This is a genomic window from Brevibacillus brevis (assembly GCF_900637055.1).
Classification (GTDB): domain Bacteria; phylum Bacillota; class Bacilli; order Brevibacillales; family Brevibacillaceae; genus Brevibacillus; species Brevibacillus brevis.
The window spans coordinates 2,040,938-2,098,608 of sequence record NZ_LR134338.1 but is presented as its reverse complement, the minus strand read 5'-3'; the positions used below and the strand labels follow the sequence as shown (position 1 = coordinate 2,098,608).

General features: G+C 46.7%; 55 protein-coding genes, 5 tRNA genes and 1 riboswitch (2 of these 61 running past the window's edge). Of the genes, 20 read left to right on the top strand and 40 right to left on the bottom strand.

The annotated features are described in order from the left end of the window. The 3 genes from EL268_RS10520 to EL268_RS10510 form a co-directional block, all read left to right on the top strand. Positions 1-338, top strand: partial view of a DinB family protein gene (locus tag EL268_RS10520; RefSeq protein ID WP_106653163.1) — the 3' portion only. Its footprint begins 127 nt before the window's first position; 338 of the gene's 465 nt are visible here — the last part of the coding sequence; its start codon lies off the left edge, out of view; it ends in the stop codon at positions 336-338. Further along, positions 335-703: a glyoxalase superfamily protein gene (locus EL268_RS10515; protein ID WP_106653162.1), complete on the top strand. Its 369-nt coding sequence runs from the start codon at positions 335-337 to the stop codon at positions 701-703. Before EL268_RS10520 ends, EL268_RS10515 begins: the two co-directional genes overlap by 4 nt. 121 nt (positions 704-824) lie before the next feature. Continuing rightward, positions 825-2,014, top strand: a protein-coding gene (locus EL268_RS10510; protein WP_377850180.1) for an IS3 family transposase whose coding sequence is annotated in 2 segments (ribosomal slippage) — positions 825-1,110 and positions 1,110-2,014 — 1,191 coding nt in all. Because the reading frame shifts where the segments join, the coding sequence is not laid out codon by codon here. A gap of 85 nt (positions 2,015-2,099) precedes the next feature. On the opposite strand, the gene EL268_RS10505 is transcribed toward EL268_RS10510, so the two are convergent. The 8 genes from EL268_RS10505 to EL268_RS10460 all read right to left on the bottom strand — a co-directional run bounded on the left by EL268_RS10505 (position 2,100) and on the right by EL268_RS10460 (position 6,485). Continuing rightward, positions 2,100-2,175, bottom strand: a tRNA-His gene (locus tag EL268_RS10505). 17 nt (positions 2,176-2,192) lie between these two features. Beyond that, positions 2,193-2,279, bottom strand: a tRNA-Leu gene (locus tag EL268_RS10500). A 9-nt stretch (positions 2,280-2,288) separates the two neighbouring features. Beyond that, positions 2,289-2,364: transfer RNA gene (locus tag EL268_RS10495), tRNA-Val, on the bottom strand. 61 nt (positions 2,365-2,425) lie between these two features. Then, positions 2,426-2,499, bottom strand: a tRNA-Glu gene (locus tag EL268_RS10490). An 8-nt stretch (positions 2,500-2,507) separates the two neighbouring features. After that, positions 2,508-2,600 (bottom strand) — tRNA-Ser (locus tag EL268_RS10485). An 849-nt stretch (positions 2,601-3,449) separates the two neighbouring features. Beyond that, complete coding sequence (thiM, locus tag EL268_RS10470; RefSeq protein ID WP_106653633.1) at positions 3,450-4,259, bottom strand: hydroxyethylthiazole kinase; 810 nt, start codon at positions 4,257-4,259, stop codon at positions 3,450-3,452. Then, entirely contained in the window at positions 4,225-4,767 is a 543-nt protein-coding gene (locus EL268_RS10465; protein WP_232030379.1) for a hypothetical protein, read from the bottom strand. The genes thiM and EL268_RS10465 overlap by 35 nt, the downstream gene beginning before the upstream one ends. 281 nt (positions 4,768-5,048) lie before the next feature. Next, complete coding sequence (locus EL268_RS10460; protein WP_106653635.1) at positions 5,049-6,485, bottom strand: RtcB family protein; 1,437 nt, start codon at positions 6,483-6,485, stop codon at positions 5,049-5,051. Between the two features lie 183 nt (positions 6,486-6,668). Here EL268_RS10460 and EL268_RS10455 point away from each other — a divergent pair, with 183 nt between their 5' ends. From EL268_RS10455 to EL268_RS10445, 3 genes are all read left to right on the top strand, one after another. Continuing rightward, positions 6,669-7,964, top strand: a complete 1,296-nt coding sequence (locus EL268_RS10455; RefSeq protein WP_174769419.1) for a helix-turn-helix transcriptional regulator — start codon at positions 6,669-6,671, stop codon at positions 7,962-7,964. Then, a complete protein-coding gene (locus EL268_RS10450) occupies positions 7,951-8,760 on the top strand; it encodes a WYL domain-containing protein (protein WP_106653637.1) in 810 nt (269 codons plus the stop codon). Before EL268_RS10455 ends, EL268_RS10450 begins: the two co-directional genes overlap by 14 nt. 102 nt (positions 8,761-8,862) lie before the next feature. Beyond that, the gene (locus EL268_RS10445; protein WP_106653638.1) at positions 8,863-9,969 is read left to right on the top strand and encodes an N-acetylmuramoyl-L-alanine amidase family protein; all 1,107 of its coding nucleotides are present in this window, start codon (positions 8,863-8,865) and stop codon (positions 9,967-9,969) included. On the opposite strand, the gene EL268_RS10440 is transcribed toward EL268_RS10445, so the two are convergent. From EL268_RS10440 to EL268_RS10410, 7 genes are all read right to left on the bottom strand, one after another. Next, the gene (locus tag EL268_RS10440; protein WP_106653639.1) at positions 9,954-10,430 is read right to left on the bottom strand and encodes a hypothetical protein; all 477 of its coding nucleotides are present in this window, start codon (positions 10,428-10,430) and stop codon (positions 9,954-9,956) included. The genes EL268_RS10445 and EL268_RS10440 overlap by 16 nt on opposite strands. A gap of 170 nt (positions 10,431-10,600) precedes the next feature. Then, positions 10,601-11,257, bottom strand: coding sequence for a YitT family protein (locus tag EL268_RS10435; protein ID WP_106653640.1), 657 nt, complete (start codon positions 11,255-11,257; stop codon positions 10,601-10,603). 278 nt (positions 11,258-11,535) lie between these two features. Continuing rightward, positions 11,536-12,102, bottom strand: coding sequence for a bifunctional adenosylcobinamide kinase/adenosylcobinamide-phosphate guanylyltransferase (gene cobU / locus EL268_RS10430; protein ID WP_106653641.1), 567 nt, complete (start codon positions 12,100-12,102; stop codon positions 11,536-11,538). A 24-nt stretch (positions 12,103-12,126) separates the two neighbouring features. After that, positions 12,127-12,903 carry an ABC transporter ATP-binding protein gene (locus tag EL268_RS10425; RefSeq protein WP_106653642.1) on the bottom strand — a complete coding sequence of 259 codons (777 nt, stop codon included), beginning with the start codon at positions 12,901-12,903 and terminating at the stop codon, positions 12,127-12,129. Between the two features lie 9 nt (positions 12,904-12,912). After that, a complete protein-coding gene (locus EL268_RS10420) occupies positions 12,913-13,950 on the bottom strand; it encodes a FecCD family ABC transporter permease (RefSeq protein ID WP_106653643.1) in 1,038 nt (345 codons plus the stop codon). A 1-nt stretch (position 13,951) separates the two neighbouring features. After that, positions 13,952-14,947, bottom strand: a complete 996-nt coding sequence (locus tag EL268_RS10415) for an ABC transporter substrate-binding protein (RefSeq protein ID WP_106653644.1) — start codon at positions 14,945-14,947, stop codon at positions 13,952-13,954. A gap of 156 nt (positions 14,948-15,103) precedes the next feature. Then, positions 15,104-15,253: riboswitch (cobalamin riboswitch) on the bottom strand. A gap of 148 nt (positions 15,254-15,401) precedes the next feature. Further along, positions 15,402-16,349, bottom strand: a complete 948-nt coding sequence (locus tag EL268_RS10410; protein ID WP_106653645.1) for an MBL fold metallo-hydrolase — start codon at positions 16,347-16,349, stop codon at positions 15,402-15,404. A gap of 156 nt (positions 16,350-16,505) precedes the next feature. Between EL268_RS10410 and EL268_RS10405 the strand changes: the two genes are divergently transcribed. Further along, the gene (locus tag EL268_RS10405) at positions 16,506-17,084 is read left to right on the top strand and encodes a pyridoxamine 5'-phosphate oxidase family protein (RefSeq protein ID WP_106653646.1); all 579 of its coding nucleotides are present in this window, start codon (positions 16,506-16,508) and stop codon (positions 17,082-17,084) included. A gap of 52 nt (positions 17,085-17,136) precedes the next feature. Here the strand turns inward: EL268_RS10405 and EL268_RS10400 are convergent, their stop codons facing one another. Then, the gene (locus EL268_RS10400; RefSeq protein WP_106653647.1) at positions 17,137-17,895 is read right to left on the bottom strand and encodes a MerR family transcriptional regulator; all 759 of its coding nucleotides are present in this window, start codon (positions 17,893-17,895) and stop codon (positions 17,137-17,139) included. A gap of 137 nt (positions 17,896-18,032) precedes the next feature. On the opposite strand from EL268_RS10400, the gene EL268_RS32730 reads away from it, so the two are divergent. Next, positions 18,033-18,203, top strand: coding sequence for a hypothetical protein (locus tag EL268_RS32730; RefSeq protein WP_164724456.1), 171 nt, complete (start codon positions 18,033-18,035; stop codon positions 18,201-18,203). Positions 18,204-18,253: 50 nt separating this feature from the next. On the opposite strand, the gene EL268_RS10395 is transcribed toward EL268_RS32730, so the two are convergent. Then, positions 18,254-19,186 (bottom strand): manganese-dependent inorganic pyrophosphatase, encoded by a 933-nt coding sequence (locus tag EL268_RS10395; RefSeq protein ID WP_106653648.1) that lies wholly within the window; start codon positions 19,184-19,186, stop codon positions 18,254-18,256. A gap of 143 nt (positions 19,187-19,329) precedes the next feature. On the opposite strand from EL268_RS10395, the gene EL268_RS10390 reads away from it, so the two are divergent. Then, positions 19,330-20,103: a metallophosphoesterase family protein gene (locus tag EL268_RS10390; protein ID WP_106653649.1), complete on the top strand. Its 774-nt coding sequence runs from the start codon at positions 19,330-19,332 to the stop codon at positions 20,101-20,103. A gap of 30 nt (positions 20,104-20,133) precedes the next feature. Here EL268_RS10390 and EL268_RS10385 read toward each other — a convergent pair whose 3' ends face one another. Further along, positions 20,134-20,730: a PepSY domain-containing protein gene (locus tag EL268_RS10385; RefSeq protein ID WP_106653650.1), complete on the bottom strand. Its 597-nt coding sequence runs from the start codon at positions 20,728-20,730 to the stop codon at positions 20,134-20,136. A 627-nt stretch (positions 20,731-21,357) separates the two neighbouring features. Between EL268_RS10385 and EL268_RS33850 the strand changes: the two genes are divergently transcribed. Continuing rightward, positions 21,358-21,543 (top strand): hypothetical protein, encoded by a 186-nt coding sequence (locus EL268_RS33850; RefSeq protein WP_307724129.1) that lies wholly within the window; start codon positions 21,358-21,360, stop codon positions 21,541-21,543. Then, a complete protein-coding gene (locus EL268_RS33845; protein ID WP_307724128.1) occupies positions 21,501-21,665 on the top strand; it encodes a GrpB family protein in 165 nt (54 codons plus the stop codon). Before EL268_RS33850 ends, EL268_RS33845 begins: the two co-directional genes overlap by 43 nt. A gap of 7 nt (positions 21,666-21,672) precedes the next feature. Here EL268_RS33845 and EL268_RS10375 read toward each other — a convergent pair whose 3' ends face one another. The 7 genes from EL268_RS10375 to fmdA all read right to left on the bottom strand — a co-directional run bounded on the left by EL268_RS10375 (position 21,673) and on the right by fmdA (position 28,724). Next, positions 21,673-22,674 carry an ABC transporter substrate-binding protein gene (locus EL268_RS10375; RefSeq protein ID WP_106653651.1) on the bottom strand — a complete coding sequence of 334 codons (1,002 nt, stop codon included), beginning with the start codon at positions 22,672-22,674 and terminating at the stop codon, positions 21,673-21,675. Positions 22,675-22,718: 44 nt separating this feature from the next. Next, on the bottom strand, positions 22,719-23,744 hold the full coding sequence (locus EL268_RS10370; RefSeq protein ID WP_106653652.1) for a FecCD family ABC transporter permease: 1,026 nt from the start codon (positions 23,742-23,744) through the stop codon (positions 22,719-22,721). Next, positions 23,744-24,781, bottom strand: coding sequence for a FecCD family ABC transporter permease (locus EL268_RS10365; RefSeq protein WP_106653653.1), 1,038 nt, complete (start codon positions 24,779-24,781; stop codon positions 23,744-23,746). Before EL268_RS10365 ends, EL268_RS10370 begins: the two co-directional genes overlap by 1 nt. After that, a complete protein-coding gene (locus EL268_RS10360; RefSeq protein ID WP_106653654.1) occupies positions 24,756-25,349 on the bottom strand; it encodes a nitroreductase family protein in 594 nt (197 codons plus the stop codon). The genes EL268_RS10365 and EL268_RS10360 overlap by 26 nt, the downstream gene beginning before the upstream one ends. 32 nt (positions 25,350-25,381) lie before the next feature. Continuing rightward, positions 25,382-27,001, bottom strand: coding sequence for an AraC family transcriptional regulator (locus EL268_RS10355; protein ID WP_106653655.1), 1,620 nt, complete (start codon positions 26,999-27,001; stop codon positions 25,382-25,384). A gap of 193 nt (positions 27,002-27,194) precedes the next feature. Beyond that, entirely contained in the window at positions 27,195-27,506 is a 312-nt protein-coding gene (locus tag EL268_RS10350; RefSeq protein ID WP_106653656.1) for an FmdB family zinc ribbon protein, read from the bottom strand. A gap of 36 nt (positions 27,507-27,542) precedes the next feature. Next, positions 27,543-28,724, bottom strand: a complete 1,182-nt coding sequence (fmdA, locus tag EL268_RS10345; protein WP_106653657.1) for a formamidase — start codon at positions 28,722-28,724, stop codon at positions 27,543-27,545. A 327-nt stretch (positions 28,725-29,051) separates the two neighbouring features. Between fmdA and EL268_RS10340 the strand changes: the two genes are divergently transcribed. Further along, complete coding sequence (locus EL268_RS10340) at positions 29,052-30,530, top strand: sigma-54 interaction domain-containing protein (protein ID WP_232030377.1); 1,479 nt, start codon at positions 29,052-29,054, stop codon at positions 30,528-30,530. 55 nt (positions 30,531-30,585) lie between these two features. Here EL268_RS10340 and EL268_RS10335 read toward each other — a convergent pair whose 3' ends face one another. Both EL268_RS10335 and EL268_RS10330 read right to left on the bottom strand, forming a co-directional pair. Further along, the gene (locus tag EL268_RS10335; RefSeq protein WP_106653659.1) at positions 30,586-31,503 is read right to left on the bottom strand and encodes a phosphotransferase; all 918 of its coding nucleotides are present in this window, start codon (positions 31,501-31,503) and stop codon (positions 30,586-30,588) included. 52 nt (positions 31,504-31,555) lie between these two features. Next, positions 31,556-32,191 carry a helix-turn-helix transcriptional regulator gene (locus tag EL268_RS10330; RefSeq protein WP_106653660.1) on the bottom strand — a complete coding sequence of 212 codons (636 nt, stop codon included), beginning with the start codon at positions 32,189-32,191 and terminating at the stop codon, positions 31,556-31,558. 220 nt (positions 32,192-32,411) lie between these two features. Here EL268_RS10330 and murB point away from each other — a divergent pair, with 220 nt between their 5' ends. The 3 genes from murB to EL268_RS10315 all read left to right on the top strand — a co-directional run bounded on the left by murB (position 32,412) and on the right by EL268_RS10315 (position 35,068). Then, the gene (gene murB / locus EL268_RS10325; RefSeq protein ID WP_106653661.1) at positions 32,412-33,314 is read left to right on the top strand and encodes a UDP-N-acetylmuramate dehydrogenase; all 903 of its coding nucleotides are present in this window, start codon (positions 32,412-32,414) and stop codon (positions 33,312-33,314) included. Between the two features lie 22 nt (positions 33,315-33,336). After that, complete coding sequence (locus EL268_RS10320) at positions 33,337-33,690, top strand: HesB/IscA family protein (RefSeq protein WP_106653662.1); 354 nt, start codon at positions 33,337-33,339, stop codon at positions 33,688-33,690. A 187-nt stretch (positions 33,691-33,877) separates the two neighbouring features. Next, positions 33,878-35,068 (top strand): multidrug effflux MFS transporter, encoded by a 1,191-nt coding sequence (locus EL268_RS10315; RefSeq protein ID WP_106653663.1) that lies wholly within the window; start codon positions 33,878-33,880, stop codon positions 35,066-35,068. Positions 35,069-35,138: 70 nt separating this feature from the next. Here the strand turns inward: EL268_RS10315 and EL268_RS10310 are convergent, their stop codons facing one another. From EL268_RS10310 to EL268_RS10295, 4 genes are all read right to left on the bottom strand, one after another. Further along, entirely contained in the window at positions 35,139-37,160 is a 2,022-nt protein-coding gene (locus EL268_RS10310; protein ID WP_106653664.1) for an endonuclease MutS2, read from the bottom strand. Between the two features lie 361 nt (positions 37,161-37,521). Next, a complete protein-coding gene (locus EL268_RS10305) occupies positions 37,522-37,992 on the bottom strand; it encodes a macro domain-containing protein (RefSeq protein WP_106653665.1) in 471 nt (156 codons plus the stop codon). Between the two features lie 18 nt (positions 37,993-38,010). After that, positions 38,011-38,397 carry a hypothetical protein gene (locus EL268_RS10300; RefSeq protein WP_106653666.1) on the bottom strand — a complete coding sequence of 129 codons (387 nt, stop codon included), beginning with the start codon at positions 38,395-38,397 and terminating at the stop codon, positions 38,011-38,013. A 23-nt stretch (positions 38,398-38,420) separates the two neighbouring features. Further along, entirely contained in the window at positions 38,421-38,984 is a 564-nt protein-coding gene (locus EL268_RS10295) for a putative glycolipid-binding domain-containing protein (protein WP_106653667.1), read from the bottom strand. 155 nt (positions 38,985-39,139) lie between these two features. Here EL268_RS10295 and EL268_RS10290 point away from each other — a divergent pair, with 155 nt between their 5' ends. Next, entirely contained in the window at positions 39,140-40,600 is a 1,461-nt protein-coding gene (locus EL268_RS10290; protein WP_106653668.1) for a flavin monoamine oxidase family protein, read from the top strand. A 62-nt stretch (positions 40,601-40,662) separates the two neighbouring features. On the opposite strand, the gene EL268_RS10285 is transcribed toward EL268_RS10290, so the two are convergent. Continuing rightward, entirely contained in the window at positions 40,663-41,232 is a 570-nt protein-coding gene (locus tag EL268_RS10285; protein ID WP_106653669.1) for a GNAT family N-acetyltransferase, read from the bottom strand. 86 nt (positions 41,233-41,318) lie between these two features. Between EL268_RS10285 and EL268_RS10280 the strand changes: the two genes are divergently transcribed. Next, on the top strand, positions 41,319-41,747 hold the full coding sequence (locus tag EL268_RS10280; RefSeq protein WP_106653670.1) for a DoxX family protein: 429 nt from the start codon (positions 41,319-41,321) through the stop codon (positions 41,745-41,747). Between the two features lie 152 nt (positions 41,748-41,899). Here the strand turns inward: EL268_RS10280 and EL268_RS10275 are convergent, their stop codons facing one another. After that, a complete protein-coding gene (locus tag EL268_RS10275; RefSeq protein WP_106653671.1) occupies positions 41,900-42,487 on the bottom strand; it encodes a DUF3238 domain-containing protein in 588 nt (195 codons plus the stop codon). 404 nt (positions 42,488-42,891) lie between these two features. Between EL268_RS10275 and EL268_RS10265 the strand changes: the two genes are divergently transcribed. Beyond that, the gene (locus EL268_RS10265; RefSeq protein WP_164724455.1) at positions 42,892-43,476 is read left to right on the top strand and encodes an AAA family ATPase; all 585 of its coding nucleotides are present in this window, start codon (positions 42,892-42,894) and stop codon (positions 43,474-43,476) included. Positions 43,477-43,520: 44 nt separating this feature from the next. Here the strand turns inward: EL268_RS10265 and EL268_RS10260 are convergent, their stop codons facing one another. The 3 genes from EL268_RS10260 to hutG all read right to left on the bottom strand — a co-directional run bounded on the left by EL268_RS10260 (position 43,521) and on the right by hutG (position 47,708). Beyond that, positions 43,521-45,095 carry an FAD-dependent oxidoreductase gene (locus tag EL268_RS10260; protein ID WP_106653672.1) on the bottom strand — a complete coding sequence of 525 codons (1,575 nt, stop codon included), beginning with the start codon at positions 45,093-45,095 and terminating at the stop codon, positions 43,521-43,523. A 444-nt stretch (positions 45,096-45,539) separates the two neighbouring features. Further along, positions 45,540-46,727 (bottom strand): sodium/glutamate symporter, encoded by a 1,188-nt coding sequence (gene gltS, locus EL268_RS10255; RefSeq protein ID WP_106653673.1) that lies wholly within the window; start codon positions 46,725-46,727, stop codon positions 45,540-45,542. A gap of 12 nt (positions 46,728-46,739) precedes the next feature. Beyond that, the gene (gene hutG / locus EL268_RS10250) at positions 46,740-47,708 is read right to left on the bottom strand and encodes a formimidoylglutamase (RefSeq protein ID WP_106653674.1); all 969 of its coding nucleotides are present in this window, start codon (positions 47,706-47,708) and stop codon (positions 46,740-46,742) included. Between the two features lie 110 nt (positions 47,709-47,818). On the opposite strand from hutG, the gene EL268_RS10245 reads away from it, so the two are divergent. Together EL268_RS10245 and EL268_RS33260 are read left to right on the top strand one after the other, a co-directional pair. After that, entirely contained in the window at positions 47,819-48,706 is an 888-nt protein-coding gene (locus tag EL268_RS10245) for a LysR family transcriptional regulator (protein WP_106653675.1), read from the top strand. A gap of 97 nt (positions 48,707-48,803) precedes the next feature. Next, the gene (locus EL268_RS33260) at positions 48,804-49,028 is read left to right on the top strand and encodes an ABA4-like family protein (RefSeq protein WP_106653676.1); all 225 of its coding nucleotides are present in this window, start codon (positions 48,804-48,806) and stop codon (positions 49,026-49,028) included. 478 nt (positions 49,029-49,506) lie between these two features. Here EL268_RS33260 and EL268_RS10235 read toward each other — a convergent pair whose 3' ends face one another. From EL268_RS10235 to EL268_RS10220, 4 genes are all read right to left on the bottom strand, one after another. Further along, positions 49,507-50,673 carry a cytochrome P450 gene (locus tag EL268_RS10235; RefSeq protein ID WP_106653677.1) on the bottom strand — a complete coding sequence of 389 codons (1,167 nt, stop codon included), beginning with the start codon at positions 50,671-50,673 and terminating at the stop codon, positions 49,507-49,509. Between the two features lie 48 nt (positions 50,674-50,721). Continuing rightward, complete coding sequence (locus EL268_RS10230) at positions 50,722-52,038, bottom strand: condensation domain-containing protein (RefSeq protein WP_106653678.1); 1,317 nt, start codon at positions 52,036-52,038, stop codon at positions 50,722-50,724. A 93-nt stretch (positions 52,039-52,131) separates the two neighbouring features. Beyond that, positions 52,132-53,949 carry an asparagine synthase (glutamine-hydrolyzing) gene (asnB, locus tag EL268_RS10225; RefSeq protein ID WP_106653679.1) on the bottom strand — a complete coding sequence of 606 codons (1,818 nt, stop codon included), beginning with the start codon at positions 53,947-53,949 and terminating at the stop codon, positions 52,132-52,134. 26 nt (positions 53,950-53,975) lie between these two features. Then, positions 53,976-57,671: the 3' portion of a non-ribosomal peptide synthetase gene (locus tag EL268_RS10220; protein ID WP_106653680.1), read on the bottom strand. Its footprint extends 2,322 nt past the window's final position; only the last 3,696 of its 6,018 coding nucleotides appear in the window; the start codon falls outside the window, past its right edge — the gene reads right to left on this strand; the stop codon is at positions 53,976-53,978.

Sequence of the window (57,671 nt, the reverse complement as noted above, 5' to 3'; positions counted from 1 at the left end):
TGTGGAATCTAGGGCATATCTATCTCGATCAGTATTTATGGATTTCTCACCTTACAAAAGAAACGATCCCACTCCCCCCTGGCTTTAACGAATGGTTTAACTTCGGGACAAAACCTGCTGACTGGGATACACCGCCCCCGAAACTCGCCGTGCTCGTCTCCTTGTTACAAGAACAACCCAAGAAGATACAAGCTGCTTACAAGGATCGATTAGAAGAAGAGTTTCCCGCAACTGAATCCGGCATGCATACAATAGCACAAGTGCTTGTCCGAACGATTTTTCACGAAGGGGTGCACCTCGCCTCCCTCAATACAATCAGGAGGTTTCTGGGCAAATGAATCAGATCATAACACCGATTTTTCGTATGTTTGACGTTGAGAAGGCAAGAGAGTTTTATGTGGAATTTCTAGGCTTTCAGATTGATTGGGAGCATCGTTACGAGGATCATTTTCCTTTGTACATGCAAATTTCCTCTCCCTCATGCACGATTCATCTGTCCGAGCATCACGGGGATGCTTGTCCTGGCTCAGCGATTCGCGTACAGGTAGAGAACATTGAGCTTTTTCATCAGTCACTGTTGCGTCAAGGATACAAGTACACTTGTCCCGGTCTAGAGGAGACGCCGTGGGGAACACGTGAAGTGAGCGTGACCGATCCTTTTGGCAATCGCCTTCACTTTTATGAGCCTGTCGATCATTCGTAAACAAATACAAAGAAAGCCCAGCCGGAGTTCCATTACTGATATTATCCCCTTTGAGTAGACAGTGTAAAAAGCCCGCTCACCTAACGGTGGGTGGTACACTCTACTTGGAGGGGATTTTCTCATGGCTAAAAAAGGTCAAACATTCAAGCGTTATTCCGAGGAGTTTAAGCTGAGGGCAGTAAACATGTATCAACAGGGAGAGATGGGTTCTAAAGCAATAGCTAAGGAATTAGGGATACCTAGTAAAACACAAGTTCTACAATGGGTCCGAAAGAAGAATAAAGGCGAAGGTTTTGTGGATCAAAGAGGAAAGAATGGTTCTAGTGACACCCCATTTGTTGGTCGTCCAAGAACCAAGTTTGCTACTGTGGAAGAAGAAAGGGACTATCTAAAGGCGCAGGTAGAATACCTAAAAAAGCGCAATCCCAATCTGCATCTGGGAGGAAGGTATGGAAAATAACTCGCTTTACGATCATAGACGAGCTGCGTAAAAAATATCCACTAACGTGGTTGGTAGAAATTGCGCAAGTGTCACGGTCGGGTTTTTACAAATGGCTTAGCACCAAAGGAAAGCCGTCAGCAAGAAATGAGTTAGATCAGATTCTGAAAAAGCATATGATGGCGATTCATTTGGAGCATCCATACTATGGTTATCCACGAATGCAGGTAGCATTAAAGAAGAAGGGATTGAATGCGAATCATAAGCGAATATACCGCCTGATGAAAGAATTAAACCTCCAATCCATCATCAGGAGGAAGCGCCGCTATTTTGGTAAAGCACCTTCGATTGTATATCCCAACTTACTTAACCGTAAGTTTAGAGCGGACAAGCCCAATGAGGTATTTGTAACAGATATTACGTATGTTGCACTTCATAACCGTTACTATTACCTTTCGGTCATTCAGGACCTTTTTAACAACGAAGTTGTTGCCTGGAAAGTTTCCAAGCGAAATGATTTACAACTTGTGTTAGACACTGTGGGGCAGCTAAACGAAGAAAGAGACGTGCTGAAAGCAACCCTACATTCAGATCAGGGCTTCCAATACACGTCTCGACAGTACAATAAGCGAATAAAGGAACTTGGCATAAGTGGCAGCCACTCTCGCAAAGGAAACTGCCTTGATAACGCCTGCATCGAATCCTTTTTCTCGCATCTCAAAACTGAGACATTGTACTTTACTGAGTGTAAGACAGAAGAAGATCTCTTTCAAGCCATTGAAAAATACATTTGGTTTTATAACCATGAACGGTTCCAGAAAAAATTAAACCAGTGTGCCCCGGTTGAATACCGAAACACACTGGCTACTTAGGCTTTTTTTATTGTGTCTACTTGACAGGGGTAAGACCATACAGGAGCCACCGCTGGGCTATTTCATTTTACAATGTTAACATAGATGGGGCGATCGATGGGACTTGAACCCACGAGTGCCGGAGCCACAATCCGGTGCGTTAACCCCTTCGCCACGACCGCCATGTATAGGGTTTGCTTGGTGCGGTCGAGAGGACTTGAACCTCCACGGTGTTGCCACCACTAGAACCTGAATCTAGCGCGTCTGCCAATTCCGCCACGACCGCATATAAAAATGGTGGAGGCTGACGGGATCGAACCGCCGACCCTCTGCTTGTAAGGCAGATGCTCTCCCAGCTGAGCTAAGCCTCCCTACCCCAAACCAGTTGTTGGGGCCCCAGCAAAGCATTCACTTCACTTTGTGGGATGTAAGTGACCCGTAGGGGATTCGAACCCCTGTATGACAGCGTGAAAGGCTGCTGTGTTAAACCGCTTCACCAACGGGCCAAGTATGATGGCGGATGGAGTGGGATTTGAACCCACGAGACGGTTCGACACCGCCTACACGATTTCCAATCGTGCTCCTTCGGCCGCTCGGACATCCATCCATCGAGCCTGCAAGCGTTCGCTTCGGCAAGAATTAATCTATCATATTCACAACGTGATTTCAAGTGATATTTTGAAAGTTTTCCCCTTGTTCGGCCAAAAAAAGGGAGATTGCCTAAAGCAACTTCACTTTCTATTCAATATGATACAAGTAGTATGCCTTTACAAGACGGAGTGATGTCAGTTGTCAAAAAGAAAGCGCCGTTCAGGAGGCTTCCCCTGTTTGTACGGAAACTGGTGTGGGCCTGGATGCTCCGGGCCGGGGGCGCCGATTGATGATGTCGACAGATGCTGCAAGAGGCATGATAATTGCTATCGAAAGCACGGCTATTTTTCTTGTCACTGCGATCAGGAGCTCGTACGCTGCCTTCGAAATAAAGTAAACAACTCAACGGAAAAAGGGAGAATGGCCGGACTCATTTCGAATTTTTTCTCTCGAACAGGGTGCTTCCCCAACAATCCCCGTTAGTTTTTTCCGAATCGTTCTCCTTGTCAGTTTTCATCCAAAAAACGGTAACAACTTGGACATGAATCAGACATAATTCCCTTGTTTTTCCTTGTATTTTTTTGGTACTCTATTGAATGTCCAAGGAGGGTACGCAGCGTGGAATTGCACATACGAACAGACGCCAGTGTGGCGCTGACGTTAAAGAGAGAAATTATTTGTCATGGTATTTCCCGTTTTTATGTCCGTCCATACGATGATGCTCAAGTAGAATTTATATTCCTAGCACTTTCAGAGCACCAGAAGAAGCTACTGTCTTATTCACTACGAAATTACAGCTACTGTCTAACATATCTAGCTTAATCGTTCTACGGCCATTTTTCTCCCCTTTTTTAAAGGGGAATTTTTATTCTTTTTTTTCGATATACCCAAAACGGCGAACATCGTCTTCGGTCAAGTTATGCAAAGCATTCAAAAATTCGATTTGGAAACTGCCTGGACCTACTTCTGCTGCTTTCTCTGCTGCCAGTTGAGCAGCAATACCGTAGCATACCAATGCCGCAGCTCCTGCGAGCAGCTTGTCATTTGAAATGGCTGCAAACGCTCCCATAACAGACGTTAACAAACAGCCTGTTCCGGTCACCTTCGTTAAGATTGGATGACCATTATGGATCGAGTAAGTTGTTTCTCCATCCGAAATCACATCGACCTTCCCGGTAATCGCAACGATTGTCCTCAGCTTTTTCGCTGCTGCTCTCGCTAGGTCCTGGACATCTCCGCCCGCTTCCTTCGCATCTACACCTTTAATCTCCCAGCGCTCCCCGATGACATTGGCAATCTCGGCAGCATTTCCTCTAATGAGGGTAAGGTCCAGTTCCTGCGCAAGATGTTGACTTGTCTCGGTTCGGTACGATGTTGCTCCCGCTCCCACTGGATCAAACAAAACAGGCACGCCATGCTGATTCGCCGATTTTCCTGCGATCAGCATCGCTTCGATCTCATGCTCATTCAATGTCCCTATATTCAATACAAGAGACCCGGCGATCTTTGCCATGTCTGCCACCTCCTGTTTGGCATACGCCATGACAGGTGATGCACCAAGAGCTAACAAGCCGTTCGCTGTAAAGTTCGTGACAACAACGTTCGTCATGTTATGGACAAGTGGATTTTCCTCACGCACTTTAATTAGTAATTGTCCGATTGTCTCCAGAATCATGATCGTTACCCCTTTCCTCTTGAGCGGCGACTCGTGGAATCATCTTGTACACTTCGATGACTTCCCCTAATATAGAATGCTCTTGCATGACGCCAATGATGATATACGAGTGTTTTAAGATGGGTAATTCGTGCATGTCAGCTACAATTTCCCATACCTTTCCATCATCATCCGTCACGCTAGCACTGAAGGAGACTCTTCCCGCCCCTTCTTTCAAGATGTCCACGGCATCAAGGACTCCGATTATTTTTATCCGATCATCTGGATGCATGATCCGGTTTTCCTCGACCCATTTTAGCTTCATTTCTTCTACTTTTAATGTTTTCCAACGATCAAGGAACTCCCAATCCTTGGAATGCGGAAATATATGCTTCGTTTGCTCAAGGAAGGTGTTGTACTCTCCGTGCAGCTGATCTACATAATCATCTACATCCTCAGAAATCACGCGAATCGAATCTTCTCCGCATGTACGGATGTGGTGAGCCAGGTATTTGAATGACTCGATCATGTCAAAGTTCCCCCAGCCCCAGGCCTGTTCGCCGAAAACTCCCCCCCGGGTTCGGCATTTTAGGCAGGTGAAGTAATAGTATGTAGGCATATCTGTTCCCCTATCTCCCCTATTTTGTCTCTCTTTTGGTATCGGTTGAGGAAGCGAAGCAATTTATGTTACATTCGAACCTATTTTTTAAACTTCTCACGCAATTTGTTCACAATTTAACTTCTATTATTTAGTCTAAGTTAAATCGCAAAAGGTGGCTCCCCCAAAATTTTTCAGGAAGCCACTCTTCATTATACTCCTTTTATGGCAATAAGAGGGTTACATTTTGCTACGACAGATGCAAGATTTGCTCCTACAACCGAATCGATGATTTGATCTACATCTTTATAGGCTTGCGGGCATTCATCAAGAATGGAAGCGAGCGAACGGTGATTCACCATGATCTCATCTTCCTGTCCCACGCGCATTGCCTGCTCGAATTGATCGATGGTCACAAGCTCCTTGGTTGCTTTGCGGGAACGAATACGCCCTGCACCATGACAGATCGAATAAAAGTTTTTGGCTCCGGCCTCCGATCCGACCATGATATAGGACGATGTTCCCATAGAACCTGGGATCAAAGCTGGATGTCCTGTTTCACGGTAAGCCTTCGGATTTTGGAAATGGCCTGCTGGCAACGCCTTCGTCGCTCCTTTGCGGTGGACGAGCATCGGTGTGTTGCGGTGGAATTCTTTCAAGGCGTAATTATGCATCAGATCATATAAGACTGGTGTACGCATCTCGCTACCGAAAATATCCCGAAACGCCTGCTCTACTGAAAATCCGATCATATGCCGATTCGTTACCGCAAAGTTCAGCGCGGAGTACATCAAATTCAAATACTGTTGCCCTTCCTCGCTTTGGATCGGAGCATATACCAGGCTCGGCTCAGGATTATGAATCCCCCATTTGTACATGGCTTCCTTGAAGCTTTTGGTATAATCCCGCCCTAGCATAGCTCCCCACGCCCGCGAACCGGAATGAATCATGATGACGACCTGGCCGTCGAACAGTCCCCACGCTTTCGCAATCTCCCTGTTCTCCTCCGCGATCTCGATATACTGGATTTCAATAAAGTGGTTACCGCCCCCCAATGTTCCCAACTGGCCCCACGCGCGACTCCAAGATTTTTGCGGTATTTGCTCCAGGAAGGAATGGTCGAATTCAAATGTGTACTTTTCCACATGCGAGAAAGAACGACGTAAGGTGTCAGCCTCTACTTCTGTGTCCGGAATGTAGTTGCCAGGCAACCCCTTTAAGCCATGCTTCACTACTTCCTCCAAGCGAATATCTGTAAAATGCGTATTTCCCCGTTCGTTTGTCGGGACGTACGCTTCGATCGCTTCGATCAGTGCACGTTTTAGGCTCTTGTCTTTGAGGTCGTCTCGATGCAACGGAGTCAGATGCACACGCATTCCACATCCAATGTCTGATCCGACGATGGAAGGCGAGACAAATCCATCGGCAAGATTCCAAACCGCTGTCGTCCCAATGCAGGTCCCAACGCCTACATGAGCATCGGGGGTATACGAAAAATAAACATTTCGCGGAATACGCAAATTATTGTCTGCCATTTGATATACGCGTTCACCGAAGCTCGCAAAGACTTCGTCATTCGCAAAAACGTGCACATCTCCATGCTCCAGCTTCACTTCACGATGGTTGTTTCCATGCAAAATTGTTTTCATCATTCATTTCTCCTGTCTCTCACAGCCTGTGCTGTTTTTCATACCCTTATTTTCCATCGGCGCATGTGGTTTGAACATGGTAAAAGTATTACGAACCTCTTTTTATCATTGACTTCTCTTCAGCCTCTTCGTAATATGAGGACTAATTTGGAAATAAATGACGAATGAATAAGGATGAGTGTAATGGCACGCGAAAGCTTTGACAAAGAGCTGCAATTGCTCCGTCTCCTGTTTTTGACCGCTGGTGCCTACAATCGGCAGCAGTTGGCCGAGCGGCTCGGGATCTCCGTTCATACGCTAGATAAAACGATAAAAAAGCTGAAGGACATTCAATCGACCTTTTATCAGCATCTCGGCGATGAGGAGAAAAAAGAGTATTACGCGCAGCTTCGTTACAACTATTTTGAGGTGACGGACAATTTCCTGATGTTTTTGTACCATGCAAAATCATTGAAGGATTCGGAAGTAGAGCGGCTGTCGCACATTTTGGAAAAGCTCAGACAACAGCCTCTCTCCATTAAAGACTTGCTGGATACGTTTGTGGATACAGAGCCCGATGAAAAAACGATTCGCCAGGACATGAAATACCTCGAAGAAATTGGCGTGATAAAAAATGTTAGTGAGGTCAGACCATACGTCTATCAATTCGACAGTGAGCTGCTGGACTCGCTGACGGACGACGAGCTATTGGATCTGTTTGATTTCATCGACTTCATGGCCAATACACAACTGCCGGCTGTCCCTGGATATCTTCTGCAAGAAAAAGTGAAGCGCTATCTCAAATATCGCTTGAAGCTAACCGATGCATCTGCGTTTTTATACAAATACCATTTCGTCTCACGTATTCTTGATGAATATCAAGCTTTGCTTCTCACCGAAGCCATTCGTCAGCGAAAAATCGTTGAATTTCACTACTACACGCCCAAACGCCGAAAGTTTTACGATTCCCAAAACACGAATCCGGCATTCCAACGGGATACATCGGGTCGACATGAAAAAGTGATTCCACTCCGGGTTATTTTTGATCATCAATACGGCAGATGGTACTTGCTGGCACAAGGATGCGGCAATGGTCCGCTGCGAAAATACCGCGTGGAGGGTATGACCAAGCTCGTAACAGGCAAATCCGTTACGCCGGAAATCTTCTCTTCTTTGCAAGCAAGCGCGGATGAGCGTATTGCCCATAGTTGGCTGATTGATACCGGAAAACTCGTAACCGTACGCCTTCGCTTTTTTCAGCCTCGCGACACGCCTCATTCCTTTATCCAAGAGAGAGTGGAGGCACAAGGGCAATGGGGGATTGTGACAGAAGAATCACGGGAGAGCTTTGTGTACGAGATAAAAGTAAACAGCACGATGGAAATTACACCGTGGATTCGCAGCTTCGGTTCAAGCGTCGAAGTTCTTGAACCGCTGTTTCTTCGCAAGCAATTCCAAAAAGAATGGGAGGAGCTGCTCGCCTACTATGAATCTGTTTGACAAGATACATAATTACCAGCTATTGACACGACTGGATGAAGCGGGTGTTTATCCGGTCACATCGCATGAAAAAGCGTGGCTCGCCTTGATGCTGGCGAATCCGTCTGCGGGAGAAATTTTCGAGCCCGCTACACTCGACAAGCTTCGCCGTTTGACACACCTGCCAGAAAGTGAATCGAGTGAACAGGAACGATTCGTGGAAAAAGCGCAAACACAGGTTAAACAGCTCTGGAGCCCACTCGTGCGTACCCTGCGGCGAATCATTCTCGGCAAGAATCACATAAAAATAACCGCAGCCACGAACAAAGGCACGGTTTTTCGCAATCAACGAGGGGTTCCCTACAAGCTGGAATATTCACTTGCGAAGAAGGCCTGGTACCTAATCTGGCTGAACATGTCTTCCAATCGCCTGATCACGACTCCGCTGCATCTCATTCGCACTGTCGAAGAGCTTTACATTGAAGATGTATGGTATGACAGTTTTTTACCGACCATTTCGGAACAGATCCAACAACGCAAGCAGGTGGCAAAAATTGTGATCATCCGCCGTTACAACGCTGAGCTCCAGCGAATATTGTACGCCTTTTCCTGCTTTGACAAAGAGGTCTCTTTTGACCCAGAATCGCAGGTGTATACGATCACCCTGCACTTCCTATCCGACGAGCAGGAGTTTATTTTATCGCGCATTCGCTTTCTCGGCCTGCGGGTAAAAGTAGTAGAAAACGATCAACTCAAACAGCGAATGGCAGAGTCGGCAACGAACGCCTTGGCAAGATATACCGAAACTCCACTTTGATTGTCCCAAAAAATCAGGAAATCATACCCTATTCGATTTCCTGCATTTCCCTTATCATAGTTCAGGTGAGATAGTAGCTAATCCAAGTCAGAGGTAGAAATGATGAAAACAACATGTAAAAAAGCGTCTCTCATATGTGGGTTGTGGCTTAGTCTGTCATGGCCGTTTATTACGGAGCCGGCGCAAGCAGCAAGTGTCATCCAGGCAAAGGTGGTCGCAACCTCTCTGAACGTACGCAGTGAGCCAGCCCTTCATGCTTCTGTTGTTGCAAACGTGCCGTATGGAGCCGTCGTGACGATTACGGATGAAGCATACGGGTGGGCAAAAATTAGATACAATCAAAAGGTAGGCTGGGTCGCGGGGTATTACTTGCAAAAAGGCGCGGTAACGAGTGCGGGTTCAGGTTCTTCCTCAGCCACAACAGCCACTGGCAAAAGCAAGCAAGGCACGGTTTTGGCCGATTCGCTTCGAATGCGGAAAGGGCCAAGCACGAGCCATGAGATTATCCTTTCGCTGCCCAAAGGAACCCGTGTAGACATTTTGAAAAAGCAAGGAGACTGGATCCAAGCGAGAGCTTCCGATGGACAATCAGGCTGGGTGTCTGCGACGTATATTGGCGATGCCAAGGCCAGCGCTCCGGTGTCCAAAAGCGGTAAAAAGCCAGGCTTAAAAGGAAAAGTCATCGTGATCGACCCAGGACATGGTGGTTCAGATGTCGGGACACAGGGAACCAAGTGGAATAGTATGGAAAAAACGTTGAATTACAAAACGTCCATGCTGCTCGCCAGCAAACTGCGACAACGCGGTGCGCAAGTCTTCATGACGAGGACAAGTGACACACAAAAGCCTTCGCTATCGCAGCGTGTGGCTTTTAGCGAATCCAAGGCGGCAGATGCCTTCATCAGCATTCATTACAATTCTTCTCCGAAACCAAATAGCGGGACACTTACGTTTTATTATTCGCAAGACAAAGATGAGCCGTTAGCTCGCGCGATTGAGTCTCGCTTGGCAGGTGGCATCGGTTTAAGAAGCAACGGCATTTCATTCGGCAATTATCACGTCCTGCGCGAAAACAATGATCCGTCCGTCTTAATTGAGCTTGGCTTCCTATCGAATCCAAAGGATGAAGGCATCGTCCGTACATCGTCCTATCAGGACAAAGCTGCGCAGGCGATTACAGAAGCTCTAGCGGATTACTTCGGTCGATAATCGTACGGCTGGACACTGTAGGAGAACAGCTTCCGCTCGAATTTTCCTTTGGCACCAATGATCTGATACCAGGTCTCTCCGATCAACAAGTCGGTTGCGAAGTCTTTCTCCAGCAAATTGGTGATCGCCTCCATGACCGCTTTCTCATTGTCTTTTTGGATTTTCAACGACAAGGCCAGGACAAAATACGCCTGGTCTTCTTCCATTTCCAACAAATGCAGACGGGCTGTGCCACGGCGTTTGGCGTTGAAGCCATCAATCACATTCGTGAGACCTTTTTTTGCCTGCACTTTATACTTTGTCGCTTCCCTCCAAGAGGAAATAACCGCATCGTACAACGAAAACGTCAGGATGAAATGGCTGGCGTAATCCTTCGGGTCAAAAGGCTCCGGTCCCATTTGCTTCTCATCCGCTGGTATGACGACGAATGCTTTGTAGTTGCTAAAAAACGGATCGCTCATGGCAGGTCCTTTCCTTCGATAGTTTCTGTGTTGGTTAGTATCCACTAGGAAAGCAGGATATTATGTACAAAAACGGTTATAAACGTTCAAAAGGCCAAGTCGACATGAAAACCGACTTGGCCTTTTGCTTGCTTTTGTATAGGCATGTTTTTCAACTGAATATCTACTCATTACCGGTGGGTCATCGAGACGTTTCCATGCCCGTGCTCCTCTTCCATGACCTCCATTCCTGCACCATGATTGACGGTCCAGGTGATGACTTGGCTGGAAATGACAACGGCCAAAATGGTATACATCATCTCTTTCATCGGTACGAACCAGAACGACATGCAAAGCACAATGACGTCCAGTAAAAGAAAGACCGTACCAATGGACAATCCCGTGTACTTACTGATCAACAGGGAGAAAATATCGTCTCCACCTGTCGCAGCTCCATAGCGCAGAACCAATCCGGTACCCAGCCCGGTCAATACACCGGCCAAGACAGACGCCAGCGGCATCATTCTGCTCATATCCATGACAATCGGTGAAAATCGCTCAAACAAATCGTAAAATACGGTAAAAGCAAGTGATGCAAAGATCGTGTCCCAAATGAATTGGCGGCCTCTTACTAACCAGGCAACCAAAAACAGTGGAATATCCAGCAAAAGCATCACCATCGCTGGCGACAAGTCAAAGGCGTATTTCGCCAATAACCCCAAGCCAACAAACCCACCTTCAGACAAATGGTTCTGAAAGTTAATGTGATAATACGCAAAAGCAAGTAAACAAGCTCCAAACAAAATCATACTGTAACGCTTAGATAACTGCAGCGCTCTCCTCATCATGGTTTCCTCGCATTTTTGTCGGTTTAGGCACAGACGACCAACCGACTACCGAGGAACATCGCAAGCATAAGTCGCTACTCATACAAAGGGCCTCGCTTTCGTAGTAGGTTAGTCGTCTTCAGTGACGATCGACTACTACGAAGCTAGATGTAGGAGAGGTCAAAACGTTTCCAGATCGTCCTATGGGGACGCATGGTATCCTGATCCCTTCCATGGCTTTTCTTGTATTATATCACAAAAAAGGTGAAAAGACGACTCGAATCCGTCTTTTCACCGAGTTAAAATCGGAAAGCTTGTCCTTTTAGCTCCACCGGAATCCCTGCTGTGACAAGAAAAACTTGATCGGCAACGGCTGCCACGCGTTGATTCATCAAGCCCGCCAAGTCACGGAACATACGGCCCAACGGGTTTTGTGGGACGAGTCCGTCGCCTACTTCGTTTGTCACCAGTAAAACGGTCCCTGGGTAGTCTTTTAGCTTGTTTACCAGCATATCCACCTGCTGGAGCACTTGCTCAAACTGCTGCTCCTCTCCATCATGCAGCAGCCAATTGGACAGCCAAAGGATCAAGCAGTCAACCAAAATCACTGTCTGCTGTTCTTGTATGTCCTTTTGTGCTCCGAGCTTCGCGAGCCACTCTGTCAATGCGTATCGCTCCTCGATCGTTTGCCAAGGGAAGCCAGACTGCAAGCGGCGGTCTCGATGGTGCAAGATCCGCTCTTCCATTTCCTCATCAGTGATTTGTGCGGTCGCAATGTAAACACCCTGGGAGCCCAAATGAGCCGCGTATTTTTCGGCAAACGTGCTTTTTCCGCTGCGTGCTCCGCCTGTAATGAGTACGATCATGCCTCTTTCTCCTTAAACAACCACTTATACTTGCGATTGCAAAATAATTTGCGGCAAATGATGGACAGGATGCTCCATCACAATCGGTTTGGTTCCGTATACAGCCTCTATTCTGTCACTTTGCAAGATGTCTTTTGGTGCGCCGACGCTTATCTGCTTTCCTTTATGCAGCATCAAAATACGATCGCAATATATAGAGGCCAGATTCAAATCGTGTAGCACAGCAACGACTGTCACCTGCGTCGTCTTTTGCCATTTTCGCACGATGTCCATGAGTTGAATCTGGTACCCGATATCGAGGTAAGTCGTGGGTTCATCGAGCAACAGCACCTGAGGTCTTTGGATCAATGCCTTCCCCAAAGCTACGCGCTGCTTTTCCCCACCACTCAACTGATCCAGTGTGCGCTCTTCCAAATGTTCAAGACCGAGCATCTGTACGATTTCATCAATGAGCGATGCGACATCCTGCTTCTCTTCCCCCAGCCAATTTTGGTAAGGAAAGCGCCCCATCTCCAGCACCTCTCGGACACGAAAGCCGACTGGCGGCAGACCTTCTTGCTCCAAAACAGCCAGTATTTTGGCAAGCTCTTTACGTGGATATGAATGAAGCTTTTTCTCTTGAAGCAAAATGTCACCGGCATCTGCCTTGATGACACCTGAAATCATTTTCAACAAGGTAGATTTACCGCTTCCATTGGGCCCAATGATGCCAAAAAATTCTCCCTTGTCCACGCAAAAATCGATTCCGTGCAAAACAGGCGTATCCTGATACGATTTTTGCAAACTGCGCACATTGATCATAAGCTTACGTTACCTCTTCCTAAAGCGTTTATTTTGCTTCAATAAATAAGCGAAAAATGGTGCTCCCAGAAATGCTGTCACGACACCGAGCGGGATTTCCGTTGGACTCAGCAGCATTCTGGCTAGAGTGTCGGCCCACAGTACATAAATACCACCGCAGATCGCAGCCATCGGCAGTAAAATACGATGGTCAGGACCAACCAGCAATCGGACGAGATGCGGTACCACCAAGCCAACGAACCCGATAATACCCGCGATAGAAACTGCCGCTGCAGTCAGGAGAGTCGAAACGACCAGAACCACGAGCTTCGTTCGATCCACATGGACGCCGAGATGCGCAGCCTGCCTCTCTCCCAATGCAAATAGGTTCAAGGAGCGCGCATAGCTCACCAGCACCATTCCACCTATGACCAAGTACGGAATCAAGACGTACGTAAAGGCCCAGCCGCGAAATGACAGGCTGCCCATCAGCCAGAACACAATCTCATTCACCGTCTGATCGGATAGCGATACCATAAAGGAAACGAGCGAGCCGAGAAAAGCCTGCACCACGACACCAGACAAAATCAGGGTCTCCGTCTGCAGCTTTCCTTGCGTGTTTGCGAGTCCGAGTACGATCAATAAACTGAGCAATCCTGTAAGAAAGGCGACAACAGGTGTGCTCCACGCACCCAGAAAACTGATTTGCAAGCCAAAAAGGATCAAGAAGGCTGCTCCGACAGCAGAACCCGATGCCACGCCCATCGTAAACGGATCTGCGAGCGGATTGCGCAAAACTCCCTGAAAGCCCGCCCCCGCAAGTGACAAGCAGGCGCCAATCAAGACAGCCAATACAACCCGTGGAAAACGAACCTTCATGACGATTTGCTCAGAAGACTCGGGCCACGTTGCGGTGATCCATTCAGACAAACCCGGGATTTGATGAAGCAGGATGAGCCATACTTGCGAAATGGGGAGGTGGGCCGCCCCCATCGAGATGCTGATGACTATCGATGCCAGCAGGACGAGACAGCTGACCCCTCCCCATATGAAAAGTCGCTTCTTCATTTTATTTCACCAAGTCAGGGTAAATTGCCTTGGCTACCTCGATCAAGCCTTGTGTAATACGCGGACCGGGACGGGACAAAATATTTTGGTCCATGCCAAAAATTTGTTTTTCACGAATCGCCTTCATTTTATCCCAGCCATTGCGATTCGCGATCATATCCTCCAGCTTGACGCCAGTCTTTTCATCGGTAATTCCGCTCGCGTACAAAATAACGTCCGGGTCGTTTTGCAAAATCTTTTCCTCACTGATCGGATTCCAGCCCTGGGTGTCAGAAGCAATGTTTGTCGCCCCAGCCAGCGTGATGAGTTCGTCCATGAATTTGCCTTTTCCGACTGTCCAGCCTGGAGAAAATTCCAGGTAGACCTTTTTCTTCTCTTCCGGTTTTACATTTTTCACTGCTTCCTGAACGTACGCGATGTCCTTCTTCATTTGCGCGACGACTTTTTCAGCTTGGTCCTGTGTGTTGGTGATAACTCCCATCGTCAAGATGTTGTTTAGGATGTCGTCCATCTTTGTTGGATGGGTAATATAGACCGGCATTCCGAGAGATTTGAGCTTGTCAGCCACTGGCTTTTCCATCGAAATTCCACCGATGACCATATCCGGCGTTTGAGCGAGAATGGCTTCTTCATTCGGTTTGACGACTCCGCCAATTTTCGGTTTTGCCTTCGCCGCTTCCGGATAATCGTCATAGTCTGAAACAGCTACGATCCGATCTTCCAAGCCTAATGCGAACAAAATCTCTGTTTCGGCAGGGGATGTCGAGACGATTCGCTCAGGAGCTTTTGCAAAGGTTACTTCTTTTCCTGTCGCATCCGTGACTGTCAATGGATACGATGTTTGTTTTGCAGGCTGCTCGGCCGTGTTCTCTTGCGGTGCTGTCTGCGGTGTACTTGTTTGTCCACCAGGTGCTGGCTGGCTGTTATCGTTACCCGCACAACCTGCGAGGCTAGCCGCAACTAGTAGTGGGATCATGAATCGCAATGAACGTTTCATATGTAGAACTTCCTTTCTTCATGTCTGATTGACTGTTCCTTCCAATAAAAAAAGCGACCCTTGCTTCCATTCGGAAAACAATAGGTCGGTACCTCAGGGCAAACTGCCAGGATGGTCTGCTCCCTGAAATAGGCCGATCCTTTCCGCGAAGGCAACAGGCACGAAAACAAACAGGCAGGTCTCCTGGCTTACGGCTGAGAAACAAGCCGATTTACAGTGGCGGGACCGCGTCGGATTTTCACCGACTTCCCTTTTCACCCGATCTTTTTGTCAAAAAGACGAGGCACCTATTTGCTGTTACGATTGAATTTGTCACAGTCCATGACTCATCCTACATCATAGCATTCCTTGGATGAAAAAAGAATGACAAACACCTAAGCCAATACACTCTTGCCTCCTAAAAATGAAAAACGCCTGAACAAAAGGTTCAGGCAAATGTAAAGCTTTTGGCAGGCTATTTCCCTCGTTTGTACAAATAATCCAGAATGCCCATGGAGCATACCTGTAAATCGAGCTTGAGTACTTCGAAAACTTCGTGGTCACCACTGATGCCTTGTGACTGTAGATGATCCGAGACTCGTTCCAATAACTTGCGAGACGGCTCGTCATATGTTTGTCCAGCTGCAAGGCTTAATTCTCCTTCTACTAGAAACACAGGGAGCCACTCACGTAATTGGCGGTACACGTCGTCTACCTGCTCTGACATCCCAAAATGACCAAAGTAAATGCGACTTAGCTTGCGTGCTTCAAAGCGGCTTACAGACGCTAACATGGCATCCGGGTCAAACTGATTCGGCGAAGTAGATGGCAGCACGAGGTGTACACCATCCTTTTTAAGCTGTGGATAGAGCACACCTGCCGTATCACCTGTGAACATGCCGCGGCTTACGGGATCGTAGATGCTGAAGTGATGATTGGCATGCCCTGGCGAATCCAGAAACTCCAACACGCAATTCTCTCCAATCTTTAGTGTATCCCCGTCCCCACGAATCAAAATCCGCTCCTCAGGAACAGCCTCAATCGGATCAAACAATCGATCAAAATCATCATGATAAACCGCTCTCGCGCCTGTGATCAGTCGGCTCGGATCTACGAGATGGCGTGCACCTTTCGGATGGACGACGATCTTTGCGTTTGGACAATCCTTCAGAAACAGTCCGGCCCCTCCTGCATGATCCAAGTGAATGTGCGTGACGATGATGTATTTTACTTGTTCCGCCGAATAACCGAGCTTGGCGAGACCGGCCTTGATATACGGGACGGAGGGGCTTGGACCTGTTTCTACCAATGTGAGCTCCTCTTCTGCGATCACATATGTCCCCGTACGTTCTGCCCAGCCCATATCGAAACCGTCTATTAAATGGATGCGTTCCCCTAAGTCGATTGGCTGTGTTGATTGCATGTAAATACTCCTCCTTTTCAAAAGCAATGCATTGACCGAATATTTACACTTTACCATCTATTCTGGACGCATTGAGGATAAACACACAAAATCTTCATATTTTTATCGTAGTATGAGGGTAGCAAAAACAATTCCATTACCTGGAGGGGTGTAAAAATGGGTAAGCTTTTTTCTGAATTACGACCTGAGCATGAGGCGTTTATCAAGAAGCAACAGATGTTCTTTGTTGCCTCTGCTCCTATGGACACAGATGGTCACGTGAATCTTTCACCAAAAGGGTACGATTCTTTTCGCATATTATCGCCTAATGAGGTCGCCTATTTGGACCTGACTGGAAGTGGAAACGAAACCAGCGCTCATCTGCAGGAAAATGGCAGGATTACGATCATGTTCTGTGCATTTGAAGGCCCCCCTCTCATCATGCGCCTATTCGGCAAAGGAACGGTTATTCTCCCAGATACGCCTCGGTGGGATGAGCTCGTAAAAGACTTCCCGGTTCTGCCCGGTGCTCGTCAAATCATTACCGTAAACATACAGGAAGTAAAGACTTCTTGCGGCTGGGCTATCCCCTTCTATTCCTTTTCAAAAGAACGCGACACCCTTCAGAAATGGACCCTGGCAAAAGACGAGCAGGAACTGCTTGCTTATCAAAAGGAAAACAACGTAGTCAGCATGGATGGATTGCCAACACCATTGGGACAAAAGCTTTTTCCCGCAGTAGGTGGGGATAACTAAGCGTAAAACGCAAAGAAGCTGCCTTGCTCGCAGCTTCTTTTTTAAACCCTCTTTACTTGCTCGTATAAATGACCACTGCATCTCGGAGAAACTCGGCAACACCAGGCTGCTCCTTGTCATAGTATGCGGTAAAGCGCGGGTCATCGACGTACATCTGGGCAACACCTGCGTGAGCTTCTTTGCTGTAGCTGTCCCAATAAAAGCTCAGCCATTGACGGTGAAGATCCGCTGCTTTTTGCGCAAGCTCATGAGCAGGATCTCCCGTCGCAAAAGCCTGTGCCAACGTTTCATGCAGTTCTTCATTCAACTGCTCAAGTGCAGCGTACTCCTGCTCGGTCATTCCTTTGATTTTCTGATTGGATTTGTCAATCTGGTCACTGCCATATTTTGCGCGAATTTCATCTCCGTATTGTGCCTCGTTGTCGTCAATCAACTTTTGCTTGAAGCCTTCGAATTTTTGTTTGTCACTCATCGTTTTGGTCCCCTCTCTTTGTGCTAATGTCAAATCGACATTGGCGATTAACGCATCCAACTGCGCTCGCCTTTCCAGGAGCTTCTCGCGGTGCTCCCGCAGTGCCCGGTCAGCATCAAAGGTTGGTGAATCCAGGATCTCCTTGATTTCCTCCAAGCTCACACCCAACTCGCGGTAAAAAAGGATTTGCTGCAATCGATCAACCTCTTGCTGTCCGTAAATGCGATACCTTGACGAATTGATTCTCGCCGGCTTGAGAAGGTCAATTTCATCGTAGTATCGGAGCGTCCGGGTGCTGACACCCGCCAGGAGTCCTAGCTTTTGCACCGTATATTCCATGTTCATTCCTCCTGACAAATTGATCGTACACATTTACGGACCGTCAATGTCAAACACAAATTCATAAAAAAATTGGCGTTACTCTATTTTTATTATTTGTTAAAATATAGGAAGGACATTACAAAGGAGGTTATGCGATGCTCTATGTCATCGGCTTCATTGTAGCCATGCTCGGTGCTGGCTGGGGATTGACAGGGCTGCTCAGTCTCAAAGCAAGAGACAAACATGCCATCACCCATTACTCTGACGATGCTTACGCCCAGCAAACCTTGTTCCAAATGCACAACAATCCTACCCAAGGCATGTAAAAATAAAAAATGGCTGCCCGCATCGTGTGCATGGCAGCCAACTTTCTTTTTTACAGAGCTTGGAACGTATCGGTCAATACCGGTACGATTTGTTTTTTGCGGGAGACAACGCCCTTCAGAACAGCTTTGTTGTCCACCAATGTTACTTGGTACGCTTTTTCCACTGCTTGTGTTGCGCTGCCGAGAGCGATCGCAACAGAGTCGTTGTTCAAGATATCCGTTACGACAAACACGAACAGGTCCAAACCTTTTTCAGCGATGTTTGCATTCATAGCTGCTTCCAATTCGCCTTGTCGTGCGAGTACATCATTTACATCCACTGCATTTACTTGCGCGATTTCTACTTTCGCATTGCCCATTTGGAACTCTTTTGCATCCAGTGTGAGCAGTTGTGCGATTGTTTTGTCGCTCAAGTCTGCCCCCGCTTTGAGCATTTCCAGACCGTATGCTTCCAGATTGACACCCGCGATTTCAGCCAGCTCATGAGCAGCTGCTACATCTTGCTCCGTGCAAGTTGGGGATTTCAACAGCAACGTATCCGAAATGATGGCAGAAAGCATCAAGCCCGCCATATCTTTTGGAATGTCTACGCCATTTTCTTTGTACATTTTCTTCAAAATGGTTGTGGTGCATCCTACCGGCTCGGCACGGAAGTAGAGAGGATTGCTCGTCTCAAAGTTCGCAATACGGTGATGGTCAATCACTTCTACCACTTGCACTTGCTCAATGTCATTCGCGCTTTGTTGGCGCTCGTTGTGGTCTACAAGGATGACTTCATTAACTTCATTCGCCACTGTTTCTACGAGGCGCGGCTCTTTTACTTGGAAGTAATTCAACACAAATGCGGTTTCGCTGCTGATTACACCCAGACGTACAGGCTCTACATTCGCGCCTAGTTTTGTTTTCAAGTCAGCGTACACAAGCGCTGAACAAATGGAATCTGTGTCTGGATTTTTATGACCGAAGATTAATTTTTTTTCCATCATCCATACTCCTTCATCGTAATTTGGCGTCAAAATTATACCATAGCTTAGAGGATATGCCCAAGATACATTATAGGTTCAAACTCGGTCGTTGGAAATAAGGTTTTGAAGATCATTCGGAAATAAATGGGAGGCGAAGTAAAATGAGAGTGGCAGCTTTGTATGACATTCACGGGAATGTACCTGCACTACATGCAACTTTGGCAGAACTCGAAGTTGTGAGGCCTGATCTTATTGTCATCGGGGGTGATATCATCTCAGGCCCGATGCCCGTCCAAACTCTTGAAATGCTCTTCCAATTGGATACACCTGTACAATTCATACGTGGCAATGGTGATCGTGAAGTACTCCTCACATTTGACGGTGAGGCTCAGCGTCCGGAAATGTCTGATTCTGTTCGAGAAATCACGTCATGGGTTGCGGAGCAATTGAGCCGCTCTCATCGTGATTTCCTCGCACAACTCCCACTTACCTACACGCTACAACGAGAAAATTTCGAGGACGTGCTATTCTGCCACGCCATTCCCACCAATGATGAAGATATTTTCACCCCACTCACACCTGATGAAGTCGTGGCCGCTTACTTTCAGGGGACGTCGCAACGAACAATCCTCTGCGGTCATACGCATGTCCAATTTGAACGTCGTCTTGGCGATCTACGTATTTTAAATGCTGGAAGCGTGGGCATGCCGTTTGCGAACAAACCAGGTGCGTACTGGTTACTGCTTGATGGCGACAGCTATGAGCATCGCTTTACACCGTATGACGTAGAGGTTGCCGCAAAACAAATCGCCTCAACGAGCTATCCGCGAGCCCAGCAGTTTGCCGATGAGAATGTCAGAAAGATCCCTTCTGCTCAAGAAGCGATGGCATTTTTGGAAGCCATGGCACAAAAAAACCGCCCCTCTACATCGTAAAGGGGCGGCTGAGAAATATGGCTGATTCAATTAATCGTCCCAGTCTACATCCAGTACAGCACCTGTCGTAGCGGAAATCTCCAAATCTACTTCCTGTCCTTTAGCCGTTTTCACTTCTACATCATACACATAGTGATTATCGTCTTCATCCAGCTTAATGGATTTGATGTTTCCTTTCACTTTTGCCAAAGCGATTTTTTTCGCTTGCTCGACACTGATTTTCACCTGTTGGTTTTTCCAATGATCGTCGTTGTCGTCGTCATGATCATCGTCGTCATCATGGTCGACTGTTTGCCACAGCTCGCCAGTCATTGCGTCGACGTACACATCAATCTCTTGATGCTTGTTTTTGATCTCTGCTTTGTATACGAGGAAACCGTCCTCTTCATCCAGCTTCCATTCGGTAATGATACCAGACTGTGCATCCCGAACTTTTTTCAGTGCTTTTTCAGGCGTAATGCCTACGAGCTTCGCCCAGTTGTGTTTCACATCATCGTCAATTTGCAGGTACACGGTAACAGTGTTCTTTTGAGGTACGTTGTAATATTGGTTGCTATGTGCAAAGGCTGTTACGCTGAGGCTTCCTACAATCAGTGCTCCTACCATGGTCATGACTACTTTTTTCATATGATCTCGCTCCTTTTTTTCGACCGGTTTTGTTTGATCTCCTTTATCATAAAAAGGATAGATGAAGGAAAAAAAAGAGAAAGATTAGAAATTGATGAGAAAATAGAGGAGACCTCTCACAGAATTCATGATTGCCGGTGAGCCACAACGATTAACAAAAAGAGCGAGTGTTTTCTACGGGCAAAAACGATCCATTCCGGCTGTAAATCGACGCAAATGAAACGTCCGCGCTTTTGCGTGCTTTCCACTTTTATCCGTATAATAAAAGCAATCGAGAGGACAACAGTCGACTCGATGACATACGAAAGAGAGCGTGAATGGCAGTGTAATACATATCGTTTCTAGCTACTTTCTATTTTTTCGTAAATGAGAAGGAGAAACGATTTTCCCGTGGAATCACCACTTTTGAAAACCATCTTTTTTTGAATCTATTTTCTCGTCACCATGCAAACGGTCGTCATGTCCGTTATGACCTTGGAAGTGAAAAACCCAGCACGTATCCAATTGACTGCACAAGCAACCCAAGCTATCTCTTACGCCTATACGGATTCGGGCAATCGGAAATGAAAAAAGGCACTCTACTAATCTTGTAGAGTGCTTTTCATGTGAAAAAGGAGTGACAGCAGGATGCGAAAAATGGAAGTACGTCCTTACGAAGCACAATGGGCGGCATTGTTTAGAGACGAGGCGCTGTTGTTGCAAAGGATTTTCGGTGACGAAATCGTTGAGATCCTCCAGCTATTGACCGCCATCTGGCTTTTCGCGACTACTTGCGTGCTCATCCTGATGAAGCCAAGCATTACGGCGATGTGAAGGCAGAGCTGGCCAAACGATTCCCCTATGATTCTGGCGGTTATGTAAAAGGGAAAGATTCACTTGCAAAAGCACTGGAGCAAAAGGCGCTTGTATGGAAATATTCTCAGAATGAGCAGTAGTAAATTTCTATTTTCCGAGATTGTTCTTAATGGCTTCCAATCCAGCGATTTCTCCCAGGAAGAACGTATCGCCCGCGAGTGTATCCATCGTGTAAACCTGGTTGTTTTTCACTGCTTTGAGGTTTTTCCAGACAGGATGATCCTTCCAGATATGAATCAACCCTTCTGGCTCCTCTGCTTTTGCTGAACGGCGGTTCTCCGCAATAAAGATATGATCGGGAGCGAGCTCACTCAACGCCTCGATTCCGATACGCCCCCCAATTTTGCCATCCTCGGGCAATCCTGCTATCGGTGTTAATCCCACTTCCTCATAGTAAATCGGGAAGTTTTTGGGATGCATCACCGTAAAATCCTTACCATTGGAAACGAGGAATAGCGCAGTTTCTCCTTTATGCTTGTCGGCTGCTGCTTTTGCTTCGCTTTTCAGCTTATCAAAATCGGCCAAAACTTGCTTCGCCTTTTCTTCTTTACCGATTACTTCAGCGATTTTCATGAGGCGGGTGGGGGCATCCACTGAGAAATCAATGACAATGGAATCAGCCATTTTGTTGAATTCCTCAAATCTGGAGCCTTTTCCGGTGCTTGTCATAACAATAACCTCTGGGTCCATCTCCAACAAAGTCTCCAAATTCGTTTTTCCACCCAGATCCTTCACCGTTTTTCCTTCCGCATACTTCGCAAAAATGGGTGACTTGCTTTTCGTCGAATCAAAGCCTTCCGATACAATCGGAGCAAAATCTAGCACGAGGAAGTAATCTGTTCCCATGATATCAACAGAAGCGACACGCTCCGGCTTTTTCTTTAGTGTGACTTCCCCCATCGTATGCTTGATGGTTCGCGGATAGACAGACTCCCCTGTCCCTTTTGCAGCGGGTTGTGCTGCTCCCGCCTCAGCCGTTTGCGCTTTATTGGTAGCGTTTGTGTCTGTAGTCGCCTGTCCTGCTCCGCACCCCGCCACGACGGCTGTGGCTAAGATTACGGACAGAATGCCTGATAATTTCTTTTTCATATCGATTGAACTCCTTTTATTCATCTCCTGATTTCAAACGTGTTTTACCCTTTTGTCCGGATCAACAAGTACAGAAAGTAAGGCCCCCCAATGAGGGAAATAACAATACCCGCCGGTACTTCTGTAGCCGGCATAATGCTTCGCCCTATCGTATCTCCAGTCAATACGAGCAATGAACCGACGAGCGCCGTAATAGGCAGCATGTATTGATGCTGGGGTCCGACCAATCTGCGCGCGATATGCGGGCCAAGCAAACCGATAAACCCTATGCCTCCGCCTGTCGCTACACTCGACGCAGCCAATCCAACCGCACCCGCCATCAAAGCTAGTCGCTCTCGTTGAAGAGATACGCCCAGGCTTGCTGCAATTTGTTCATTCATACTGAGCAGGTTCAGCACATTTGCCTTCCGATACACGTACGGCAGCAGGATCACCATCCAAGGCAAAAGTGCCAGCACGAACTTCCAATTGGAACCCCACAACGATCCCATTTGCCAAGTGACGACAAACTCGAGGTTTCGCGGATTCAACTGAAGTGTCAAAATAATGCTGACGGCGCTAAGTCCCGCCCCTACTGCAATCCCTGTAAGCAAGAGACGGGTAGGAGAAATGCCATGCCCCTTCTTGTATGCCAGCAGATAAATTATGGCTGCTGTGGCAGTCGCACCGATGAGCGCGAGAAACGGCATCAAAAAAGGCGGTGCCATGTTCGTCGCGGGATATAAGGAAACGAACAACAATACGGCCAGTCCAGCACCTGAACTGATTCCAAGAATGCCGGGGTCAGACAGGCCATTGCGAGAGATTCCTTGCAGGATCGCTCCCGATACAGCAAGCCCAGCCCCAATCATGAGCGCAATCACCATGCGAGGAAGCCGCAGCTCAAACAGCACGAGATTCTGCTTTTTTGAACCCTCTCCCAGCAGTGTTTGGAACACCTCATAGGGCCCAATGCTATAAGGTCCCGTGTTCAAACTCAAGACAAACCCGACAAGCAAAAGTACCGTGAAAAGAAGGATCAGTCGGACACTGCGGCTTTTTCTTTTTTGGGAAAATAGATCGATGTCCACTACCACTCCCTCCTTTCCTTACGTGCCAGGTACAGGAAGAAGGGGACCCCGATAACAGCGATAATGGCGCCAAGCGGTGTCTCGTAGGGCATCGCTATCATTTTGGCTCCGATGTCTGCAAAAACAACCAAAACGCCTCCCATGACTGCCGAGCAAGGAATAATCCAGCGGTAATCAACCCCGACCAGAAAACGGACGATGTGTGGGACAACGAGACCGACAAACCCAACTCCGCCAACTGTTGAGACTGAAGCACCCGCCAGCACCATGACGACAACCGCCGCCAAACCCTTCACCAGCTTGGTCTTTTGTCCGAGTCCCGCTGCAATCTCTTCTCCCAGACTCAAAATGGTAATGGAGCGAGAAAGGATCATGGCCACAATGATTCCTCCTGCAATCCATGGCATCATGACGGATACTTGAAACCACTCCGCTGTTGAGATCCCCCCTGCTGACCAGAAAGCCAAATCGTAGTTGATCTGAAACAACAGGGAAATCGCCTGACTGATCCCTGAGATGAGCGAGCTAACGACTGCTCCCGCCAACGCGAGTCGTAAAGGTGTCAAACCGTTTTTGGAAAAATAGGCCAGTCCATAAACAAGCCCTACCCCCACACCTGCTCCGATAAAAGAGAAGAGAATAATAGACTCAAAAGGGAGTCCAGGTGCTAAAGCAAAAACGAGTACAAGTACGAATCCAGCCCCTGCATTAATGCCCATCAAGCCCGTATCCGCAATCGGATTTCTCGTAACCCCTTGCATGATGGCTCCCGCTACGGCAAAAGCAGCTCCCACCAGCGCTCCTGCCAAAGCACGCGGCATACGCAGTGTTTGAATAATGACGTGGTGCTCGTTGGTAGAATCATAGTGAAAAATCGAGTTCCAAACGGTGGCAAACGAGATATTCGCCACTCCCGTGATAATGGATGAACCTAGCCCGAAAAGGATGGCGCAAATCCCCGCAACAATCAACACCGTTGCCATCCACGGCCTGGTTCGAAGCGAAGCATTTTTAGTGATCGGCTGTGACAGTGACATTTCCCTTCTTATCCTCCAGAGCAACGTTCGAATGAATCACGGTCAGCTTGTCATTTGCAGCCGTTCTCGCTCGTGCTTCCGGGATGACCTCCGGAAAGCCAAGCTGAAGCATTCCTACGAGTTTTTCCTCCGTACGTACCCCTACCGCTTGCAAAAATCCTGCTTGATACGTGAACGGTTCCGTTTTCCAAACGACGCCCAATCCCCGCTCCCACGCCGCTAGCTGAAAGTTTTGAATCAACGTGCAGGCTGCCGCATAGTCCTCTTCCCGTTCTCTTTGCCGAGAGTCTTCATTTACGATAACCAAAAGATATGCCGGGACGCGTAAAAGCAATTCCGGATCTCTTTTTTTCATGGCGTTTTGAAGAATGGCATCGACGACTACCCGCTTCCCTTCTTCCATGTAAAGGATGAATCGCCAAGGCTCGCGTAGTCCGTGGTTAGGTGCCCAGACAGCTACATCCAGCAACTCACGAATCAATTCCAGTGGAATCGGGTCCGGCTTGAATTTCTTTATGGTTCTGCGGTCACGGATCGCTTGTGCAATCGGATACAAGGATGACTCCATCTCGTTCCCTCCAACAATAGTGATACTCATTCTCAATCATTATCACAAACTTGTGGACGCAAGAAAATTGAAGAACCTGATTCCTTTTTTGTACATTCCTGTGACTCTGCAAGATGCGTGAGCGCCTCTGATATGGCCTGCTCATGGCCGAGTGCGGAATAATGCAGCCAAGGATATACCCCAGCTCGATGTACATTCCCTTTCAAACGATGCTTGCGTACATCCGTTCGAATTTTCCTTTCGTCGAAAAGCAGAATATGATCAGCCTGAAAATCTTGAAGCTCATCCAGGCTCGCAATATCCAGAAAGGCAAAATGACCTGTTCCCACTGGAGGTCTTACCTGGAGGTCTCCGTACAAAATATCGGAAATTTTCCGCCTTTTCGCACCAAATATACGGGCTCCACCATCCCACACCCTCACTGCCATAACGGTTTCGTTCCCAATTTTTTTGCGGATACGCTCGCGAGCAGCAACTGCTTTCAGATCATAATAATAGAGCCAGCTGGTCGCCACCTCTGTAATTCCCAGCATGGCAGCTACCTGCTGCAAATGATCTCGCCAAGTCGTTGTTTTAAAGGGAATGAGCCAGGTCGGTGCAATGGTTTCCAATTGTTCCAGCCAAGGTGCAACTTGATCTGTACCGACAATCAAATCCGGCTCCATCTGGTGCAGACGGTACAAGTCAAATTCCAGTGTGGCTGCTTCCATCTGGGAGTACGGCCTCTTTTGCCGATGCTTTTCCCAAATAGGGATCAGATGTTGGATCGAAACCCCCAATGCGAGAAGATCACCGAAGATTGCTGGATGGAGTACGGCGATTTTCTTTTGTAACGATTTCTTGAAGCGATAAGGGGGAACGCCAACGATTTTTTTAAACATCCGACTGAAATAGTACACATCCCGATAGCCCACTTCACTAGCTACCTCAGGAATCATCACGTCCTGCGTCACCAGAAGCTGACAAGCCTTCTCCATTCGTTTCCGATTGATGAATTGCAAGGGAGTGAGCGAGGTGTACTCCTTAAATTGCTGATAGAAAAGGGTCGGCGTCATTCCTGAGTAGCGAGCCATCTCCTCGATCTGAAAAGTCTCCTCACAATGCTGCTCCATATGCTCTGCGATCCCTTGAAGAAGTTGCTGGCGATCTGTTTTTTTCTCTTGCAGCGTGATTCCAGCCAGAATCGCTTGCCATAGCTTCAGAAAAAGAATCTGCATGGTTGCCTGATCGAAGTGATCTTTTCGCCAAGCCAGATGCAATTGTTCGATGTGATGGTGAATTAAGGATATTGTTTCGATATGGTGCTTCCCCTGGATCGGCAGCATCACTTCGTTTATGAGCCATCCATCCCTTTCTTTTCTGGCATGAGCAGCAAAAAGCGCCACGTAACAAACATAGATGTTCTCCGTAATGGGCAAAAGGGCGAGCCCTTCCTGCATATCCTCTGGAGATATAACCATGCAATCTCCCTGGTTAAGCATCCCTCCTGTCTTATCCAACCGAAACGACGCCCTGCCCTCTATTACCAAAATGATAATTTGTTCGCTTTTATCTCTCGCTTCTACAAGCTTCCATTCTTTTGAAATGGACAAAACTTGCACATCATTTACAGTGATGACATTCGGATCACTATATTTTTCTGTTTTTCTCATAAATAACTCCTCTTGAATCATGATGCAGCAATTGATAACAATTCTCACCAATTGTACGAGAGACTTGGCAAAACTGCAATTGCACTTGAGTGAGAAAAAGCAAAAAAAACGCCAAATGATCATCAAGATGACCACTCGACGTTTTCTCGTTCCACTTAAGGTTTTTCCTGAACGCCTTTTTCATCCATTCCGTTTAATGCCCTACCATCCAAGGGCGTTTGCCTCCACGGCTGTGGGTATGTCCCCGATGTGCCTGACTGCCATGGCTGTGACTGCACCCTGCTCCTTCATGTGAATGCGATTGTTTCCGTACAATTTTCGGTTCTACACCACGCTCGATGCGTTGGCGCAGCGCTTGCGGTGTCATGATCAATCCTGGTGCAGCGTACAAACGCTTTGATAGCTGCTGGCAATCCGGGCAAGCAACGCTATCTGTCAGCTCGCTCATCTTCAGCCACTGTACAAATGGGCCACAATCCTCGCACATGTAATCGTATCTCGGCATCGTATTTGGCTCCCTCTTTCGCGATCTTTTTCTTGGCTACTTCGGCAAAATATCTCGATCAAAAATGCTTGTCGGGATAGACAAGGTGCAGCACGCGTTCGGAATATCGACGATTCCCGCAATTCTTCCCTCCACCGGTGCCGTTCCCAGCAGCATGTACGCCTGCTCCCCCGTGAAACCCATCGCTGTTTTCAAATATTCGATGGCATTCAGGCATGCATTGCGGTAAGCGACATGCGCATCCATGTACAGCTGCTGACCTGTCGTCTCGTGGACAGAAATTCCTTCGAAAACGAGGTATTCCGTATAGCGAGGCTCTACTGGACCTGGCTTGAATACAGGGTTGTTCACGATGTTATACTTCGCCATCCCGCCCTTGATGACATCCACATGAAGATCCAGCCAACCAGCCATTTCAATTCCGCCGCAGAAGGTCACCTCTCCGTCTCCTTGTGAAAAATGCAAATCGCCCATGGACAGCTTCGCTCCATTTACATAAACCGGGAAGTAAATACGAGTGCCTTTGGACAAGTTTTTAATATCGCAGTTTCCGCCATGCTCACGAGGGGGAACCGTTCGAGCCGCTTCTCTGGCGATTCGGTCAAACTCGGCTCCTTTTAGACTGCCCAACACGGCACTGTGCGGGGTCGGCAAATTCGCGAGTGGCGGCATTCGTTCAGGATTTGTCGCTACGAGGTCGCTCTCTCTTCGGTTCCAGCGATCCAGTAGCTGATGAGACGGCGCCGTACCAATCAAGCCTGGATGAAGAATGCCAGCAAATTTGACTCCTGGCAAATGGCGAGAAGTCGTGTAAATGCCGTGGAAGTCCCAGATCGACTTGGCCGCTTGCGAATAATGATCGACGAGGAAGCTCCCGCCGTTTTCTTTGGCGAATATCCCGTTAAAGCCCCATTCCGATTGGGGGAGCGCCCCGATATCGAGAATATCGACAACCAAGAGGTCGCCTGGTTCTGCTCCATTCACCCAGACAGGTCCACTAAGCACATGGACGCGATTGAGATTGACATCGCGAATGTCGGAAGGGTCATCGCTGTTAGCGATCTGCCCGTCCGTCCAGTCCTTACATTCCATGCGGAAAACAGCTCCTGGATTCACGGAAACGGTTGCTGGAATGTCTGGGTGCCATCTGTTGTGACCAGGTGTATCCTGCTCCTCCATCGGTTTGTTCAAGTCAACTCGAAATAAAACTTCTGGCATGCTGCTTCCCCCTCACTTGTTCAAAATTGCATATGCTGTACATTCAACAAAAGAAGCAAATGACATGCCAATGCTTGCTGGTCCCGATAAAAATTTGATGATACCGATTCTTTTGGCTATTTTCTCCTGTATACTTAATACAAAGAGCTTGTCGCAAAACAGGTCATGCATTTGATCCGCCCTTGACCGGAAAAGCCCCTCATCTCTTGTATCGCTTTCGTCAGTGTGTGTCGTTTGTTTCCCTGCTTCCTTGTCGGACACCTGTCCCACGATCGAACAAACAAACTATAACCAAGAAAGGGTGCGAGAACGATTTTTGAAGCCGGCATGCTGCTCTCGTCTTTCGATTTTTCCTCCGTAATTGAGCGTTCCCATCATCGCGCGATCTCTCATGCTGTCTTTCATTCTCTCTATCAACAATTACAGGCCTCTGCGAATCTTTCACCCTACGAATTTTCTCTGATCAGGGATGCGCTTATCCATTTGCTACAAAATGGCTCTTTGCCGCTTTTCCCGCTATCCCTCTCTACTACGCGACGTTCTTCTGCACTCCAAACTGATCATGTGATTCCAGCTCTCAGGCATGCCTCCCATTCTGTTCCCAATTGGAAGAGTCTTCTTTTCGCATGGGCCGAAAACAGCCAAGAATCCCTAATCGCCGTAAGCGACGATCGTGTCGTGCTGTTTGCCAACAAACGGGCACAAGAGCAATTTTCGTTTTATGAAGGCCTTGTACTCGAAGCGGATTGGAAACAAGAACGCATAACCAATTGGTTCTTGGAGGAACTCGATCTAGGGGAAAAGACGTGGTATCGCCTCTTTCTCATTCGCCCATGCACGTCATCCTTGTCAAAGACAGCTAGCAGTTACTCGTTTTCAGAGATTCATACAAATAGTCCCCTCTATCAAGCCCAATTACATACAGCACGTATTGCTGCACAATCACTATCAAATACGCTATTGCTCGGAGAAACAGGCTGCGGCAAAGAAGTCCTGGCACGTGCCATCCACTCCTCCAGTTCGCGAAAAGACGGTCCTTTTCTTGCGGTCAATATCGCAGCACTTCCGCGTGAACTGATCGCCAGTGAGCTATTTGGATACACAGAAGGAGCTTTTACTGGTGCAAAAAAAGGAGGACAGCCGGGAAAATTCGAAGCGGCAAATGGAGGAACGCTATTTCTCGATGAAATCGGGGAGATGAGCATGGAGCTTCAAGTGCTTTTGCTACGCGTCCTCGAAGAACGCAAAGTGACGAGATTGGGCTCTCACGAAGAAAAGCCATTGGACATTCGGATTATCGCTGCAACCAATCGTTCCATTGAAGAAGATGTACGGAATGGGCTGTTTCGTGCAGACCTTTACTACCGGCTTAATGTCCTACAGATACGCATCCCTTCCCTGCGCGAACGCAAGGAAGACATTGCAACCTTGGCTGACGAGTTCCTCCAGCAGCTTCATACCCAATACGCTGGCGGTCCGACAGGCATCTGTGAATCTGCCTTGGCAATCTTGCAGCAGCATTCATGGCCCGGAAATATTCGAGAGCTGCGCAATATCGTGGAGCGAGCATTTTTACACGCGTTCGGTGATTCGTGGGTCACCTCTCACCATCTTCCGAGCGAATGGCAGCAGCAGTATGGACTGCAAGAAGCATCCGGGGAACCTTTGCCATTATTGCGCGAATTAGAGCGACAGACGATCCAGCAAGCCATCACACAAGCTCCCTCGATCAGCGCCGCTGCCAAAAAGCTAGGAATTGCCCGAAGCACCCTGTATCGAAAAATGGAAGAGTTAGGAATCGGATAAAAAAATCGGGGGATGAGCTCAAGCAGCTTGTCCCCCGAGACATTTTACAGAAGCCCTATTCGTCAGCGAGTGCTCGCCGTATCGTCATTCTTGCTTCCTCTGCCACTTCTTCGTCATTTTGATCAATGGCTTGCATCCAGAGCAGCATTGGAATGTACACTGCCATCATCCTGGCCAATATTTTTGTCTCTTCATCCACTTCTCCATACGCATGGAAAAAAGACTGGCGGGCTTGTGGTGGTAAAAAACTGTAGGCCACATTTACATCCGCTCCTGGATGACCCACATTGAGATCTCCCCAGTCAATGATGCCCGATATCTGCCCAGCTTCATCTACCAGCATATTTTTAACATGCAAGTCTCCATGCAGCAGCACTTCACGCGGACTTAATCGGTCTATCACAACTTGCCCTAAATAATTCGCGATCGCATCCCGATCCTCTGCAGAAATATGTACAGCTAAGGTAGCCAAAAACGTCTGCATCTTTTCTTTTCTCTGTGCAATGTCCAGCAGGTTCCTGTGATCATGCTCGATCCCGTTCTCGCGGGCACGCTGGAGCGGAAACGCGTGCAATCTTTTTAAAAACGTCGCAAGTGCCACTGCCGATGAAGCACGCTGCTCGTCGGTCAAGCCTTTTGGAAACGTTCCTGGTACATACGTGTACCCCAAAAAAGGGAATGGATAATCGTCGTTGGGTTCCCCATAAAAAACGGGCTTCGGATACGGTATTGTCAGGAATGCCGCAAGCATTGGCAGCAGCACCCCTTCCTTTTTGATCAATTCAACAGCGACATTTCGCCTGGGAAAACGGAAAACATATTCGTCCCCCACTCGAAAGACCACGTTATCCCAACCAGAGCCGATCAGCTTGATGGGCATAGAAGTTAGCTGCGGAAACTGACGGAAGATGAGTGCGCGTGCCAATGGTTCAGATACTTCCCAGTCCGCATCCCATGGATTCGAGTTGGTCATTGTTTTCGTTCCCTCCCATTTGTCGTTTCATCTGTCGTGATGATGCTTGCAGCTACGATTGCGCAACTCGGATCTGATAGACACATTTCTTTCCGCCGATTGCTACGCATTCCGTCCGTTCTACGCTCGTCTGTAGCAATGCTCGGTAACAATTAAGCTCTCTTGCACAGATCATCTGATACCGATCTGCTACTTTAAAATAGGGACAATTGTACTGCGTGATCACATATTCCTCATCACTTACCTGTTCCCATCTCGCCATAAATCCGTTGTCATCTTGGATGCGTGCCATCTCTGCCACCTTTTCAGATAGCTCTTTTCCTTCCATTTGCCCCTCGTATTTCTGGATAATCTTCTCTTGCTGTCTTGCGAAAAATTGATCCACTCGGTCTTCCCCGTCTGCCAGCACGATATGCTCCATCAAATCCACGGCTAATTGCCCGTAATCATTCGGAAATTGTTCGTTGCCTTGCTGTGTCAACGAGTAGTAGTGCATCGGTCTACCTGCTTTTTGACGGCCTACTATACACACAACAAAACCGTCTTTTTCCAAGTAGATCATTTGCCTGCTAACAGCTACCTTTGTGAGCTCCAGCCTGTTTTGCAAATCTTTTGTGCTGAGCTCCCCTTCCCTTTTCAGCAACAATAGAATGTATTCACGTGTTGATAGGTGTCTAAATCTCTCCATTTTCTCTTCGCCCCTTTATTGGAAAAGAACGATACGCTCACAGTATATGTCCTTTGTACAACTAATTCAACAAACATGTTTATAAAGTGACTCTCTTTGTTCATTGTGAAACCTACGCAACTGCAATTTATTAAACATTTTAGTCGAATATATATAAAATAGTGCATATACTGTGATTGTAGTGCAAGGTGCTTTTTTCCAAAAAGGATAGGTGAAACGAATGAAACCTGTATTCTCCCTTCTCCGTGAACGACAGGTCGAGGTGACTTATCAGGAGCCTTTGGCGGCACATACTACCTGGAAAATCGGCGGACCAGCGGATTTACTGATTACTCCGAGCAGTAAATCCCAACTGATCATGGTCCTGCAAATACTGAATGAACATCATGTCCCATGGATGGTAATGGGAAAGGGCTCTAACCTTTTAGTCACAGACAAAGGGTATCGTGGCGCGGTCATTAAATTAAACAAGGCTCTCGACTATGCCCGAATCGCGGGCAATCAGATTTACGCAGGGGCCGCCTACTCCTTGATCAAGCTTGCAGCGTTGGCAAACAAGCACAGGCTCAGTGGCTTGGAGTTCGCAGGCGGAATACCTGGGTCTGTCGGCGGCGCTGTGTATATGAATGCAGGCGCGAATGGATCGGAGATATCAGACATTTTCCATTCAGCTGAAGTGATCACGCACACGGGAGCCATTCGCTCCCTACGTGCTGTAGATTTGGATTTTTCCTATCGCCACTCATCCTTGCAAGAGACTGATGTCATTATCACGGAAGCTATTTTTGAGCTGACTTTGCGCGACAGCGAAAGCATCAAGCTCCAGTGGAACCACTATAAAGAAAAACGTTTAAAAGCACAGCCTCTGCCTTTTGGCTGTGCGGGGAGTGTATTCAGAAATCCTCCGGGCCATTTTGCTGCAAAGCTCATTGAAGAGGCTGGCCTAAAGGGCATGCGATACGGAGGCGCGGAAGTATCGAGCAAGCATGCCAATTTCATTATGAATACCGGCAATGCCACTGCACTTGATGTATGGACACTCATGAGGCAGATCCAGGAAAAAGTTCACAGCCAATCAGGCATTCACCTTGTTCCTGAGGTTGTGATCGTAGGTGAACAGTAATTATAAAAAGGGAGGTCTCACGATGATTCAAATCAGCGAAGCTGCCGTCACTCGCATTCAAAATATGCTCGAACAAGAAAGCTCTTCTCTCTTCATCCGTTTTGGCGTGAAGGACGGGGGGTGCTCCGGGATGACCTATGGACTCGGTTTTGATGATACGTATCAAGACGGCGACACCACCATCGATATGGATGGCGTGAAGCTGGTCGTCAATCCGGAAAGCTATCCGTATGTCGATGGCGTCGAAATCGATTACAAAGAGACTGGAATGATGGGTGGATTTACGATCCAAAACCCGAATGCGATCGCAACCTGCGGCTGTGGAAGCAGCTTCCGTACAGCCCTGCATCGAGGGAAAAGAGAAAAGTGTGAGTAAATCATCAGACGAAAATGACTTGTCACCGATTTCAAATGAATGCTATTCTATTGAAAAATTTCCCCCTATTACTTATGTAAGGTGACAATATGCTTTCATTTTCCAGACTGATAAAATGTAAACCCCCCATCCCGTAATCTCCCTCCTACGCTGTTTGAGATTTTCGGAATATAGGGGGAATGTACAAGTGAATAGAAAAATCTCAACACCATCTTTGTTACTGTTTATGATCCTGGTGGGTTTTCCGCAAATTAGCGAAACGATCTATACACCTTCGTTACCTGATATCGCCAATAGTCTCCATGCCAGTAACAATACGATCCAGCTGACACTCAGTATTTACTTCCTCGGTTTTGCCTTTGGCGTATTTTGCTGGGGAAGACTTTCTGATTCTATCGGTCGACGCCCTGCCATGCTCTGGGGAATATTCGTTTACGGACTGGGCAGCTTTGGTTGCTACCTCTCCGATTCAGCTGACTGGTTGTTATGGAGCCGGTTCATTCAAGCTTTCGGTGCGAGTACAGGATCGGTGGTAACCCAAACCATCTTGCGAGAGAGTACCGACAGCAACAAGCGTCATGCAGTTTTTGCCCAGATTTCTGCCGCTCTCGCTTTTACGCCTGCAATTGGCCCCTTAATCGGTGGTTGGGTGGATCAATCGTATGGATATCAGGCTGTTTTCTTCACGCTGATTGCGATGAGCATAGCGATTTTTGCTTACGCGTTTGTATCGTTGCCTGAGACCATAACGTCTACAGCTTCGAAGATAAACACGCTAGCTGTAGCTAAACGACTTTTTACGGACAAAAGGATTTGGGCTTTTGGCTTCTTAATTGGGGCGACAAATGGCATATTGTTCAGTTACTATGCCGAAGCTCCATTTATTTTCATTGCGTTTTTCGGCATGACACCTGGTGTGTTTGGGTTTTTGGGTATTTTCGTAGCATTGGCTTCTGTGATCGGAGCGATGCTCTCGAAAAAACTGCTAACCAAATACCCGGCTGAGAACATTATCCTGATCGGCTCACTAGTGACGACTTTAGGGGCGGTATGGCTCACAAGCTTCACTTTGTATGGCGTGGGTCCGTCCGTTATTTCGATGGCGATCATGGTAGCCTCTATCTTTACTCTTCTGCTGGGGGTTGGAATCATGATTCCAAACTGCCTGAGTTTAGCCCTTGTCCATTACAGCGATGTACTCGGAACTGCTGGCGCTATTTTTGGTTTGGGTTACTACATCGTCGTTAGTCTTATCACCAGCGGCATGAGTTATTTTCATAATGGCTCGCTCGTCACCATGCCAATCTACTTCTTGCTATTGGCGATCATCATGGTGCTTGTTAGTAAACAAATGACAGCTAGCCATACAGCCAAGTAGCCCATTCATCCTATCAATATCAAAAAGCCGATTCTCTCTTAGAGAAAATCGGCTTTTTGCCCGTACCTCGTCACCCCTCCCGCTTCGTCTCGATCGATAATCCCTCGACATGCTTGCGACTCATCATTTTACGCTTCTTCCGGTTCTCTTTTGTCTCGAATACGATGTCCATGTCATAGTCGGCCGGATACAGTTCTTTGCCCTCAATATGCAAGACGAGGCGCTTTTTGTTGATTTTATACTTCTGATTTTGAATCATGACGCCAACGATACCTTTGGAGTCCTCCGCAGCAAACACAATGCCGGTTCTCCCCAGATAGGAGATGAATACACAATCACCAACAGCAAATGGTTTGTCACGCTCAGGCGTTGCTGGTGTGCCTGCCGCTTTTTCTGAAATCTCCTGTGGAAGATGCTCACGCTTTTCCTTTTCCTCTTCCACCTCTACTTCCACTTCTTCTGGCTTTTCTATGACTCTTGTCTCCACATAACTTGGAGCCTCATCCTCTTCCTGCTCGACGTATTGGTATTGATCCAGCCTTTCCGTAGTGGCAGGGGGAGCCGCGAATCCATTCCGAGTAATTTCCCGAGAACGCTGAATCATCTCAGACGGGATACCCAGCTTCAGTGCGATCAGGAATGCGTAACTCTGTCCTGCTTCTCCGATTCGCAGGCGATACAGTGGCTGCAAGGTCTCTTCGTCAAATTCCATTCGTGCATTTTGAAACCCGGCAGTTGCGGAGGCAAAATTTTTGATCTCGTTAAAATGTGTATTCACGATCACCGTTGCGCCTCTTCGGTGCAGCTCCTCCAAAATCGCAATCGACAGGGCAACACCTTCTCCTGGATCTGTACCCGTAGCCATCTCATCAATCAGGACGAGAGTCGAAGCGTCGGTAATCTGCAAGATTTCCAGGACATTATGAATATGCGCGGAAAACGTGCTTAACGCCTGCTCGATGCTTTGCCCATCCCCAATATCTACCGCAATGTTGCGGAAAATGGAGAAGCGACTTCCTTCCTGTACGGGTACGAGCAAACCTGACTGCACCATCATGGTTAAAAGCCCGATGGTTTTCAACGTCAATGTTTTCCCACCTGTATTGGGACCTGTAATAATGAGCGATTTGTACTCTCGACCAATCCTCATGTGCAGCGGCACCATTTTCGGACCGAGTAGCGGATGCCGCGCTTCCTTGACATCGATGATCCCTTTTTCGTTTAGTTCGACATTCGCGCCCCCAATTGCCAATGCGTACTTCGCTTTTGCGAAAAGGAAATCATACATTCCAACGGTCTCGACATTCACAGCAAGTTCGTGCGTATATTCTTCAGCGAATGCGGACAATTGCATCAGTACTTTTGTTACTTCGCGTTCTTCCTCTGCCTTGAGTGCTGTGAGTTCAAACTGTACGGTGCTGATCTCCGTCGGTTCCATATAGACGGTTTGACCGCTCGCCGATTCATCTAAAACACTGCCAGCCACTTGCTTGCGATGTTCTTTTTTGATGGGGATGACATAACGACCATTGCGTGTACTAATGACATTTTCTTGCATGATCGAACGATATTTGTTCATGATGGAATCCAGTTGTCTTTTCAGGCGCTCTTCAAAGACGACAATGCGCTTACGCACCTTCAACAAGTCTTTGCTAGCGGAATCGACAACTTGCCCATGACGGATACATTGTTCGATTTCATTTTTCAATTTTGCGGCGTCGTACATCGATGCTGCATAGGTACTTACGCGTGGCGCCAATTGTGCTTTTGTCGCCATGTACTTCATTAGCTGTGAGCAACTCGTTAAGAACAGGTACAGATTCGTAAAATCATTTACGCTAAATACATATCCCGTCCCCAGAAGGGAGAGGATCTTCTCCATCCCTTCCAGCGCAGGAATCGGTACACTGGCTCCATTTTGCAGGATGTTCTTGGCTTCTGCTGTTTCGTCCAACTTACTTCGCACTACTTTGACAGAGTCCATCGGCATCATTTGTTCTACATGCTTTTTTCCTGCGTACGATAAGGTGTATTCCATTACCTTTTCTTTGATTTTGTCGTATTCGAGACGTTGTAATGCTTTTTCATTCATGACTGATTTCTCCTTTTTTCCAAAAAATAAAAAGGGCGAAGAATGAACAAATGTCATTCTCCGCCCTTTTTTTGGGATACCTAAACAAAACGCAACCAAATAAAAAACCGCGCTGAACTCAGCACGGATTTTGGGCGCAATGATAGGGTTTTCACCTAAGGCATTGTATGATATCCGTTGTTCTTAACTAATTCCAAGGCCGATTATCACCCAGCACAAAGAAACTTTGCAGCATGGCAAAATTTCGAATGATGAATCAAGACCTTTTGTATGGAATTGCTTTAGTTAAGAACGACCGCCGACATCAACATCTCTCCCTAGATATGGTTCTCTCTACTATAGCGCAGGTGATCCTCTGCCGTCAATCCGCTTCGAATTTGTACACCTTCACACTAAAGCCCTCAAAAATTTCGTCAAGCTGTTTACTCACCACATCCCAGGCCCCACCTGCTAATCCGCAGCCGATCCCGTATGGAATGGCGATGGTTAGATTTTCTTTTTTCGCTAGGGAAAGAACTTCTTCTAACCCTTTTTGCAGCATGTCATATTTCGTGTAGACTCCTTTTTTTCCATAACCGAGCTGTGCGAAAAGGTTGGCAATGTACTTCCCTTCTCCAACTTGGCAAAGCTGTACTTGTCCAAGGAGGTCTCCACGCGCATCCGCATACTGATCGCAAAGCCGCTTGTACTCCGTATAAACACTTGGATATTTGGCTCTTATTTGTTTGGCAAGCCCTGCTCCCATCACACCCATGCAGTTGACCTGCTGCACGATGATATTTTCCGTGGCTTCCAATATGTTGCCTGACACGACTTGTACCCATTCATTCATTGCACTCACTCCTTCTCCTTACGCTACTTGCAGGGCTTTCTTTTTACGCCGTAGGAAACGCAGGCAAACAAAATAAAGCAAAGATGCAGCCATGCCCAGGACATAAAACTTAGGAAGCAGCCTAAAGGTATGCGTAACGATTAAGAAAAGCATCATGGTCGCGATGATTCCAGCCATGATGTACAGCATTGCTTCCAGTATGAAAAGGAGGCTTTCCTTGTTCCATGGCAATCGCTTCATGACCCAATCAATGACGAGAGATTGCGGAATCCCTAACAGAAACACCGTCGGGAACGTAAACATCCCAACGAGAAGAACCGCGGATCGATCCTGAAAATACAGAAGTGCAGTCCCAAACGTAAATAAAAAACTGGCCAGTATGCCCGCAATAAACCTTTCAGCCATGCTGGACAATCACTCCTTTCTCCCTACACCTGCTCACGAATAAACAGGTCTGGATAGTTCAGAACCAGCCCATTTGTATCGACAGTGATGTTCTCTACGAATGTTCCTGCCCGGTATTCATAGACAGAAGAGTCCCCTTTGCATTCTAGCAATGTATATTGCTGCTGCACTTGTCTGTACGTCAGCTCATGGGCTGAGAAATAGACTACTTGCATAGACTGTGGTTCGCTTGGAGAATACGACAAACGGCGGATCGGCAGTGTATTTGTGAAAGGTGTACAAGAAATATCGATATCGATACAGCCAAAGAGCTCAGGAATCGGCTCACCCATCTCGTTCGTCCAATTTCCCCTGCCATCCGATGAGAGATGCAAAGCTCCTTCTTCGCCCATGATTCCCATTGAAACTTCTCGCGTGACCCAATTTGAATCAAGGACAATCTCATATTGGATTCTTGTTATGGTGGCATCATCCAGCCTACCGACCACCATGCTATTTACATGAATTCTGCTTGATCCCTCCCGTATTCTCAAGTGCTCATAGCCGACGCCTGTCGTTGGTTTCCAGATAACATCCGTTGGCAGCATGCATAGACCTCCGATCATTTGTTCCCCTTTTCTCCATCCTATCATTTTTTGGATGAAAATGGTAGAGTCCTGTATGATCAGCTTACACAAAGCATACCTAAGTCATCAATGGAATAGGATCATAGTACCGGAAAAGAATGAAAAGGAGACAACCTATGGATAATCCCTCCTTCTCCTTAACACAACCTGAAATGCTGTCCATCATTCGCAATGGTCTCCCGCAAACCCACTCCCCCCTCAATATCATCATCGTCGGGGCTGGAATAGCTGGTCTTGTTTCTGCCTCTTTGCTAAAAGCAGCGGGACACAACGTAACGATTTTGGAAGCAGCGGACCGGATAGGCGGCAGAGTTTTCACATTGCGCTCTTCTTTTACGCATGGGCATTATCTAGAAGCTGGGGCAATGCGTATTCCTCATACGCACGAACTTACCCTGGCATACGTGACGAAATTCGCTCTTCCCCTTCATCCGTTTATCAACAACTCTCCCAACGACATCATCTCAGTAAATGGCATCAAAACAAGGCGTTGGATCTATCAACGCGATCCCGACATCCTCCGCTTCTCTGTAGCCCCACATGAAAAAGGTCGTACTTTCAATGAATTAGCAGAGCAAGCCATTAAGCCTGTCATCGACTTCATCAATCTCGATCCAGCGAAGAATTGGCCCATCGTCGTCAAAAAATATGATCGGTTTTCCATGGATCAATTCATGCGCTTCAATCCTGTTGGCCCTTCCTTATCCGCCCCCGCTGTCGATATGATCAAGGTCATGACTGGCTTCGAGGGATTCCCTGAGCTCGCCTTTCCCGAAATTTTACGAGACTTCATCCTGTTCGATCCTTCTACACGCTTTCACGAAATAGCAGGAGGATTTGACCAGCTACCACAGGCATTTCTCCCCCAATTACAGGAGATTATTTACTTCCGGCATAAAATGACGCGAATCGTCCGGACAGGAAATCAAATTACCATTTCTGGGGTGCGTACCGACTCAGATGAACTGTTTCAGATGACCGGTGATATCGCGATTATTACCATCCCTTTTACCCGTTTGCAGTTTGTTCAGGTTGAACCGTACGACCTGTTTTCCTATCAAAAATGGAAAGCCATTCGTCAACTCCACTATGTTTCCTCATCCAAAATAGGCGTCCAGTTTTCTCAGCGCTTTTGGGAAGCACAAGGAATAAGGAGCGGACAAACAGTAACGGATTCGCCAATTCGCCTCTCCTACTTCCCCAACCACGGTTTCGATCAGCCTGGTGGTGTCGTATTGGTCAGTTACACATGGGAGGATGACGACCTTCCGTGGCTCAGCATGTCGAAAGAAGAACAAGTTATGCAAGCGGTAAAGCATCTGGCTGACATTCATGGGGAGCAGGTGTACAACACCTTCGTTACGGGGGTCACACATAATTGGGCATTGCAGCCTTATGCTGCTGGTGCCTTTGCCTTGTTCAAACCGTTGCAGGAGACGGAAATGGCTCCCTACATTGGTGCGCCTGAAGGAAGAATTTATTTTGCCGGGGAGCACACCTCGAATGAATATCACGGCTGGATTCAAGGGGCGATTGAGTCTGCGTTACGCGTGGCTGTAGAGGTGGGGAGAAAATGAGCGGGGGTCTGTACGATGAAAGATTCCGTACATTCCCCCGCCTCTTGTGGAATCCGATTCTTTTACGAATTCCACTCATATTCTTTTCTAAGTAGCGCCAGCTTCACAAGATCAATGTACATCCCATTTTCAAATTCCGTTTCCCGATGGATTCCTTCCACTTGAAAGCCAAATTTTTGGAGCAAATGGATGGATGCCGTATTTCGCGTATCTGCGTCAGCTTCTATTCTGTTTACATGCATATGTGTAAACCCGTACGCGATAATGGGCCGCAGTGCTTCTGACATGATCCCCTTATTCCACCACGAAAAATTCAGATCATACCCAATCTCCGCTTTGTTATGTACAGCATGATAATGTTTGTAGCCGCAGCTGCCAAGAAATTTTCCAGTGGAACGATCCGTGACCGCCCACCTGAGTCCCTGTTTTTGTTCAAATAAGTCTCGATACCAGCGAAGTTCATTTTCAGCATCTGCAATCGATTGAAACCTCGCTATCCCTACATATCTCGCCACCTCTTCATGTGACAACACTTCAAAAATATCTTCTATGTCTTGTTGATCAGGTTGTCGAAGGATCAATCTGTCTGTTTCGATGACAGGGAATGGATCGAACATAGTCGGATTACTCACGATAAGAACCTCCTTGCAAACGTAGGATGGGAGTTTTTTCAGCGTTTCTACCTTTTGATGAGAGAGTGAAAAGGTAGGTGATTGGCATGGACACAGCTAACAGGTGGAAGCGCATTTTCTCAAAGAGCATTCCAGCTACTATGCGGCTTTATTTGGCTTTTTCTTTCTTCCTTTATGGGATAGTGAAGATACCTGGTCAATTCAGCCCGCCCAAAACATTTACGTTTGATCCCAGTCAAGATGAGCCTCTTATTTTGGCGTGGCACTTTTTTGGCTACTCGCGGTTTTATGAGATATTCATTGGAATTGCGGAGTTGGCCTGTGCGTTGCTGCTTCTTTTTCCGAGGACGAAAACTATCGCGGCAGTCTGTCTATTTCCCATTACCTTGAATATTACAATCGTCAATTTTGCATTTGATATTTCGGCTCAAAATTATAGTCTGCTTCTCACCGTTATGTGCGGTCTATTGCTCTGGGTAGATCGAAAAAAATTAGTTGGTCTGCTCGCGAAATAAATAACAGATCAGGAGGCTCGTAGCTATGACTCCTTTTTTGACGATGGTATTGATCAGTATTTTTGTCGTGACAACTCTGTTCTACTGGTGGAAGGAAAGCAGAGTGAAAGGTACTGATAGCTGAACATTTCCATGAAGAAAATACGTTCGGACTACAGAATCTTACGGAATTGATACTCCATCTCTCCCGCTAACGCCGCCGGAGTATCGCCCGTTTTGCGGAAATCATGGGTATAAATCGTTTCAAACGCCCCAAAATCTGCTTGCTTATAAAATTCAAAGCAAGGGAAGCCATCATGCGCTCCTTCGATTTGTACAAGACCATCCCTTTTCGCAGTCACCGATAATAAGTAGTCAACCGGGGGAGCATGCTCATTCAAGGGATTACTCGCACTTGCGCTCATTTCAAAACTCACTTCTTCATCCGATTTCCATACCATCTTCCTGCACAATATTCCCTCTGTACTCGCTTTTCCTTTTCGCAGCTGAATCGAGCCATCAAGATTCGTGATCTTCTCTGTTGTGATCCCCGTGTTCTGATAGGTAAAAATTTCTTTTTTCATAAAGTCTACGACGACCTCTTGCTCCACTCTGGAACGCATCGAATTAACCGCATAGGGGGAGAATTCACGCGAATCGCCTTCAAATTGAATGATTTTTCCTGTTTGTGGATCGGTCTTAGGTTCTGTCCATGACAGGGGGATAAATACACTCGCTCTGATTTTGATCAGGTTCACCATAGCTTGGCACCTCCATATGTGATTGTTCTTCTAAGACAAATATGTGATGTTTTGGTGAGGAACGCTTTTCTACAAGGATCTTGCTTTGGTTCAAACAATAGGAAAACGAGCATGGACAAAATGTGTGATGATCTCATTTACTTTATCCGTGCTTACCTTCTTCATTTCGTTGTCAACGCAGCTTATTCCTTGATGCATCACCTGATAATAAGGCACGTTCAATAGATGCTCCCTAAATCTCTCTATTAATTCTCCGCACAAAAAATAGGACCTATCATGATCAAGTCCCCCTCATTTTCTTAATCGCGTTTTCATGGCCGCCATGTTATGATTCAAAAAGACGACAATATTCCAATGATTGCCATATTTGAATTCAGAAAACATCGAATGAGTAAGGTGGGATAATGATGTTGCAAGAGAATGTCAATCTTCACGCTCCAGACAGATGTATATTTCTCGTTACTGGGATTATGGCTTCCGGAAAATCAACAGTAGCTCAGTTACTTGCTGAAAAACTGAATCGAAGCGTTCATCTGCGAGGTGATTCGTTCCGACGAATGATTGTAAATGGCAGAGAGGAATTTATGCCTGAACCGTCAGAAGAAGCCATTCGCCAGTTGCGGTTGCGCTACAAAATAACAGCCTCTACGGCAGACACTTTTTTTGAGGAAGGATTTAATGTCGTTGTACAGGATGTTGTGATCGGCCCCTTATTGGGCGAATTTGTTGAAATGATTCGGAACCGTCCGTTGTATGTTGTCGTACTCACGCCAAGCGAAAAAGCGGTTGAAGAGAGAGAAGCTTCCCGTCCCAAAACAGGGTATGGTGCTTGGACGATTCCCCACCTCAATAAAATCTTGCAGACAGAGACACCAAAGCTCGGCATGTGGATCGATTCTTCCGAGCAGACGCCTCAGGAAACTGTCGAGGAAATCTTGCGAAGTGCTTTTTCTGAATCTGGATCTCCCGCTCTCCATGAAAAAACCTGAGTTCGGTGAAATCCCGAACTCAGGCAACCAGATCGTCTAACTGCTTACACTGCGTACATCGTTGGCCAGAAGTACTCTACGCCTTCCGCGTACAAGAACGCTTGGAACTTTTTCAGCTCGTCAGGAGTATTTCGGACAGCGCGAGGAGTCAGGCCATATTGCAAGCAATAAGCTGTCAAATAACCAGCTACTTCACCGACGTTCCACTCTACTGGATGGAGACGGAAGCAACCATTCGTAATATGCGTAACCCCAAGGTTTTTGCCCGCCGGCAGCAGGTTATTTACACGCACAGGGATTAAGCTGCCCAACGGAATCTGGAAGGGATAGGTAGACACATCGACGTAATTGCGATTCGCAGTGCTCGGATGCAGGTCGATCCGGTAGCTGCCCACTCCAACGGAATCTTCGAAGGCTTCTGCCTTGCCTGTATTACGGACAAATGCACTCACATGTTGCTCCAATACGGTGAATTCCGCTTTGATCCGGCGGGATTCACGAATATACGGATACATCGCTAGTCCATCCTCTGTTCCCACTACATCCTTGCGCAGTCGTAGTCCTGGATACCCTTGTCCCCCATCTGGGCGAGGGGCCTCTGTTTGCATCCAATACAGAAGGGAGAGGCTCAACTGTTTACCGCCGTAAAGGTGACGCTGACGCTCTTCCTCTGGCACATCAATGATCGAGCCCAACCAGTAATCATTTTGCGGCCAGTTAACGAGTGATACGCCACTCTTGTACAAGCCGGTTTGGAAGTTTTTCGGGTCAGCAACCTGACGATACGTGAAGAGCGGGAAATATTTAGTACCTGGGAATAGCTCATATCGTACTGATTCAGCAGTATTTCGCGGATTGGAGCCTGTCCAGCTGAGCAACTTGTCCGGCCAGAAATCTGCTTTGTAGTTTCGCCAGAAGTCATACGTTTCCGGCTTGGCAATCGTATGATTCTCTCCCTCCAAATAGTCCATGGCAAAGACATACGTAAACGCCTGAATATCATTTGGCTGCGGGGGTCCGACAACAGCATTTGGCTCTCCGGTTTGATCGACTGATTCAGCGCCAAGTACGTATTCTACGCCGGCTTGCGGGAGTACATCTCCACATTCTGTCGCGTCCAAGAAATAAGGTGCTACCAGCTCATGAAAATCATGATGCTTCCGATCTTCTACTGTGATCGACAGTACATTATCGCCAGCCATGCGAACGGCATGCAGCTTGTGATTCGTCAGAATAGTAAGTCTACCACTATTAATATAAGGAGCAAGCATCTGATAAAAAACAGCGAGCGCTACTTTTGGTTCGTGGCAAAGGCGACTTACGGAACCGTTACCAGGGTCAAGATTCGGGATGACGCGTGCTTCTGCCGTCATTGGATAATGGTTGCGATAATAGTCACGCACGCTGTCACGGAATGTGCGATAGCTTCGCGTGCAACCAAACTGTTCGATCCATGGATGCTCGTCTGGCGGTACCGCTTGGCTCGTAAATTGACCGCCAATCCAATCGGTTTCTTCCGTCATAATGACCGACTTCCCTGATTTCGCTGCTGCCAGTGCTGCTGCGCAGCCACCAGTACCTCCCCCAATAATCACCACATCCGCATGAAGTTCTCTCATTCTACTTCCCTCCACATTTTCTACTTTTTGGTTGTTTCTACCAATTAATACGCATAAAATGACAATACGTTACAAATTTCGCGGAAAATACTAAATATTTTTTCCATTACCTTCTACTTGTGCAAACTTTGACTCTGTATCAGGGCCTCAAATTTGCCTTCGGAGTTGATGCCCCTTTTCATCCCCTTCCTGCTGTCTCCTACCAAACCAGATTTCCACATCTCCACCCTAAAACTTGTGTTTTGGAGTGAGATTGTCTTTGCAAAGATACCGAAATAGGAACGTATGTTCTTATTTAAATATATACGAACATGATGCGAACAGTCAAGAAATTATTCCCTTTTCTTTCTAATTTTTGCAAGAACCCAGACGGCAGAAAGCATGTAAGCACAAAAAATCCCTCCAGCTCGACTATCTCCAGCATGAAGGGATTTTGAATCGTCTTTATTTAAACAAATTAATCGTGGTAATAATAATCGGCATCGCGAACACGTCAATCAGGAAGGCACCTACGATCGGAACGACCAGGTATGCTTTTCTCGAAGGACCAAATCTTCCCGTTACTGCCGCCATATTCGCCATTGCGTTTGGTGTAGCGCCCAGACCATGTCCTGTAAAGCCTGCGACCATGACTGCAGCATCGTAATTTTTGCCAAGCAAACGGAACAGGACCAAAATCCCGAACAAAACGATGAATACTACTTGAACAAAAACGATCACGAGCATTGGAAGAGCAAGATCCGCAACTTCCCACAGCTTGATGCTCATCAGTGCCATGGACAGGAAAATTCCCAGCGTCACGTCACTGATCAGGTTGATGCTCTTCATGTCGATTGCCTTTGGATTGAGTTTGTCTACGATGTTACGGACAATCACCGCTACAAACATCGCTCCCACATAACCCGGCAGAACAAATCCGGTTGCAGTCGAGAACAGCTCTCCCAAATACGTTCCCAATGCCATACAGAATGTAATCAACAGGACTTGGACGAAGAAGGTATTCGAGTGAATCGGTTGTCCTTTTTCTTCTACTGTCTCTACTACTTCTTCCGTTTCCGTCGGTTTCAGATCGTATTTGGCAATTAAATATTTCACAGTCGGTCCGCCAACCAAGCCCCCTGCCACGAGACCAAAGGTAGCTGCTGCGATCCCAATCGCCAACGCAGATTGAATGCCCATGTCCTCAAGCGTTTGTCCAAAAGCCCCAGCCGCTCCATGTCCACCTTCCATGGAAACAGCCCCTGCCATCATCCCGATCAATGGATGAATGCCGAATACGGAAGCCAAAGACACACCGATTACGTTTTGTGCCAAAGCCAGAAATCCACAGGCGATCCAGTAAATAACGAGCAGCTTACCACCAAGCTTGATCAGCTTGAAGCTCGCTCCCAATCCAACGGTAGTAAAAAACGTGAGCATGAACAAGCTTTGCAAGGAAGTATCCAATGTAATTTGTAAAATTCCGGTCGCTTTCAAAGCCGTTGCAATGACAGCGAACAACAAGCCCCCAACCACTGGTGCCGGGATACAAAACTTTTGCAAGAAACTAGCCTTTTTTACGAGGAATGTACCTAATACGAGAAGTGCTACTGCGAGAAAAATCGTCGTTACTTGATTAAGTGCTAACGTCATAGTTGTCTCCCCTTAGTTGTTCTCTAGTAATCCCATGATGGCTTCATTCGTCAAGTAAGCACCTAACTTTACTGTTCTTCCGTTTTCATCTAGAACCGGATTCACTTCACAAATATCAAAAGAAAGCGTTTTCTTATGAGCGGCAACGGTACGGATCAAAGTGCGGACAACCATTGGTGTTAAGCCAAAAGGAGATGGAGCACTTACTCCCGGTGCAAAAGCTGCGTTTAAAACATCTGTACACAGCGTCAGCATGACATGATCGTGTTTTTCGATGAATTCTCTTACAGATAATGTAATTTCATCCATTTGTGCGTCTGTCATTTCTTCTTCATACACATAACGGACACCGAGCTCATCTGCTTTATCAAATAGCTCCTGCGTATTTCCGAAACGCTGAATCCCCAGCACAAAATAGCTGCTATGTTTGTCATGCTCTAGTATTTGCCGAAACATCGTCCCCGATGAAGGCTGAACTTCATAGGAACGCAGATCGAAGTGAGCGTCAATATTGATGATTCCCAAGGAAGCCTCTTTTCCAATATGCTTTCGGACACCTACGTAATGTCCATACAATGTCTCATGGCCTCCACCTAAAATAATGGGCGTCATGGATTTAGAAAAGAGTGCAGAGACAGCGTTCCCCAATTCTTCCTGGGCAGCTTCTAGCTCTTCGTTTGGACAAGCAACATTCCCCACATCTACAAGCCGTTTTCCTTCCTCCACTTTCCAAGGAAGGCTTGCAAGCGCTTGCCGAATTGCGTTTGGAGCTTTGGCTGCACCTAATCGTCCTTGATTGCGCCTCACTCCCTCTTCACATTCAAACCCAATGATAGCGACTGTGCGATCCTTGGCAGCTTGCAATGTATCCAAATCCGTTATTTCTACAATCTGATGGTAGCGAAAACTGCTTCTTCTCTCCGTATGGTCAGTCCGGCCGGTCCACAAATCTGCTGATACATTCTTTGGCAAGCTATTCATCCTTTCTGAACCTTTTGTTTATTGATTATATAATGACAAACTTATTATTTCTAATATATAATTTAAATAAATTGATAGCTTGAAGCTATAAATGAGGGGAGGCGATCCAGTTGGACATCAAACATTTGCACTATTTTGTGACAGTTTGCGATCAGTTGAGCTACTCCAAAGCCGCACAAAAGCTGCATATTTCACAGCCTTCCTTAAGTAACGCGATTAAAAATCTGGAGCAAGAAGTCGGCTCTCCATTGCTCGAGAGGAACACGAGAAAAATGGAATTGACGGACGCTGGTAAAATTTTGTATCAGAAATCGTTGCTGCTTCTCTCTCAAATGAACATGCTGAAAAAAGAGATGGAAGAAGTAAAGCTGACTGGCAGCGGAGATCTTATCATCGGCATCATTGAGTCTGTGAAGCATTGGATTCCAAAAGTTATTCGCGAATACCAGCGGCGTTTTCCCTCCATTAACATCAAGCTAATCGAAGTGCTGAGCGGGAAAGCTGTAAAGGAATCACTGCGGAAGTATCATACGCATTTACTCATAACCAATCAATTCATCGAGGAAGAAGATATCGAATCCTTTCCTCTGTATGATGAGCGCTTAATGCTGGTGCTACACAAAGATCATCCGCTGGCGGAAAAGGAATCGGTTCAATTGAAAGACTTGGCTAGCGAGACTTTCATCATTAGTACAGAGGGATTTCAGACGAGGGAGGATATTTTAACGGCCTTTTCGCTTGAACAAGTGAACCCGCAAATTAAATTTGAGATTGAGCGATTTGAAACCGCGTTAACGTTGGTGAGGGAAAATCTGGGGCTTACGATCATTCCTGAGAACTATTTGTCTGGATCAACAGATACTTCGCTTGTTCGGAAAACGATTGATTCGCCTGCGTTGGAGCGGACGGTTTATTTGGCGTATATGAAAAACCGTTATTTGGCCCCGGCGGTGCAGGCTTTTTTGGAGGAGGTTCGGGGGAAGTTTCCATCGCGGTGATCGTTATGAAAATGGCTCAATAAATCGATTTCACAATCCTCTCCTCTTTAATATATAATTGGGAAAGTCTTGAAAATATTCAAAAGCAGGTGATCCTTTGGTTCAGGTAGGCGATGTTTCCTCTAGCTTTATTGTATTTCTCCCGTTACTGCTATTTTTATTTTTGAATATTATTAACATTGTCATCAGTATTTGGGTATACCGCGATGCAAGGAGACGAGGGAATAGCAAGGAATTCTCAATCATCGGGCTTGTTGCTTGCTTGTTTTTTCCGATTATTGGGTTGATTGTTTATTTGGTGATTCGGAAAGATAAGTTTTGAGTTGCATTCTATCGAAAGTCCATTTCGATTAAGAAAAACGACATGAGACTCAGGGGTGAGTGTTGTGGCCAATCTTGTAAGATGGGTCTATAGATTTGATTGCTATAAATGCAAGGTTCAATCCGAAGTAATCAATCCGTCGGATCTTTCTAACCAACGTGATGCTTCTGACCCCCTACCGGATTTACTTATGGTTGATATGTCTTTTTTCACTGCCCGAACTGTGGATCAGATAAAGTAAAAGTTTCTTGCTCAATACCAACGTTGTAGACTTTAACAAACCATTCTCAAAAACAATTGCCTCGCTAGACACGAGGCAACCGGCTGTTTCTCTTCCGATCTCTCTCCCACATCTAGCCAGCTTTAGGCTATAGTCTTTCTCCCATTTCGTAACAATTCGATTAGGGGCTTTTCTTTCCGATATAAAAAAAGCAGTCGAACAGGATAAGCTTCCTGCTCAACTGCTTTATAAGAAAAGTTAGCCTCTCGTTACATTGAGGATCAGATCGTTATCAAATCCACCGATTGAGATGTCAGAATAGCACTTAATCATTTCTGTTAGCATTACCTTTGCTTCCAGTCTGGATAATGGTGCGCCCAGGCATAAGTGGCAGCCTTTTCCAAATGACAAATGCTTATTGCTATTCGGTCGATGGATATCGAATTGATCTCCCTGTGCAAAGGTATTTTCATCACGATTGGCAGAACCGAGCCATGCCATGACGATTTCGCCTTTTTTCATCAGACTTCCGAACATATCCGTATCTTCTTGAACCTTGCGCATCAAGACCTGTGCTGGCGGACGGAAGCGCAATACTTCCTCGATCGCTTGATCTACCAGCTGCGGATTCTCTCTTAATTCACGATATACGCCTGGTCGATCCAGTAAAAAGCAGTAGAAAACACTGAACAAGAGCGTACTTGTCGTTACATTGCCGGCAAGCAGCAAGCTGATTGCAATATCAATAATCTCGCGGTCAGATAGTTTTTGGCCTTTATATTCTGTTTGCGTTAAATCGGAAAGGAAATCTTTTTTCGGGTTCTCTCTTTTTTCTTGAATAATAGGAGAGAGATAAACGGCCATTTCCTTCATAATTTCTTCCTTTTTGAGGTTAATATCCTCATACGTTTCACGGGTCCCGGAAGCGATGAGAACATCGGACCATTGCTTGAACAGCATCCAATCACTGGACGGTACACCAAGCAAATCGGCTATGACAATCACCGGCATCGGGGTTGCGAGATCACCTAAAATTCTGATGCTTTGCTTTTCTTTTACTTCCTCTAGCAAATGCCGTGAAATTTCTTGAATACGCGGCTCCCACTCCTGGAGTGTTCTGGTTGAGAATGCCTTTGTATAGAGCGCTCTCCTTTTTCCGTGATCAGGCGGGTCCATCTCTGTGATGCCCTTTTCTTTCAATGCGAGGGAACCAGCGATTCGTTTGCCTGTATCGCTTGAAAAAAGGTGATAATCGGTCAGCACTCGCTCTACATCCGAATACAGAAATACATTCCAAACCTGTTGCTTTTCATCGTAATGGACTGGGCTATTTTTTCTCATTTCTGCATACCAGCCGTAGGGTTCAAACTGTTGTTGCAGATTCTCGGCACCCGATATTTCATTAGGGAAAACTACTTTATTCATTTCATTCACTCCTTATCTAAATGGGTGGGTAATTGCTGCAAAATGCTACTACTCTCGGTATGACTTGATTTCCTCTAGCATGGTATCCAGGAGTTTTTCTATCAACTCAACGTCTGTATTCGATTCATAGAAGGAAATGTTGAGGGTCATGCAATCTTGATACGTACTGACTCCAAGCATCAGTCCTGGTGCGTAATAGGCTGGAGAGACGATATACGCACCTGCGACATTCACATCATCGAATGTTATCTGGCTCGTACTAATCATACCAAAATTTGATAGTATTGGCGTGCTTTTTCCATTTTCTACAATTTGTTTTCTTACATCCTGTATGATCTTCAATGTGTGATGAAACTCTAAGTTTTCCACAAAGACAAAAGTGTTTACCGCATCATGCAGAATCTCTTTATTATCGCGTTGATTCTTCATGAATCCGGCTACTTCTTTCACCTGATCTGCAAATGTCCCTGCTGCTTGATTCATGGAGGCGTGAACAACGCCAGACAGGTTGTAAATGGCGTCTGCCTTGCCCGTGGGCAAGAATTTTCTTACATTGACAGTCACCATAACTTTGATTTGCTCAGCCGGAACATTCTCCATTTGTTGATATAAAGCTCGCATGTAGGCAGCCAATAACACATCATTTACGGTGAATCCTTTTTGTTTAAATCCTTGCGCCAGCTCCCTCCACTCTTCGCGCGGTATTCTGCGAATGGCATGTCTCCTTTTAGCTGGTTCTCCAGGCGTAAAAGGAAGCGTTGGTCCCTGGGGTTCTGGAGCTTGCGGCATCCCGCCATTTGGGATATCCATCTCCTTGAACAAACGGCTCTGATCCCTGCCCTCAGGGTTTGACTTGGGAACGTAGCGAGGGTTTTTGGCAAGCTCACTATATAACGAAGCTAACAAGTGAACATACTCTATCAACCCCGCACCATCACTGCATAGATGATTCAATTTGATGCATATGATATCTTTGGTCGAGGTCCGCAGTATGCGAACTTTGACCATCGCATCAGCATCGATGTCTATTGGGCTCGACAGCCAATCCTGTATGGCTTTCTCTTCGGAATCAGACTCACTGAGAAGTTGCAAGGAACACCAACCGCTTGACGCCAAATCGCTGCGTCGCTCCCAATAGGGGCGGACTGAATCTTTCATAAAGCGGCAGCCAATGATCGGTTCAGCAACGGTGCTTGCCTCCATCGCTTGAAGCAATCGCTGTTGATTCACATGTCCGTCCATTTCCAAAACCATTTGAAGTTGGCAATCGGAAAGATAGCTGACCATGTAATTAAACCTGTCACTTCCATTAGCAGGCAGTCTTTGTGGAATTGCCCTGTTCTGATTTACCTCACTGACATTCATTTCCTACACACCCCTTCAACTACAATTTTTGAAAGAAAAACAGTCAGGAAAAAACATCCTGACTGTCCTTTTTATCAGCAAATCCATGGGCTTCTATCGAATGGAAATCTTGTATTCCTCTAACCACATATTTATCTGAACGAGGTATTCGATCAGCTTCGTTGATTGAGCGAGATTCATAGGTGCTTTGCCATCCAGCACAAATTGGATCACAGACTTATTAATCAATGGTACTAGAGGCGCATTCGGATTCGCTAAAATTTGTTTCATATGGTCCAAAATCGCATGGTAATACTCCGGATGATAGGTCATCGGATATGCGCTTTTGTTGCGGTACAATACTTCATGCGGCAAATATCCTTTGTACGCTCTGCGAAGCAAGCCTTTTTCGATTTGATCAATATTTTTTACTTTCCATGGAACATTCCATAAATATTCAACCAGACGGTAATCACAATACGGAACACGCACTTCAAACCCCGTATACATGCTCATTCGATCCTTGCGATCCAATAGCAATGGAAGAAAGCGTGTGATAAAGAGGTACGACATTTTGCGCTGTTGAGCTTCCAAAACTGTCTCCCCTTCCAAAGGGTGTACCTCTGCAATCCCTTCTTCATACCGCCTGCGAAGATATTCTTGTGGGCGAATCTTTTCGATGGCTTCTTCATTTAAAAATGAACTCCACCCGTCATGCTCCATCCAAGGAAATTTGCCTGAATTCAAGAATTTCTCTTTCTGAAACCAAGGATACCCATTAAATACTTCGTCTGCCGATTCACCTGATAGCGAAACGGTCGCTTTTTTCTTCATTTCCCGGCAGAACAAATAGAGCGAGGTATCCGTCTCCCCTAATCCCGGGAGATCACGTGCTCTCAACGGCATATGAAAATGAGAAATCAAATCTTGGGCGTTGAAGGTAATCTCTTGATGCTTCGTTTGTACATGCTCTGAAACTGATTTCGCCCATGGCGCATCCAAGCTAATGTGCAGTAATCCTTCTTCAAAATGCTGATCATTGTCAACAAAATCAACCGAATAGGTTTGCAGCGTCTTCCCTTTTTTACGAAGCTCTTCAGCGGCTAAAGCCACCAAGCCACTAGAGTCCAAGCCGCCAGACAGCATACTCACCAATGGCAAGTCAGAGATTAACTGACGTTGTACCGTGTCTTGTAACAGAGCGCGTATCCTTTCTGTCGTTGTATCCATATCATCGGTATGCGCTTTACTTTCCAGTTTCCAGTATGGCCTTGTCCTGATTTGATCCTTCGTGACTGTTACACAATGTCCAGCTCGAACCTCATTTACATTGCGGAAAATGCCAAATCCAGGCGTTCTCGCCGGACCGAGTCCGATAATATCTGCTAACCCATCCGCTTCTACTTCAGGCTTCACTTTTGGATGGGCAAGCAAGGCTTTCAGTTCGGAGCCGAACAAGAACGAGCTCCCTCGTTGACAATAAAACAATGGTTTTACACCTAAGTGGTCACGCGCTAAAAACAATCGATGATTTTTTTCGTCCCAAATGGCGAATGCAAAAATTCCATTGAGATGGCGGACACATTCCTCTCTCCATTCCAAAAAAGCGTGCAGTAATACTTCTGTGTCAGAGTTGGTTTGAAAGGAATGTCCAAGCATCTCTAACTGGCGGCGCAGTTCCAAATAATTGTAGATTTCGCCGTTAAACGATAAGACACACGTCTGATCTCCTTCTCGGTAGATCATTGGCTGTTTGCCGCCTTCCGGGTCGATTACGATCAGGCGCCGATGCGCAATCGCTGCCCGGGGAGACAACCAATATCCTTCTTCGTCTGGCCCGCGATGTTGGATCGCTTGAGCCATTTTCTGCAAAATAGCATGCTGGGATGACAAATCGTCATCCCAATCAAGCCATCCCACGATTCCACACATAGTAACCTCTCCTCTTGTTCGCAAATTTAGTGTTGAGGATGATACGTTATCGCATTGACTAACTCGCTTACCTTTTGCTCTGGATTCGCTACCAATCCTTCTAAAAGAGTGTTCAAGTGCTGCAGCATACTGCTAATCTCCTTATCGTTGAAAAAACGTCGATAGTAGTTGATATGCAGAACCAGCACTTGTTCATAGAAAAGGATTTCCACTCGTAATGGATGCTCCGTCTGCGCGATAGAATCATAGATGGTAGCGCCGAGGACATCATTAAATCCTCTAAACACGGAAGAGAAATCAGGGAGCTGTTCGCTGACCAGATAACTGTCAAATAAAAGCCGATCTCGTGGGATATCGCACCACTCGTATATTTTTTTCAGCGGTGTGTATTCGTACTGACTCGTCTCTACTACCTTGGACTGCATGTTTTGGAGCCAAGACAAGAACCTCATGTTTTGCTCGATGCTCACGCGAATGGGCAGAATATTGAAGAAAAGCCCGACAGAATGTTCGACCTCCATCATCGCTATGCTGCGGCCAGAGAAGATCGTACCAAATACAACGTCTTCCTTGCCGCTGTAATGATGGAGCAGCAATGCCCAAGCCCCTTGTACCAATGTATATGGCGTCAGATGATACTTCTTCGACAAAGATAACAGCGCCGAGGAGACTTCTGGCGATACGATGAACCTTTCTTGAGAATAGGGAGGCTCCTCGGCAGAAATATTCTTCCGGCTCGCTTGCGCCCATTCAAGAGTGGAGCTGGTCATTCCTTTCAGATTTTTCTTCCAAAACAACTCAGCATTCGCTAAGTCCTGCTGTTTTTGTAGCGCAACATAATCCCGATAAGGATATACAGGCACAATATCAATTGCCTTCCCTTGGGAAAACGCTTGATAATATTCGAATAGTCTCTTAACGATCAACGTATAGCTCCAGCCATCCTGCAACATCAGGTTGAAGACATAAATAAAGTAGTACACATCCTCTCCTACTTGAAGCAGAGCAAGATGCGCATGGGGTGCTTGGCCCATCACAAATCCTTGTTGTCTAAGCTTTTGAATATAGGATTGCAATTGTTCATGTTGATTTTCTTCCGGAATGCCACGCCAATCTTCCTGTTTGATGTGGATATCCACTTTCTCATGCACGATCTGCATCGGTTCATCCAGCTCTTCCGTGATGAAGGATGTTCGCAAGGCAGGGAATTGTTGGATGAGATGCTGCCATGCTTGCTCAAAAGCAGATACATGGAAAGGGCCACCCTCGATGCGAAAAGCATGATGAACCACATTCAAACCAGGCTCTGGATGATGTTTGTATCGATAAAGCATATTCTCTTGCATGATCGTCAGCGGATAAACATCCTCCATGTATGGGTTGTCTGCTTTTATCCGATCCAGCAGATGCTTATCAAGAGTTGGTAACTCTACTGCTGTTGCCGTTCGCTTCGCACTTTGGGTGGAAACCCCACCTACAACCTCTGCCAGATCAGCGATGGTCTGGAATTGGAAAATTTGCTGAGGAGTCATTTCCAAACCGAGTTGTTTTGCCCTCGCAACCACTCGAATAGTATGAATGGAGTCGCCGCCCAATCCGAAGAAGTTATTATGTATGCCAACCTTATCCAAGCCCAATATCTCAGCCCAGACATCGGCAAGAATTTTTTCCGTCTCCGTCGTTGGCGGTACAAAATCTCCTTCCATCTCTGGCACTTCCATAAGCGGCGTAGGAAGCGCTTTTCGATCCAATTTTCCATTCATGTTCACTGGCATTTCCTTGATAAACTCAAAGATAGACGGAACCATGTAATCTGGCAGCTTATCCCGCAAATAACTGCGCAGCTCTGGAATGAACTGGCGAGCAACTCTATCTGTCAAAGGATCGTTCGCATACGTTTCAATCGGCTGGTAGTTTTTCGCTGGACGGTGCCACGCGGTGACCACTGTGTTACGCTGTCTTTTTTCTAGTAAATGCTCAGATCGGAGCACAGCTTCATAGTTGCCATCCTGTCTATCACCCATCCAAGTGATATCCACGCTGTATCGAAGCTCAGCACCCAACTTCCAAAGCTCCTCCGGGTCTATTCCAGTGCCTGCATGGTTCTGATCTGTTCTCAGTTCTTCCACGGTTTTGGTTTTGAGAACATCTCTGTCAGCAAGCAACGACTGGTATCGATTCGCCTTGTCCAACCGCAAATTAGGGATATTCGTAAGCCCTAAGATTTGCGGTTTATACTTGGTCATGATTTGACGAAGTCCCTCAATATTTTGGAAGCCCTCCTCCTGCCAATCCAGCCATGAAAAATCCTCAATCGTCTGCACTTTTTTGCCGAGATGAAGAACCACGTCATAGCGATATCGGGTTAATTCGTTATGATGACTTCCACGCTTCAACTTGATTTCTACATGGCTGATTTGATGCAGCTGCGCTTGAAGTGCATAGAAAAATGCAGGATCGATAACCAGCTCCTGCTCTTGTCTCATTCGCTTCTGTACGCGACGCTGCAATTGATCGGCGGTCAGCGTAGCCGGTGACTTTTCCATCTCAACCTCAGTAAGGAAGGTTTGCAGTAAAGAAAGATTACGAACATCCCCGACAAAGATTGCTCCTTTGTCATTCAAGGCGTGTATGGCCTTTTTCAGCACATCCAGCAGGTAGGTCGCATCCGGGAAATACTGCACCACAGAGTTGAGCACGATCACATCGAACTTCTGTCCCTTTAGTCCACTAAAATCATCCGCATAGCTCTTACGCAGTGTTACATTGGATAAATCCTCTCTTTGGTTGATCAGTTTCTCCGTAATATAATCCAACGCCATCGACGAAAAATCCGTTCCCCAATATTGTTCACAATGAGGCGCAATTCGAGATAGTAACAGCCCTGTACCGCACCCGATTTCGAGTACCTTTTTCGGCTGCAAGGCAAGGATACGATCCACCGTCGAATTGACCCATTCACGCATTTCTTCCGCGAAAAGAGGCTGACCCGTATAACTGCTGTTCCAGCTGGTAATGTTGAAATCGGCCTCATATTTATTTTCATCATCATAGGCTTTATCAAAGACATCCTGCCATTCAGATACCTGTTCCGCAGGAAGTGCTTCTTCTGTTGCCTTTTTCAGTTTTTCCTTGGACTGTGAATCGGGCACGATATAAGATACCAACTGCTTATGCCCTGGCCTCTGCTCGGATTCATGAACGATCACAGCCGATTTTTGTACATGTGGATGTTCATCTAATACAGCTTCAATCTCACCCAGCTCGATACGGAACCCTCTTAGTTTGACCATAAAATCAATTCGGCCCAGATACTCGATTGTTCCATCCGGCATGTAACGTGCCAAGTCCCCTGTTTTATAAAGGCGCGCTCCCTCTATTTTGCTGAACGGATCAGGGATGAATTTCTCTTCTGTCAGCTCAGGTCGGTTATAGTATCCGCGAGCCAGTTGTACACCACCGATGTGCAGCTCGCCGGCAACACCCACGGGAACAGGATTCAGATGCTCGTCTAACAGATAGATTTGGGTGTTTGCCACAGGGCGTCCAATCGGCACAGATCTAAGCTTGCTTCCTTTTTGACACGCCCAGTACGTGACATCAATCGCCGCTTCTGTAGGACCATACAGGTTGTGCAATTCCGCATCGAGACACTCGAAAAAGCGCTCCTGTGTTGAATACGATAAGGCTTCCCCACTGCAAATGACTCGTCGTAGCGTATC

Coding starts and splice junctions, on each gene's coding strand:
- EL268_RS10395 (WP_106653648.1), bottom strand. CDS start 19,186: ATGGAAAAAAAATTAATCTTCGGTCATAAAAATCCAGACACAGATTCC.
- EL268_RS10335 (WP_106653659.1), bottom strand. CDS start 31,503: ATGACCAACTCGAATCCATGGGATGCGGACTGGGAAGTATCTGAACCA.
- EL268_RS10355 (WP_106653655.1), bottom strand. CDS start 27,001: ATGAGAAAAACAGAAAAATATAGTGATCCGAATGTCATCACTGTAAAT.
- EL268_RS10300 (WP_106653666.1), bottom strand. CDS start 38,397: ATGGCTGAAAGGTTTATTGCGGGCATACTGGCCAGTTTTTTATTTACG.
- EL268_RS10455 (WP_174769419.1), top strand. CDS start 6,669: ATGGCACGCGAAAGCTTTGACAAAGAGCTGCAATTGCTCCGTCTCCTG.
- EL268_RS10425 (WP_106653642.1), bottom strand. CDS start 12,903: ATGATCAATGTGCGCAGTTTGCAAAAATCGTATCAGGATACGCCTGTT.
- EL268_RS10460 (WP_106653635.1), bottom strand. CDS start 6,485: ATGAAAACAATTTTGCATGGAAACAACCATCGTGAAGTGAAGCTGGAG.
- EL268_RS10350 (WP_106653656.1), bottom strand. CDS start 27,506: ATGCCGAGATACGATTACATGTGCGAGGATTGTGGCCCATTTGTACAG.
- EL268_RS10280 (WP_106653670.1), top strand. CDS start 41,319: ATGGACACAGCTAACAGGTGGAAGCGCATTTTCTCAAAGAGCATTCCA.
- gltS (WP_106653673.1), bottom strand. CDS start 46,727: ATGACGTTAGCACTTAATCAAGTAACGACGATTTTTCTCGCAGTAGCA.
- EL268_RS10260 (WP_106653672.1), bottom strand. CDS start 45,095: ATGAGAGAACTTCATGCGGATGTGGTGATTATTGGGGGAGGTACTGGT.
- EL268_RS10410 (WP_106653645.1), bottom strand. CDS start 16,349: ATGCAATCAACACAGCCAATCGACTTAGGGGAACGCATCCATTTAATA.
- EL268_RS10360 (WP_106653654.1), bottom strand. CDS start 25,349: ATGGAGTCATCCTTGTATCCGATTGCACAAGCGATCCGTGACCGCAGA.
- EL268_RS10295 (WP_106653667.1), bottom strand. CDS start 38,984: ATGCTGCCAACGGATGTTATCTGGAAACCAACGACAGGCGTCGGCTAT.
- thiM (WP_106653633.1), bottom strand. CDS start 4,259: ATGATTCTGGAGACAATCGGACAATTACTAATTAAAGTGCGTGAGGAA.
- EL268_RS10230 (WP_106653678.1), bottom strand. CDS start 52,038: ATGAATGTCAGTGAGGTAAATCAGAACAGGGCAATTCCACAAAGACTG.
- EL268_RS10305 (WP_106653665.1), bottom strand. CDS start 37,992: ATGAATGAATGGGTACAAGTCGTGTCAGGCAACATATTGGAAGCCACG.
- cobU (WP_106653641.1), bottom strand. CDS start 12,102: ATGATCGTACTCATTACAGGCGGAGCACGCAGCGGAAAAAGCACGTTT.
- EL268_RS10340 (WP_232030377.1), top strand. CDS start 29,052: ATGCTGCTCTCGTCTTTCGATTTTTCCTCCGTAATTGAGCGTTCCCAT.
- EL268_RS10290 (WP_106653668.1), top strand. CDS start 39,140: ATGGATAATCCCTCCTTCTCCTTAACACAACCTGAAATGCTGTCCATC.
- EL268_RS10330 (WP_106653660.1), bottom strand. CDS start 32,191: ATGGAGAGATTTAGACACCTATCAACACGTGAATACATTCTATTGTTG.
- EL268_RS10385 (WP_106653650.1), bottom strand. CDS start 20,730: ATGAAAAAAGTAGTCATGACCATGGTAGGAGCACTGATTGTAGGAAGC.
- EL268_RS10415 (WP_106653644.1), bottom strand. CDS start 14,947: ATGAAACGTTCATTGCGATTCATGATCCCACTACTAGTTGCGGCTAGC.
- murB (WP_106653661.1), top strand. CDS start 32,412: ATGAAACCTGTATTCTCCCTTCTCCGTGAACGACAGGTCGAGGTGACT.
- EL268_RS10440 (WP_106653639.1), bottom strand. CDS start 10,430: ATGAGCGATCCGTTTTTTAGCAACTACAAAGCATTCGTCGTCATACCA.
- EL268_RS33850 (WP_307724129.1), top strand. CDS start 21,358: ATGCGAAAAATGGAAGTACGTCCTTACGAAGCACAATGGGCGGCATTG.
- EL268_RS10450 (WP_106653637.1), top strand. CDS start 7,951: ATGAATCTGTTTGACAAGATACATAATTACCAGCTATTGACACGACTG.
- EL268_RS10265 (WP_164724455.1), top strand. CDS start 42,892: ATGATGTTGCAAGAGAATGTCAATCTTCACGCTCCAGACAGATGTATA.
- EL268_RS10235 (WP_106653677.1), bottom strand. CDS start 50,673: ATGAATAAAGTAGTTTTCCCTAATGAAATATCGGGTGCCGAGAATCTG.
- EL268_RS10390 (WP_106653649.1), top strand. CDS start 19,330: ATGAGAGTGGCAGCTTTGTATGACATTCACGGGAATGTACCTGCACTA.
- hutG (WP_106653674.1), bottom strand. CDS start 47,708: ATGAATAGCTTGCCAAAGAATGTATCAGCAGATTTGTGGACCGGCCGG.
- fmdA (WP_106653657.1), bottom strand. CDS start 28,724: ATGCCAGAAGTTTTATTTCGAGTTGACTTGAACAAACCGATGGAGGAG.
- asnB (WP_106653679.1), bottom strand. CDS start 53,949: ATGTGTGGAATCGTGGGATGGCTTGATTGGGATGACGATTTGTCATCC.
- EL268_RS10320 (WP_106653662.1), top strand. CDS start 33,337: ATGATTCAAATCAGCGAAGCTGCCGTCACTCGCATTCAAAATATGCTC.
- EL268_RS32730 (WP_164724456.1), top strand. CDS start 18,033: ATGCTCTATGTCATCGGCTTCATTGTAGCCATGCTCGGTGCTGGCTGG.
- EL268_RS10375 (WP_106653651.1), bottom strand. CDS start 22,674: ATGAAAAAGAAATTATCAGGCATTCTGTCCGTAATCTTAGCCACAGCC.
- EL268_RS10310 (WP_106653664.1), bottom strand. CDS start 37,160: ATGAATGAAAAAGCATTACAACGTCTCGAATACGACAAAATCAAAGAA.
- EL268_RS10405 (WP_106653646.1), top strand. CDS start 16,506: ATGGGTAAGCTTTTTTCTGAATTACGACCTGAGCATGAGGCGTTTATC.
- EL268_RS10275 (WP_106653671.1), bottom strand. CDS start 42,487: ATGGTGAACCTGATCAAAATCAGAGCGAGTGTATTTATCCCCCTGTCA.
- EL268_RS10420 (WP_106653643.1), bottom strand. CDS start 13,950: ATGAAGAAGCGACTTTTCATATGGGGAGGGGTCAGCTGTCTCGTCCTG.
- EL268_RS10445 (WP_106653638.1), top strand. CDS start 8,863: ATGAAAACAACATGTAAAAAAGCGTCTCTCATATGTGGGTTGTGGCTT.
- EL268_RS10435 (WP_106653640.1), bottom strand. CDS start 11,257: ATGATGAGGAGAGCGCTGCAGTTATCTAAGCGTTACAGTATGATTTTG.
- EL268_RS10400 (WP_106653647.1), bottom strand. CDS start 17,895: ATGGAATATACGGTGCAAAAGCTAGGACTCCTGGCGGGTGTCAGCACC.
- EL268_RS10365 (WP_106653653.1), bottom strand. CDS start 24,781: ATGTCACTGTCACAGCCGATCACTAAAAATGCTTCGCTTCGAACCAGG.
- EL268_RS10515 (WP_106653162.1), top strand. CDS start 335: ATGAATCAGATCATAACACCGATTTTTCGTATGTTTGACGTTGAGAAG.
- EL268_RS10465 (WP_232030379.1), bottom strand. CDS start 4,767: ATGATCGAGTCATTCAAATACCTGGCTCACCACATCCGTACATGCGGA.